This window comes from Allobosea vaviloviae (genome assembly GCF_001298265.1).
Classification (GTDB): Bacteria; Pseudomonadota; Alphaproteobacteria; order Rhizobiales; family Beijerinckiaceae; genus Allobosea; species Allobosea vaviloviae_B.
On record NZ_LGSZ01000050.1, the window covers coordinates 50,615 to 106,495 of the forward strand.

At 66.4% G+C, this 55,881-nt stretch carries 56 protein-coding genes, 2 tRNA genes and 2 pseudogenes (2 of these 60 only partly in view); 30 read left to right on the top strand and 30 right to left on the bottom strand.

Annotation, left to right across the window (positions count from 1 at the left end):
* The 11 genes in view from AE618_RS18800 to AE618_RS18850 are tightly spaced (at most 34 nt apart) and all read left to right on the top strand, a layout consistent with a single transcriptional unit that may run on beyond the window.
* A protein-coding gene (locus AE618_RS18800) for a hypothetical protein (protein WP_054210620.1) crosses the window boundary here: on the top strand, window positions 1-267 show its 3' portion. The gene continues 183 nt to the left of window position 1, outside the view; 267 of the gene's 450 nt are visible here — the last part of the coding sequence; its start codon lies beyond the left edge, outside the window; its stop codon occupies window positions 265-267.
* Window positions 264-626 (top strand): HNH endonuclease, encoded by a 363-nt coding sequence (locus AE618_RS18805; RefSeq protein ID WP_054210621.1) that lies wholly within the window; start codon window positions 264-266, stop codon window positions 624-626. The genes AE618_RS18800 and AE618_RS18805 overlap by 4 nt, the downstream gene beginning before the upstream one ends.
* Complete coding sequence (locus AE618_RS18810; RefSeq protein ID WP_197280828.1) at window positions 623-871, top strand: DUF2188 domain-containing protein; 249 nt, start codon at window positions 623-625, stop codon at window positions 869-871. Before AE618_RS18805 ends, AE618_RS18810 begins: the two co-directional genes overlap by 4 nt.
* Before the next feature lie 34 nt (window positions 872-905).
* On the top strand, window positions 906-1,274 hold the full coding sequence (locus AE618_RS18815; protein ID WP_054210623.1) for a hypothetical protein: 369 nt from the start codon (window positions 906-908) through the stop codon (window positions 1,272-1,274).
* Entirely contained in the window at window positions 1,274-1,540 is a 267-nt protein-coding gene (locus AE618_RS18820) for a hypothetical protein (protein WP_054210624.1), read from the top strand. Before AE618_RS18815 ends, AE618_RS18820 begins: the two co-directional genes overlap by 1 nt.
* Window positions 1,537-2,079 carry a 5' nucleotidase, NT5C type gene (locus AE618_RS18825; RefSeq protein ID WP_156330357.1) on the top strand — a complete coding sequence of 181 codons (543 nt, stop codon included), beginning with the start codon at window positions 1,537-1,539 and terminating at the stop codon, window positions 2,077-2,079. Before AE618_RS18820 ends, AE618_RS18825 begins: the two co-directional genes overlap by 4 nt.
* Before the next feature lie 14 nt (window positions 2,080-2,093).
* On the top strand, window positions 2,094-2,456 hold the full coding sequence (locus AE618_RS18830) for a hypothetical protein (protein WP_156330358.1): 363 nt from the start codon (window positions 2,094-2,096) through the stop codon (window positions 2,454-2,456).
* Window positions 2,456-3,514: a DUF5131 family protein gene (locus AE618_RS18835; protein WP_054210626.1), complete on the top strand. Its 1,059-nt coding sequence runs from the start codon at window positions 2,456-2,458 to the stop codon at window positions 3,512-3,514. The genes AE618_RS18830 and AE618_RS18835 overlap by 1 nt, the downstream gene beginning before the upstream one ends.
* A 5-nt stretch (window positions 3,515-3,519) precedes the next feature.
* Window positions 3,520-3,804: a hypothetical protein gene (locus tag AE618_RS18840; protein WP_054210627.1), complete on the top strand. Its 285-nt coding sequence runs from the start codon at window positions 3,520-3,522 to the stop codon at window positions 3,802-3,804.
* Between the two features lies 1 nt (window position 3,805).
* Window positions 3,806-4,084: a hypothetical protein gene (locus tag AE618_RS18845; RefSeq protein WP_054210628.1), complete on the top strand. Its 279-nt coding sequence runs from the start codon at window positions 3,806-3,808 to the stop codon at window positions 4,082-4,084.
* A 2-nt stretch (window positions 4,085-4,086) separates the two neighbouring features.
* Window positions 4,087-5,343: a hypothetical protein gene (locus AE618_RS18850; RefSeq protein ID WP_054210629.1), complete on the top strand. Its 1,257-nt coding sequence runs from the start codon at window positions 4,087-4,089 to the stop codon at window positions 5,341-5,343.
* A 60-nt stretch (window positions 5,344-5,403) separates the two neighbouring features.
* Here the strand turns inward: AE618_RS18850 and AE618_RS18855 are convergent.
* From AE618_RS18855 to AE618_RS18870, 4 genes are all read right to left on the bottom strand, one after another.
* Window positions 5,404-5,480 (bottom strand) — tRNA-Arg (locus tag AE618_RS18855).
* Window positions 5,481-5,605: 125 nt separating this feature from the next.
* Window positions 5,606-5,911, bottom strand: a complete 306-nt coding sequence (locus tag AE618_RS18860) for an ETC complex I subunit (protein ID WP_054210630.1) — start codon at window positions 5,909-5,911, stop codon at window positions 5,606-5,608.
* Window positions 5,912-5,995: 84 nt separating this feature from the next.
* A tRNA-Pro gene (locus AE618_RS18865) sits at window positions 5,996-6,072 on the bottom strand.
* A gap of 89 nt (window positions 6,073-6,161) precedes the next feature.
* Window positions 6,162-6,674, bottom strand: a complete 513-nt coding sequence (locus tag AE618_RS18870) for a DUF192 domain-containing protein (RefSeq protein ID WP_054210689.1) — start codon at window positions 6,672-6,674, stop codon at window positions 6,162-6,164.
* Between the two features lie 214 nt (window positions 6,675-6,888).
* Here AE618_RS18870 and AE618_RS18875 point away from each other — a divergent pair, with 214 nt between their 5' ends.
* Window positions 6,889-8,721 (top strand): hypothetical protein, encoded by a 1,833-nt coding sequence (locus AE618_RS18875; RefSeq protein WP_156330359.1) that lies wholly within the window; start codon window positions 6,889-6,891, stop codon window positions 8,719-8,721.
* A 104-nt stretch (window positions 8,722-8,825) separates the two neighbouring features.
* Window positions 8,826-9,437 (top strand): CatB-related O-acetyltransferase, encoded by a 612-nt coding sequence (locus tag AE618_RS18880; RefSeq protein ID WP_156330372.1) that lies wholly within the window; start codon window positions 8,826-8,828, stop codon window positions 9,435-9,437.
* Here the strand turns inward: AE618_RS18880 and AE618_RS18885 are convergent.
* The 7 genes from AE618_RS18885 to aspS form a co-directional block, all read right to left on the bottom strand.
* On the bottom strand, window positions 9,409-10,455 hold the full coding sequence (locus AE618_RS18885; RefSeq protein WP_432704516.1) for an acyltransferase family protein: 1,047 nt from the start codon (window positions 10,453-10,455) through the stop codon (window positions 9,409-9,411). The genes AE618_RS18880 and AE618_RS18885 overlap by 29 nt on opposite strands.
* 5 nt (window positions 10,456-10,460) lie before the next feature.
* On the bottom strand, window positions 10,461-11,345 hold the full coding sequence (locus tag AE618_RS18890) for a glycosyltransferase family 2 protein (RefSeq protein WP_054210632.1): 885 nt from the start codon (window positions 11,343-11,345) through the stop codon (window positions 10,461-10,463).
* Between the two features lie 43 nt (window positions 11,346-11,388).
* Window positions 11,389-11,661 (bottom strand): hypothetical protein, encoded by a 273-nt coding sequence (locus tag AE618_RS18895; RefSeq protein WP_156330360.1) that lies wholly within the window; start codon window positions 11,659-11,661, stop codon window positions 11,389-11,391.
* A gap of 45 nt (window positions 11,662-11,706) precedes the next feature.
* Entirely contained in the window at window positions 11,707-12,048 is a 342-nt protein-coding gene (locus tag AE618_RS18900; RefSeq protein WP_054210634.1) for a hypothetical protein, read from the bottom strand.
* A 75-nt stretch (window positions 12,049-12,123) separates the two neighbouring features.
* Window positions 12,124-12,981, bottom strand: a complete 858-nt coding sequence (locus tag AE618_RS27480) for a Fic family protein (RefSeq protein WP_082365396.1) — start codon at window positions 12,979-12,981, stop codon at window positions 12,124-12,126.
* Between the two features lies 1 nt (window position 12,982).
* On the bottom strand, window positions 12,983-13,183 hold the full coding sequence (locus AE618_RS27485) for a hypothetical protein (protein WP_082365397.1): 201 nt from the start codon (window positions 13,181-13,183) through the stop codon (window positions 12,983-12,985).
* A 74-nt stretch (window positions 13,184-13,257) separates the two neighbouring features.
* Complete coding sequence (gene aspS, locus AE618_RS18905; protein ID WP_054210692.1) at window positions 13,258-15,024, bottom strand: aspartate--tRNA ligase; 1,767 nt, start codon at window positions 15,022-15,024, stop codon at window positions 13,258-13,260.
* Window positions 15,025-15,179: 155 nt separating this feature from the next.
* On the opposite strand from aspS, the gene rnd reads away from it, so the two are divergent.
* Window positions 15,180-16,319: a ribonuclease D gene (gene rnd / locus AE618_RS18910; RefSeq protein ID WP_054210635.1), complete on the top strand. Its 1,140-nt coding sequence runs from the start codon at window positions 15,180-15,182 to the stop codon at window positions 16,317-16,319.
* A 26-nt stretch (window positions 16,320-16,345) separates the two neighbouring features.
* Here the strand turns inward: rnd and AE618_RS18915 are convergent, their stop codons facing one another.
* Together AE618_RS18915 and AE618_RS18920 are read right to left on the bottom strand one after the other, a co-directional pair.
* Window positions 16,346-17,461, bottom strand: coding sequence for a CaiB/BaiF CoA transferase family protein (locus AE618_RS18915; protein ID WP_054210636.1), 1,116 nt, complete (start codon window positions 17,459-17,461; stop codon window positions 16,346-16,348).
* A gap of 34 nt (window positions 17,462-17,495) precedes the next feature.
* Entirely contained in the window at window positions 17,496-18,467 is a 972-nt protein-coding gene (locus tag AE618_RS18920) for an AEC family transporter (protein WP_054210637.1), read from the bottom strand.
* Between the two features lie 271 nt (window positions 18,468-18,738).
* Between AE618_RS18920 and AE618_RS18925 the strand changes: the two genes are divergently transcribed.
* Together AE618_RS18925 and hspQ are read left to right on the top strand one after the other, a co-directional pair.
* Complete coding sequence (locus AE618_RS18925) at window positions 18,739-19,788, top strand: HpcH/HpaI aldolase/citrate lyase family protein (protein ID WP_054210638.1); 1,050 nt, start codon at window positions 18,739-18,741, stop codon at window positions 19,786-19,788.
* A 120-nt stretch (window positions 19,789-19,908) separates the two neighbouring features.
* Window positions 19,909-20,238 carry a heat shock protein HspQ gene (gene hspQ / locus AE618_RS18930; RefSeq protein ID WP_054210639.1) on the top strand — a complete coding sequence of 110 codons (330 nt, stop codon included), beginning with the start codon at window positions 19,909-19,911 and terminating at the stop codon, window positions 20,236-20,238.
* 97 nt (window positions 20,239-20,335) lie between these two features.
* Here the strand turns inward: hspQ and AE618_RS18935 are convergent, their stop codons facing one another.
* Entirely contained in the window at window positions 20,336-21,112 is a 777-nt protein-coding gene (locus AE618_RS18935) for an invasion associated locus B family protein (RefSeq protein WP_156330361.1), read from the bottom strand.
* A gap of 301 nt (window positions 21,113-21,413) precedes the next feature.
* Here AE618_RS18935 and AE618_RS18940 point away from each other — a divergent pair, with 301 nt between their 5' ends.
* Both AE618_RS18940 and AE618_RS18945 read left to right on the top strand, forming a co-directional pair.
* Window positions 21,414-23,222 carry an extracellular solute-binding protein gene (locus AE618_RS18940; protein ID WP_248310943.1) on the top strand — a complete coding sequence of 603 codons (1,809 nt, stop codon included), beginning with the start codon at window positions 21,414-21,416 and terminating at the stop codon, window positions 23,220-23,222.
* 12 nt (window positions 23,223-23,234) lie between these two features.
* The gene (locus AE618_RS18945) at window positions 23,235-24,251 is read left to right on the top strand and encodes an AMP-binding protein (protein WP_197280829.1); all 1,017 of its coding nucleotides are present in this window, start codon (window positions 23,235-23,237) and stop codon (window positions 24,249-24,251) included.
* Between the two features lie 35 nt (window positions 24,252-24,286).
* Here AE618_RS18945 and mfd read toward each other — a convergent pair whose 3' ends face one another.
* Window positions 24,287-27,835, bottom strand: coding sequence for a transcription-repair coupling factor (mfd, locus tag AE618_RS18950; RefSeq protein WP_054210643.1), 3,549 nt, complete (start codon window positions 27,833-27,835; stop codon window positions 24,287-24,289).
* A gap of 177 nt (window positions 27,836-28,012) precedes the next feature.
* Complete coding sequence (locus AE618_RS18955; RefSeq protein WP_054210644.1) at window positions 28,013-28,309, bottom strand: succinate dehydrogenase assembly factor 2; 297 nt, start codon at window positions 28,307-28,309, stop codon at window positions 28,013-28,015.
* 168 nt (window positions 28,310-28,477) lie between these two features.
* On the opposite strand from AE618_RS18955, the gene recG reads away from it, so the two are divergent.
* Entirely contained in the window at window positions 28,478-30,580 is a 2,103-nt protein-coding gene (recG, locus tag AE618_RS18960) for an ATP-dependent DNA helicase RecG (RefSeq protein ID WP_054210645.1), read from the top strand.
* Here the strand turns inward: recG and AE618_RS18965 are convergent.
* Window positions 30,558-31,277 (bottom strand): DUF502 domain-containing protein, encoded by a 720-nt coding sequence (locus AE618_RS18965; RefSeq protein ID WP_054210646.1) that lies wholly within the window; start codon window positions 31,275-31,277, stop codon window positions 30,558-30,560. The genes recG and AE618_RS18965 overlap by 23 nt on opposite strands.
* A gap of 128 nt (window positions 31,278-31,405) precedes the next feature.
* On the opposite strand from AE618_RS18965, the gene AE618_RS18970 reads away from it, so the two are divergent.
* Entirely contained in the window at window positions 31,406-31,837 is a 432-nt protein-coding gene (locus AE618_RS18970) for a YbaN family protein (RefSeq protein WP_248310944.1), read from the top strand.
* Between the two features lie 28 nt (window positions 31,838-31,865).
* Here AE618_RS18970 and glmS read toward each other — a convergent pair whose 3' ends face one another.
* The gene (gene glmS, locus AE618_RS18975) at window positions 31,866-33,692 is read right to left on the bottom strand and encodes a glutamine--fructose-6-phosphate transaminase (isomerizing) (protein ID WP_054210647.1); all 1,827 of its coding nucleotides are present in this window, start codon (window positions 33,690-33,692) and stop codon (window positions 31,866-31,868) included.
* A 114-nt stretch (window positions 33,693-33,806) separates the two neighbouring features.
* Window positions 33,807-35,171 carry a bifunctional UDP-N-acetylglucosamine diphosphorylase/glucosamine-1-phosphate N-acetyltransferase GlmU gene (gene glmU, locus AE618_RS18980; RefSeq protein ID WP_156330373.1) on the bottom strand — a complete coding sequence of 455 codons (1,365 nt, stop codon included), beginning with the start codon at window positions 35,169-35,171 and terminating at the stop codon, window positions 33,807-33,809.
* Window positions 35,172-35,495: 324 nt separating this feature from the next.
* Between glmU and AE618_RS18985 the strand changes: the two genes are divergently transcribed.
* The gene (locus tag AE618_RS18985; protein ID WP_082365398.1) at window positions 35,496-37,058 is read left to right on the top strand and encodes a glucan biosynthesis protein; all 1,563 of its coding nucleotides are present in this window, start codon (window positions 35,496-35,498) and stop codon (window positions 37,056-37,058) included.
* On the top strand, window positions 37,046-39,226 hold the full coding sequence (gene mdoH / locus AE618_RS18990) for a glucans biosynthesis glucosyltransferase MdoH (RefSeq protein ID WP_054210649.1): 2,181 nt from the start codon (window positions 37,046-37,048) through the stop codon (window positions 39,224-39,226). The genes AE618_RS18985 and mdoH overlap by 13 nt, the downstream gene beginning before the upstream one ends.
* Before the next feature lie 13 nt (window positions 39,227-39,239).
* Here the strand turns inward: mdoH and AE618_RS18995 are convergent, their stop codons facing one another.
* From AE618_RS18995 to AE618_RS19015, 5 genes are all read right to left on the bottom strand, one after another.
* A complete protein-coding gene (locus tag AE618_RS18995) occupies window positions 39,240-39,644 on the bottom strand; it encodes a DUF350 domain-containing protein (RefSeq protein WP_054210650.1) in 405 nt (134 codons plus the stop codon).
* 44 nt (window positions 39,645-39,688) lie between these two features.
* Window positions 39,689-40,573, bottom strand: a complete 885-nt coding sequence (locus AE618_RS19000) for a VOC family protein (RefSeq protein WP_054210651.1) — start codon at window positions 40,571-40,573, stop codon at window positions 39,689-39,691.
* An 84-nt stretch (window positions 40,574-40,657) separates the two neighbouring features.
* Window positions 40,658-41,827, bottom strand: coding sequence for a glutathionylspermidine synthase family protein (locus AE618_RS19005; protein ID WP_054210652.1), 1,170 nt, complete (start codon window positions 41,825-41,827; stop codon window positions 40,658-40,660).
* Window position 41,828: 1 nt separating this feature from the next.
* Window positions 41,829-42,458: a DUF1190 domain-containing protein gene (locus AE618_RS19010; RefSeq protein ID WP_054210653.1), complete on the bottom strand. Its 630-nt coding sequence runs from the start codon at window positions 42,456-42,458 to the stop codon at window positions 41,829-41,831.
* Between the two features lie 14 nt (window positions 42,459-42,472).
* Window positions 42,473-42,874, bottom strand: a complete 402-nt coding sequence (locus tag AE618_RS19015) for a DUF350 domain-containing protein (protein WP_054210654.1) — start codon at window positions 42,872-42,874, stop codon at window positions 42,473-42,475.
* A 454-nt stretch (window positions 42,875-43,328) separates the two neighbouring features.
* On the opposite strand from AE618_RS19015, the gene AE618_RS28855 reads away from it, so the two are divergent.
* Window positions 43,329-43,811, top strand: a complete 483-nt coding sequence (locus AE618_RS28855; RefSeq protein ID WP_248310945.1) for an arsenate reductase (azurin) small subunit — start codon at window positions 43,329-43,331, stop codon at window positions 43,809-43,811.
* A 14-nt stretch (window positions 43,812-43,825) separates the two neighbouring features.
* Window positions 43,826-44,026 (top strand): annotated as a pseudogene (locus tag AE618_RS19025) (hypothetical protein); the annotation flags it as partial.
* A 97-nt stretch (window positions 44,027-44,123) separates the two neighbouring features.
* Here AE618_RS19025 and arsJ read toward each other — a convergent pair.
* Window positions 44,124-45,368 carry an organoarsenical effux MFS transporter ArsJ gene (gene arsJ, locus AE618_RS19030; RefSeq protein WP_248310946.1) on the bottom strand — a complete coding sequence of 415 codons (1,245 nt, stop codon included), beginning with the start codon at window positions 45,366-45,368 and terminating at the stop codon, window positions 44,124-44,126.
* 4 nt (window positions 45,369-45,372) lie between these two features.
* Window positions 45,373-46,416: an ArsJ-associated glyceraldehyde-3-phosphate dehydrogenase gene (locus AE618_RS19035; RefSeq protein WP_054210656.1), complete on the bottom strand. Its 1,044-nt coding sequence runs from the start codon at window positions 46,414-46,416 to the stop codon at window positions 45,373-45,375.
* 133 nt (window positions 46,417-46,549) lie between these two features.
* Here AE618_RS19035 and AE618_RS19040 point away from each other — a divergent pair, with 133 nt between their 5' ends.
* The 5 genes and pseudogenes from AE618_RS19040 (at window position 46,550) to AE618_RS19060 (ending at window position 50,594) form a co-directional block, all read left to right on the top strand.
* A complete protein-coding gene (locus AE618_RS19040) occupies window positions 46,550-47,083 on the top strand; it encodes an arsenate reductase ArsC (RefSeq protein WP_082365399.1) in 534 nt (177 codons plus the stop codon).
* On the top strand, window positions 47,080-47,976 hold the full coding sequence (locus AE618_RS19045) for a helix-turn-helix domain-containing protein (protein ID WP_054210657.1): 897 nt from the start codon (window positions 47,080-47,082) through the stop codon (window positions 47,974-47,976). The genes AE618_RS19040 and AE618_RS19045 overlap by 4 nt, the downstream gene beginning before the upstream one ends.
* A gap of 98 nt (window positions 47,977-48,074) precedes the next feature.
* Window positions 48,075-48,488 carry an arsenate reductase (glutaredoxin) gene (arsC, locus tag AE618_RS19050; protein ID WP_054210658.1) on the top strand — a complete coding sequence of 138 codons (414 nt, stop codon included), beginning with the start codon at window positions 48,075-48,077 and terminating at the stop codon, window positions 48,486-48,488.
* A complete protein-coding gene (gene arsH / locus AE618_RS19055) occupies window positions 48,485-49,216 on the top strand; it encodes an arsenical resistance protein ArsH (RefSeq protein ID WP_054210659.1) in 732 nt (243 codons plus the stop codon). Before arsC ends, arsH begins: the two co-directional genes overlap by 4 nt.
* A gap of 73 nt (window positions 49,217-49,289) precedes the next feature.
* A pseudogene (locus AE618_RS19060) lies at window positions 49,290-50,594 on the top strand (arsenic transporter).
* 23 nt (window positions 50,595-50,617) lie between these two features.
* Here AE618_RS19060 and AE618_RS19065 read toward each other — a convergent pair.
* The 4 genes from AE618_RS19065 to AE618_RS19080 are packed head-to-tail and all read right to left on the bottom strand — an operon-like array spanning window position 50,618 to window position 55,297.
* Window positions 50,618-51,412 carry an inositol monophosphatase family protein gene (locus AE618_RS19065; RefSeq protein WP_054210660.1) on the bottom strand — a complete coding sequence of 265 codons (795 nt, stop codon included), beginning with the start codon at window positions 51,410-51,412 and terminating at the stop codon, window positions 50,618-50,620.
* Complete coding sequence (locus AE618_RS19070) at window positions 51,409-53,106, bottom strand: putative 2-aminoethylphosphonate ABC transporter permease subunit (RefSeq protein ID WP_054210661.1); 1,698 nt, start codon at window positions 53,104-53,106, stop codon at window positions 51,409-51,411. The genes AE618_RS19065 and AE618_RS19070 overlap by 4 nt, the downstream gene beginning before the upstream one ends.
* Window positions 53,099-54,235: an ABC transporter ATP-binding protein gene (locus tag AE618_RS19075; RefSeq protein ID WP_082365400.1), complete on the bottom strand. Its 1,137-nt coding sequence runs from the start codon at window positions 54,233-54,235 to the stop codon at window positions 53,099-53,101. The genes AE618_RS19070 and AE618_RS19075 overlap by 8 nt, the downstream gene beginning before the upstream one ends.
* A gap of 36 nt (window positions 54,236-54,271) precedes the next feature.
* A complete protein-coding gene (locus AE618_RS19080) occupies window positions 54,272-55,297 on the bottom strand; it encodes an extracellular solute-binding protein (protein ID WP_054210663.1) in 1,026 nt (341 codons plus the stop codon).
* A gap of 308 nt (window positions 55,298-55,605) precedes the next feature.
* On the opposite strand from AE618_RS19080, the gene AE618_RS19085 reads away from it, so the two are divergent.
* A protein-coding gene (locus AE618_RS19085; protein ID WP_054210664.1) for an aminotransferase class III-fold pyridoxal phosphate-dependent enzyme crosses the window boundary here: on the top strand, window positions 55,606-55,881 show its start. It continues 963 nt past the right edge of the window; 276 of the gene's 1,239 nt are visible here — the first part of the coding sequence; its start codon is at window positions 55,606-55,608; the stop codon falls past the right edge of the window.

Sequence of the window (55,881 nt, forward strand, 5' to 3'; positions counted from 1 at the left end):
AATGCTCCCGAGCCTTGGACGATCGAAAAGCTCAAGGGCCAGATCAAGCTTCGCCACGGTTGGTTTGAAGGCGCTCGCGTCGAGGTCGACGGCTCCTGCTTCGTCGCACTTCGCTCGACCTCTGACTTCACGCTGGAGGAGATGAAGACGTTCTGCGACCAGGCCGAGGAGTTCATCCTGACCGAGGTCTGCCCTGGCATGGACCTGTCGCTTCTGCGGAAGGAAGCGGAGGCCGAGATCGCCCCGGCGCGGCAGGTGCGGTCATGACCCGATCCGTCCCCGAATGGATCGGCAAGACCGACGACGCCAAGGTGCCGCCGCGCGTGCGTGCCCGCATATTCGATGCCTGCGGCGGTGTTTGCCACCTCTCGGGCCGCGTGATCGCCGAGGGCGAGCCGTGGGAACTCGACCACGTCATCGCGCTGGTGAACGGCGGCGAGCATCGCGAATCCAATCTCCGGCCGGCGCTGCGCGACAAGCACCGCAAGAAGACCGCCGAGGACGTCCGCGAGAAATCGCAGATCAGACGCACTCGCAAGGGCGCGCTCGGCATCAAGAAGTCCCGGACGATCACCGCATGGCGCGGGTTCGACGGTCGCATCATCAGGAAGGGCAGAGAACGATGAGCCCCTACACCCCGTTTTGGATGGTCTACGGCACCGGACAAAGCGCACCGACCGTCCGCCACAAGACCCGCGAGAGCGCCGTCAAAGAGGCAAAGCGGCTGGCCCGGCACAACCACGACGTCGAGTTCTTCGTGCTGGAGGCGACGCACCACGTCGTGAAGCGCGACGTCGACGTCACCCTGATCGATCCCGATTTTGCGGAGATCGTCACCGGTCACCCCGGCGGCGACGACATCCCGTTCTGATGACCCCGCGATTCCAGAAGAGAGGCGAACGGACATGAGCGCGCTCGAAACCTTCCTCGCCACGACGAAGCGCATCGAGGCGCTGATAACGAACGCTGCGAATGCGCGCCGCATTCCAGATCGGCAGGCGTCGATCGCGAAGTCGGTTCGCATCGATACTCCTTCATGGACTGTTCCGGCAGAGCAAGAGTTAGCCTATGCCGCCGCCGAAGCTCTGCGCGGCCGCCTTGTCGCTGATTATCAGGCTGCGGGCGAGCAACGGCGCGATTCAATTCTTGTTGAGGTCGCCGCCGAACTGCACGCCCTCCGCGCCATCCTTCCGCAGCAAGCCGCAGCGGTCGCCATCGATCTCGGCCAACAGGCCAGGATGCTCCAGCACGAAGCACAGGGAGGGACGGTCTGATGCCGAAGGATTTTGTCAGGGACGGATATTCCTTCCGTCATATCGATCGTGGCTTCCCCGTGACGCCTGTCGTTGGGGTTTATCCGAAAGGGAGCCGCAACATCGCGTGGGGCTATGTCGCGACGCTCTACCCGGGGTCTGACGGTAAGTCATGGGCAATCGAAATCGGCGGTCCTGACGACGACACGCGTCGGTTCGATGCGCGCCCGTCCTTCGATGAGGCCTGTAACCTCGCGATCGCTGAACTGTCGCAGGTGGCGGCATGAGAACCCGCCTCTATCTCGACCTCGACGGCGTGATGGCCGACTTCGACGCGCACTTCCCGGCGGTGTTCGGGCTCGACCATCGCAGCATGGCTGACGATGCCATGTGGGCGACGATCAACGCGCACCCGAGCTATTTCCGCGATATGCCACCCTGCCCGGGCGCGGTCGAGTTCTTCCGGGAGATCGCGCACCTCGAGCCGATCGTGCTCACCGCCTGCCCGCGCACCAACTATGCCAACGCGGCGACACAGAAGCGGGCGTGGGTCTATGAGCATCTCGGCTGGCACGTCACCGTGCTCCCGGTCATGGGCGGCCACAACAAGCCGCTGTTCATGCATGCGCGCGGCGACATTCTGATCGACGACTTCGAGAAGAACACGCGGGCATGGGATGCGGCTGGCGGCATGTCGATCCTGCATCGTGATTTCGCCGGCACGCGGCTGCAACTGCAGACGTACATTGCCATCGTCGAATCGAAGGCCCGCAAGGCGCGCGACACCGCTCGCCGCGCGCACGAAGCCGGGTGGGACGCGGCATGAACGCCCCCATAACCGTGCCCGTCATCGACATCACGGACGGCTGGACCATCGACGAGGTCAAGACGATAGCCGATTGCGATAGGGCGGAAATCTGCCTGACCGTGGCAATTGCCGAGATCGAGGCGCAGTTGGCCACTGACAAAGCCGCAGGCGGCGCACGCGGCGCCGACTGGCTCGCCCGCACGATCAAGGCCCGCCGCTACCGCAAGCTTGCCCTGCAGAAGGTCCAGCATCGCCGCGGCGAGATCAACCGTGCCGCCCGCGCGCAAGCCGGGGAAGACCACGACCGCCTTCTCCTCAATTTCCTCCGTACTGACTTCCCCGACCAGTTCCAGGCTGCCGCCGCGAAGGTCAATGCCATGAGAAAGGGAGCGTGATGTCGAACATCGAGTGGACTGAGGCGACTTGGAATCCCATCGTCGGGTGCAGCGTCGTCAGCCCCGGCTGCACCAACTGCTATGCGATGACGATGGCGGCCCGGCTCGAGGCCATGGCCACCCTGCCCCAATACACGGGCACGACGCGCAGGACCAAGGCCGGCCCGGTCTGGACCGGCAAACTCGCGCTCGCGCCGGAGGCCACGCTGCTGGCGCCGCTGCGCCGGCGCAAGCCGACCACCTATTTCGTCAACAGCATGGGCGACCTGTTTCACGAGGACGTGGCGGACGACTGGATCGACCGCGTCTTCGCCGTGATGGCGCTGACCCCGCAGCACACCTACCAGATACTGACGAAGCGCAGCGCGCGGATGCGGGCTTATCTCACAGACCCCGATCTCAACGATCGCCTCAGCGCGGCGCTCGGCTGCATGCTCGACGGCGAGTGGATATGGAACGAAGGCGAACGGTTCCGCCCCGCGATAGAGAAGATGATCAGCATCTTTCTCGGCATGGAATCGGACGACGACGGTGGCGTCGTCTATCACGACGATCCGATGCCCCTCCCAAACGTCTGGCTCGGCGTCTCGGCCGAGGACCAGCGCCGCGCCGAAGAGCGCATTCCCGATCTGCTGGCGACGCCGGCCGCGATCCGCTTCGTCAGCGCCGAGCCGCTTCTGGGGCCGATCGATTTCCAGAGCCTGAATCTGCTCCGCTACTTCAAGGTCGAGAACCCACTGCACCCGAACTGGCCCCGCAACGTCTTCGACGCCCTGCGCGGAAAGTCAGACATCCACCTGATCCATAATGCCGCGCCCGACTGGGCGAAGCTCGACTGGGTCATCGTCGGCGGAGAGAGCGGCGCAGGTGCGCGCCCCATGGAAGACGCATGGGCCGAGAGCATCGTCGAACAGTGCGCAGCCGCCGGCACAGCCGTCTTCGTCAAGCAGATGGGCGGCCCGGTGAAGTCGCGGATGCGTCCGATCCCCGCGCTCTTGATGGTGCGGCAGTTCCCCGGCGACGGCCTTGCCAACCGCCCCGTCTGCGAGGAGGCTTGAGCACGATGATTTGCAGCCGATGCCACACCCAGACCGTGACATGGCGCGGACCTCTCACCGATCTGACGCATACCGAGTGCTCGCACTGCGGCGGCGTGAACTGCCAAGAGGTCGAGGACGACTTCGACCACGATCCCGGCGATTGCTGCCCGAACTGCTGCGGCGACGGCGTGGTCTATTCGTGCTTCGACGAGTGCGCCTGCGTCGATCCTGAAAGCGGCTGCGACGAGTGCGAGCGCGTCTGCGACTGGTGCAAGCCGCGCCCCGCTCCCGCCAAGGCGGAGGCCTGACATGCCGCGCGCGCTTCCCGCCAGGTATCCGCCCCACGGCGCATGGCCGGCGATGATGCGCGCCGATCTGACGGCTGCGTTCTTCGACTGCAGAGACACCAAGGAGCTGTCCGTCCGCGTCACCAGCGGCGACATCCCGCCACCATGCGGGTCCATCGGAAAGGGCCGCTCGAAGGAGCCGGTCTGGACGATCGACTATTGCCGGGCTTTCATTGCCCGGCGGTACGACCTGGGCGCGACGACGCGCGAAGAGGTCGATGACCTGGCAGACATGGTGTGACGATGATCCGCAAGAAGCCGCGCTACACGAATCGGAAATGGCTCACCGGCGCAAAGCGATGGGCCTATTATTTCACAGTGCCGAGTTGGGCGCGGGAGCGCGGCTGCACGGTCGAGGACAAGGCGCTCGGGATGGAGCGTGATGCTGCCTACGACTATGCCGAGACCGTGCTGCTGCCACAGTTCGATTCATGGCGCACCGCCGGCCTGTCGGATCTGACCGAGGTCCGCGGCGCCGTCGGCACGTTCGATTGGATGGTCGCCACCTTCAAGGCCGACAAGAAGTACCGCAAGCTCAGCGACGGCCAGAAGCGCAACCACGAGCGCGGCTTCGACATGGTCGCGAACTATGTGCTGACCAATGGGCGCCGCGTCGGTTCGCTGCCGGTCGCCAGCATCAGCACGAAGATGGCAGACCGGCTGCTCGAGAAGCTGGGCGTCGTCATCGAGCAGGATGACGAGGGCAACCCGGTCGAGCGCGAGCGGAAGACGACGGTCAACCACGCGATGAAGTCCTGCCGGCGCGCCTGGAATGTCGTCTACCGCGCCGAGCCGACGATCGTGCCGAAGTCGAATCCGTTCTCGAAGATGGGGCTAGACGAATCGTCCGTCGCTTCGGTGAACGCGACCTATGAGCAGCTTCAAGCCTTCGTCCACTGCTGCGACGGGAACCTGCGGCGCTCGATCGGGACGGCCGCCATGGTGGCCTGGGAATGGCTGCAGCGCGAGGAGCACATCTTCGGCGCGTTCTCGGTCGGCCACTATCGATCGAAGGAGCGGCCCGACGACGTCCTGATCGTTCACCCGAAGACCGGCGTCGAGGTCTGGTGGCCGCTGTTCGATCCGGAGCAGTCCGGCCGAGTGCCGCTCTTCCCCGAGCTCATGGCGCGGCTGGATGCCATCAAGACCACGCGCATCGGCGGCCTGATGATCGTGCGCGACTGGAAGGACGCCAAGGCCGGCGTGCCTGTGGCCTGGCCGACTGGCAACAAGGGCGACCTCACCTATCTCCGCCATGAGACGAAGCGGCTGATCAGGATGGCCGGCATGCCCGACAACCTGTCGTTCTCGTCGTTCCGGCACGGTGGTCTGACCGAGGGCGGCGATGCCGACATGACCGATCGCGAGATCCTGGCACAGTCCGCTCAGAAGAGCCCGAAGGTGCTACCGCGCTACGTCAAGAAGACGATGAAGCAGGTCGCCAACGGAGCCCGAAAACGACGGGCCAGCCGAACAGACGGCGGCCAGATGTCAGAATGAGCAGCAGCATGCGTGTCAGAATGAAGAACTCCAGATCAGGAAATTCCTCAATGTTTAGAATGGCGAGCCCGGCTGGATTCGAACCAGCGACCAGCAGCTTAGAAGGCTGCTGCTCTATCCATCTGAGCTACGGGCCCGAAAGCAAGGGCCAAAGCCCCTGCCGATCTCTGCAAGGCGCAGGCTGAAGCCTGCGCCTGTCTCGTCAAAAGCGGAGGCGTGATCGCCTTCGCCTGTCCCAAAAACGTCAGTGCGTCCCAAAAATTCAGTGCGTCCACTGCCCCAGACGCGAGAACTTGAAATTGTCGGCATAGGCGATCGCGCGGCGCGCGGGCTCGTTGGGCTGCTCGACGCGATAGGGGATGCCGTTGCGCGTCGCATAGGCGACGGCCTCCGCCTCGCTGTCGAACCAGAGCTTGAGCTGGCTCTTCATGTCGCCCGACGAGGTCCAGCCCATCAGCGGCTCGATCTGGCGCGGCTGCTCCGGCTCGTATTCGAGAAGCCAACGCTCGGTCTTGGCGGTGCCGGACTGCATGGCCGTACGGGCTGGGCGGTAGATGCGTGCGGTCATGGCTCTCGCTTTGCCCTCACCTGATATCCTGGCCAGAGACCAGTGGCCGGCCCGCTCGCGCGGACCCTCGTGAAACGCCCGGAATGGTCGGGGCACCAGGATTCGAACCTGGGACCCTCTGCTCCCAAAGCAGATGCGCTACCGGGCTGCGCTATACCCCGACTTGGTCATTCCACGCGTTGCGGTTCGCTATCACGTCCCCCACCTATGCCGCAAGCGAAAGCCCGCGGAGGCAGCGATTGATCAGCCGTCAGCGCTTGAACAGCGCATGCTCGACCCTGTCGCCGGGCTTGATGCCGAGCGTCTTGCTGACGCCGCCATTGATCTCCAGCACCGACAGCACCGGCTCGCCGGAGGGAATCGTGCGCTGCGACAGCGGCTCGGTGTTCTCGGCGATGCGCGCGATCGTGCCGTCGGCGCGGATGAACAGCATGTCGAGCGGGATGAAGGTGTTCTCCATCCACATCGCCACGGGTTCGACGCGGGCGAAGTCGAACAGCATCCCCCGATCGGCCGGCATGTAGCGCCGGTGCATCAGGCCCCTCGCCCGCTGCTCCCCGGTCCGCATCACCTCGACCTGGAAGGCGTGGCGCTTGTCGCCGCTGACAATCGACAGCGTCTCCAGCGCCGACGCCGCCTGCCCGGCCGGGGCGGCCTGGACCAGCCGAAGCGGCTGCGAGACCGCAGGCACCGGCGATACGAAGCCGGCCGCGAGCATGATGCCGGCCGCCGCGAGACAGCCAGCGAGAGAACGGGTCTTCATCTGCCGATTCTTGTTCTGCCGATTCTTGGCCCGCATCGGTTTCAGCTCCACGGTGTTGCCTCCTTCCAACCTATGATGGCGGCGATGGCTCATCTGCGGCAGATACCAGCCAAGGCGGCATATCGGTCAAGCCTTTCGTCAGCATGGGCCTCGCTGCCGTCTTTCCTTCAAGGCTGGCTTGCGGCAGGGTCGCCGCCACAAACAGGAGACCAAGATGACCGCTCCGCGCCTTCACCGATACGCTCCGTCCGTTGCAGCCTTGCTCTTGACGGGCTTCGCGCTGGCTTGCCCGGCCGCCGCGGCCGATTTCGAGATCGACGCCCTGAATCTGAATGTCGGCCCGCTCGTCGTGTCCGCCTCGAAGGTCGCGGTCAAGGGATCGCCGCTGGATCGAGCGGCCTTCATGGCTCTTGCCGATGGCGGCAGTGACAGCGCGGCGGCGCGGCTGAAGCAATTGAACGCAGCCGAGATCACCGCAGCCGAATTGGTCTATGAGTTCACGTTCGGCGCCGAGAAGCAGGTCACGCGCTATCGCGACGTTCGCCTGGGCGACATCCGCGAAGGCAGGATCGGTCGAGGCGAGACGCCCAGCGGCACATTCGAGAGCTCGGGCGGGACCTATCCGAGCAAGGGCGTCATCGGCCAGAGCAACGGCGAGAACATCGATCTGCGGCAGATGGCGCGGGTCTTCACCGAGCGAGCCGCGCCCGGTTCCAACGAACCCATGACCGTCATCGTCGGGCGGTTCGAACAGGCCTCGCAAAGCTTCGACATGGGCACGATCGGCAAGATGTCGATGGGCAGGTCCAGCATGCGGGACGTTTCGGCGAAGGTCGGCGCCACGCCGCTCAGCGAGGTGCTGGGCGAAATCGCCGACAAGGCGCGTGCGTTGGAGAAGAGCGGCGCGGCGCCTAAAGACAAGCCGGATGCAGCCGAGATCGAGACGAGCAAGCGTGTCGGCCTGTCGGTCCTGTCCCTGTTCGACAGCGTCGATCTCGGCAGTGGCGAGATGCGCGACTTCACGCTCTCCGGTATCGTTCCTCCCGACGTCGAGCAGCCCAAGAGCGGCGCGGCGCCGCAACGAATCGAAGTCAAGATTTCTCGCATCGCCAATGGCGATTTTGCGCCCGGCAAGTCTGGCTATGTCGTCGAAGGGCTTCAGTTCGCCGGTGGCGGCGCCAAGGGCCTGATCGATTCGATCAGTTATTCCGGCTACTCCTTCTCGAGCATGGTCAAGGCTTTGCAGGAGGATCTCGCCAAGCCGCTTGCCAATCTCGACGCGATCGAATGGCGCCGCTACGTCCCCACCATCGGCACGATCCGGCTGACGGGCCTGTCCGTCGATGCGCCTCCGATGCTGCCGAGCAGCGAGCCGATCAAGATCGCGCTGGGCACCTTCGAATTGAAGGCCGGCGAACAGCTGAACGGCATTCCGACCAGCCTCGCCTTGACCATCGACAAGCTCGTCGCCCCGATCACCGAAGGCGCGGGCAACCCTGCCGCGCGCGACATGATCGCAATGGGCATCCGCTCGCTGGACCTCTCCGCCAAGCTCGATCTCGCCTGGGACGCGGTGCGCAATGAACTCGCCATCCGCCAGATCGCGTTCGGCGGCGAGGGCCTGGCACGGTTCAACCTCTCCGGCACGCTCGGAAACGTCACCAAGGATCTGTTCGCCAGCGACATCGCGCTCGCGCAGGTCGCGGCATTGGGCGCCACCGCGCGCGGCCTCAACGCCAGGCTGGAGAATTTCGGGCTGGTGGAGAAGCTGATCGCCAACGAGGCTCGCAAGGCCGGCCGCAAGCCGGAGGAGCTGCGCCAGCAATTCGCGATGATCGCGAGCCTCGGCCTCGCCTCGATCCTCGGCCCGTCCGACGCAGCCAAGACGCTGACCGCGGCCGTGGCGCGTTTCGCCGCCAAGCCCGGCACGCTGACGGTCGAGGCCAGCGCGAAATCGGCCAGCGGGCTCGGCCTCGCCGACGTCATCGCGATCACCGACCCGACTGAGATCCTCGACAAGATCGATCTCAAGGCCCAGGCACAGTGAGGGGTGCGAGCGATCCGGCGGTCGCCCTGCCGCCGGAGGACGCGAACTGGCGACCGTCACCGCTCGTCTCCTGGTGGGCAGGTCTGGCGCCGGTGGCGAACGGCCTGCTGCGGAAGCGCATCAACCCCTTCAACCAGACGCGTCTGCATCTGGCGAAGCTGATCGCGCGGCGCCCGCAGCAGATCGCCGTCGGTGCCTGGACCTATGGCCGGCCGAAGATCCGCTTCCCGGAAAGCGGCGCGAAGCTGACGATCGGCCGCTACGGCTCGATCGCCGACGGCGTCGAGATCCTGCTCGGCGGCAACCATCGCACCGACTGGGCCACGACCTATCCCTTCCCGGCGCTGGGCGATCTCTGGCCCGCGGCCGCCGGTATCGACGGTAGCCACTCGACCCGCGGCGATGTCGCGATCGGCCATGATGTCTGGCTGGGATCGCAATGCATGGTGCTGTCGGGCGTCACGATCGGAACCGGCGCCGTGGTCGCGGCGCGTGCGATCGTCACGCGCGACGTGCCGCCTTACGCCATCGTCGCCGGCAACCCGGCCAGGGTGCTGCGGCTGCGCTTCGACGAGGAGAGGATCGCGGCCCTGCTCGCGACGCGTTGGTGGGAGCTTCCGGCCGAGACGATCACCGCGCTGCTGCCACTGCTGATGTCCGAGCGGGTCGACGAACTCATCGCTGCGATCAGGAGCCGCGCAGCAGCCGGCGCTTGAGCGCGAGCGCCGGCTTCTCGACGGCATGCCAGGACAGGAAGGCCACGGCGAGCGTCACCAGCAACGCCGGCCAGAACAGCGCGAAGGCGCCCATCGCGGGCAACAGGGCATGGGCGGCTTGCTGCACCGGCCAGCCATAGAGATAGACGCCATAGGAGAGGTCGGCCGGCGGCTCGCTGCGCCATCGCGTCAGGGCGGGCGCGAGCGCCAGCACGATCACGCCCCAGGCCGTGACCAGATAAAGCGCGGCCTTGTAGAGCGGCGTCGACGACAGCAGCGCGACCGCGACCAGCGCCAGTGCGAGGCCTGGGAGAGAGAGCGTCACCCGGCAGCGGAACAGGTAGATCAGCCCACCGGCCACAAAGATCAGCGGCAGGCGCAGCGCGGTCTCGACGCCCTTGGCGCCGTCGGGCGTCACGACTTCGCGCAGAACCACAGCCAGCAACAGCAGCCCGGCCATCGCCAGGGCCAGGCGCGGTCGCCCGAGCAGGCCGGCGAGCCCCGCCACCAGCACGCCGAGATAGCACAGGGTCTCGTATTTCAGCGTCCAGACCGTACCCATCGGCGAACGCAGCGGATTATCCTCGAACACACCCGGCAGGACGGTCGCGCTCTTGAAGGTGGTGAGCGTGCCGGTGATGAAGCGCAAGAGCTGCGGATCGGCGAGATAGCTGCGCAGGTCGAGCCGGGTCATCGCCGAGCCGAGCAGGAGCGCGACGACGAGCGTCGCCGCGATCAGCCCGGGCGCGATCCGCAATGTCCGCGCCAGCACGTAGTCGCGCCAGCCGCGCCGGTCGTAGCTCATCGTCACCAGGAAGCCGGAGATAGCGAAGAAGCCGTTCACGGCATGCTCGCCCAGCGTGAAGCCGGTTGTCTGGAACCAGGGCTCGTCCTCGACGCGGCCCGTGGCGACGCTGAAGGCGTGCGAGACCACGACGGCCAGTGCCAGCAACAGGCGCAGCAGGCCGAAATTATTGTAACGGCCGGCCATCGCATCCGCGACGCTGATCGCGCGCAGGCCCCTCACGGAAACGGCTCCAGGCCTTCGCGGCCGAGCGCCGTATGCCCGCGACGCCAGGACAGCGCACCGGCCGCCGAGCCGGCATGCGCAAACATCTTCTCGCGCTTGAGCAACAGGCCGTAACCGGCTGCCTTGGCGAGGTTCTCGATGATCTTTACGAAGGCCGGCCGTGGCAGGCCATATTTGCCGGCGACATAGCCTTCCGACCAGGCCAGGTGCCAGCGCGCCTTGAAGCGACGCCCGGGTGCCGGCGCCGTCGAGCGGCCGCGGCCATGGCGGGCTTCCGCCTCATCGACATGGACGAGGGCGTGGCCGGCATCGTGCATGCGCCGGCACAGATCGTCATCCTCGTAGAACAGGAAGATCGCCGGATCGAAGCCGCCGAGCGACGCGAACAGCTCGCGCCGGACCAGCAGGCAGGCGCCCGACAGGAACGGCAGGCAGGCATCTCCCTCGGGGATCGGCATCGCCCCGGCGCGGTTGAGATGAGCAGGCGAGAGCAGCGAGCGCGGCTGCAGGAAGACGCGGCCCGAGGACTCGACGATGCGCGGCGCCAGCATGCCCGCATCGGGATAGTGCCCGGCCGCGGCCAGCAGCGCGGCGACGGCGCCCGGCCTGATCTCGACATCCGGGTTGACGATCAGGACGAAAGGCGTGGTGGCGGCTGCGACGCCCTGGTTGTTGGCGCGGCCATAGCCCTCGTTGCGCGCATTCACGATGACCCTGGCGCCGTGCGCCCGGGCGACCTCGCCGCTGCCGTCGCCGCTGGCGTTGTCGACGACGATGGCGGGCACGCCCTCGGCCGTCAGCGCCGACAGACAGGCCGGCAGGACCTCGGCACTGTCATAGGCGACGACGATGGCGGTGACGGAGCTTTCGGCGGACATCGGCGCGTTGTGGCCGCGATGATGCTCCCGAGGCAAGCGAAATTTAGCGCCGGCCCAATGCCGTGACATCCCGCTGGATGCTGGCGCGCTCATAGGCGTCGCAGGAGCGCGGCGCCTTGTAGGATTTCACGGCGAAGGCCGCGTTGGCCGCTATGAAGCGCTGGCGCTCCTCGCGCGGGAGCCTGGCCAGCACCCGCCCGCGATCGACCCTGACCCCGCAATCATAGGCGCGCGAGACCTGGGCTGCGGCAAATTCGGGCGTGCCCGGCGCGGGGCCGGCCGTTGTGCAGGCGGCGAGGCCAAGCAGGATAGGCAAGGGAAGGCAGCGTCGCAGGGCGGGCATGGATGGCGGCCGCGCCAATCAGAAAGCGCTGAAATCGCCAGCGCGGACCTGCGTCATCTTCTCCCTGACGGCGGCGCGCTCCTCAGGCGGGCAGGCCTGCGGACGAATGCCCTGATTGATCGTCTCGGCCTCGGAGACCGTGACATAGGTCGAGCGAGCACTGGCAAGTTGCTCGGGCGTCGCGCCACGCGCCTTTTCCGACGCGATGAAGCGCTCCAGCGTGCTCGCGCGCGGAGCCCCCGCCCGGCAGGCGACCGAGCGCGAGACGAGGCTGGCGAGTTCCGAGGCGCGCGACGCGCTGGGATTGGTCGGGCCGGAGACGCAAGCCGCCAGCGAGAGGGCTAAAACAACTCCCCCCACACGACTCGTTACGTCAACGAGATATCTATTTCTCGATTGCGCTCTAAAGAATTTAAATAATATTGTAATCATAATCTACGTTATTTTTCCTAATGCAAAAGATATAAGAGCAGTAACAATTGCAAAAACTCTGGCTGATAACACGGGGTTTCGCTCTATGAAGTTCTTATCACCGTCTCCAGATGAAGGCAGATTCAAAGTTAATATTATTTTATCGACCCTAGGGATATCGCCGACCAATAGTTCGCCTCTTATAACAGGAGCTGACGATACTGAACGGCCAGTTTGTTCCGCCTTCTGCAACAGAGCGTCCTCAATCTGAGCACGCAACGCAGACTCGATCAACGTCTCCACTGCAGATACGTCGATACGCCCAATCTTGAAAGCCAAATCGGCGTGTTCTAGTGCCTGATAATACGGCTTTTTATCAGCTGCGATCTGCTCAGGTATCGTGTTCGTGCCTGGAAGGCGATATCCATATTTTGCGCAAAGTATAATATACGAAAGTATCCTTGCCGTCCGTCCATTTCCGTCAGCGAAAGGATGAACCCAGTTTATACGCCACAGAGCGTATGCACTCAGATGAATTGCGCTCTTAGTGGTCCAATTTGCATTGATATAATCACATAAATCTTCGCTCAATTTTGGGACAAGACCAGCCTCCGGAGGCTCGTGAAGGCTCCCGTCAATTACAACGGGCTGAGTTCTGAATGTCCCAGCAAATCGATTAATATCTTCAAGTGCAAACCTGTTCAGCGTCAACAGATCCGAAAGTCGTAATTTTGGCGACTTCTTGGCGTTATCTAGCCAGTGATCCAGAAGTACCATACCAATGTCAAACTGGCGGAGAGCGTTCCTTGCCTCCGCCAGCGCCTTTTCTTCGGGATCGACGATTAGTTCCGGTTCGTCGATTCGGCTGTGACGATCAGCCATATCAACCGCGCAATTGCTTCGCGACGGCTGTGACCAATCCTTCCCTTAGCTCCCCCTCCGCCCGGCTTACCGTATCGCGTGTAATGCGGTCATTCTCAATGTTCGACGAGCCAAATGCAAAATTCCGACGCTGCTGAGCACGCTGTTCAGCACTCATGGCGACCACCTTCGCCTTGGCTATTAACTCGTTGATATTGCTCATATCGCTCAGCCTCCGACTCGGTGATTAGGGCACCATAAATCTTAACATTTAGTAAGTAAACTAGGATAATATACCTAGTCTTTGTTGATGCGCAGATGCGCCTCGCGGAGCTGCTTCGGCGAGGCTTCGGCCGGTGCGCCCATCAGGAGGTCGACCGCCTGCTGGTTCATCGGGAACAGGGCGACCTCGCGCAGGTTGGTCGCGCCGGCCAGCAGCATGATGATGCGGTCGACGCCGGCCGCCATGCCGCCATGGGGCGGCGCGCCATACTGGAAGGCGCGGTACATCCCGCCGAAGCGCTCGATCACCGTCTCCTCGCCATAGCCCGCGATCTCGAAGGCCTTCACCATCGCCTCGGGCTTGTGGTTGCGGATGCCGCCGGAGGCCAGCTCGAAGCCGTTGCAGGCGATGTCGTACTGGAACGCCTTGAGCGAGAGCGGGTCTTCCTCGGTCAGCGCCTTCAACCCGCCCTGCGGCATCGAGAAGGGGTTGTGCGAGAAATCGACCTTCTTCTCGTCCTCGTTGTATTCGAACATCGGAAAGTCGACGATCCAGGCGAAGGCGAACGCGTTCTCGTCGATCAGTCCGAGCTCCTGGCCGACCTTGTTGCGGGCGGCGCCGGCGAATTTGTAGAACTTGTCGGGATTGCCTGCCGCGAAGAAGCAGGCGTCGCCCGGCTTCAAGCCCATCTGCGCGATGATCGCGGCGACGCGCTCGGGGCCGATGTTGTTGGCGATCGGCCCCTGCCCTTCGCCGTCGTCCTTGATCATCAGGTAGCCGAGCCCCGGCTGGCCCTCCCCTTGAGCCCAGGAGTTCATCCGGTCGCAGAAGGCTCTGCTGCCGCCCTTGGGACCGGGAATCGCCCAGACGCGGTTCTTCTGGTCCTCGAGAATGCGCGAAAACACCTTGAAGCCCGAGCCGCGGAAATGCTCGGAAACGTCCTGCATCACCAGCGGGTTGCGGAGATCGGGCTTGTCGGAGCCGTATTTCGCGATCGCCTCGGCATAGGGGATGCGCGGCCAGTTTTTCGTCACCGACTTGCCGTTGCCGAACTCCTCGAAGACGCCGGCGATGACCGGCTCCATCGTGGCGAAAACGTCCTCCTGCTCGACGAAGCTCATCTCGACATCGAGCTGGTAGAATTCGCCCGGCAGCCGGTCGGCGCGCGGGTCCTCGTCGCGGAAGCAGGGCGCGATCTGGAAATAGCGGTCGAAGCCCGCCATCATCAGGAGCTGCTTGTACTGCTGCGGCGCCTGCGGCAGCGCGTAGAACTTGCCGGGATGCAGGCGGCTCGGCACCAGGAAGTCGCGCGCGCCTTCAGGCGAGGACGCGGTCAGGATCGGGGTCTGGAACTCGTTGAAGCCGGAGTTCTTCATGCGGGTGCGCAAGGAGTCGATGACCTTCGCCCGCAGCATGATGTTGTTGTGCAGCTTCTCGCGGCGCAGATCGAGGAAGCGGTATTTCAGCCGGGTGTCCTCGGGATATTCGAGGTCGCCGAACACCGGCATCGGCAGCTCGGCAGAGGCGCCAAGCACCTCGATCCCGGTCGCGAAGACCTCGACGGCGCCGGTCGGCAGGTTTGCGTTCTCGGTGCCCGCGAGGCGCGCCTTGACCTTGCCGTCGATCCGCACGACCCATTCCGAGCGCAGTGTCTCGGCCTCGGCGAAGGCCGGCGAATCCGGATCGATCACGACCTGGGTCATGCCGTAATGGTCGCGCAGGTCGATGAACAGCACGCCGCCATGGTCGCGGATGCGGTGGCACCAGCCGGAGAGACGGACCTGCGCGCCGATGTCGCTCTCGCGCAGGGCGCCGCAGGTGTGGGAACGGTAACGATGCAGGGTCACGGGACGGCTCTCTTCGGAGTTCGTGTAGCCGCGCTGGCACGCAAACGGATCAGGCTCGCGCGGGCGGTTTCGCGGGTAAGCACACGCGGGGGAGCAGATTGTCAAGAACGCCCGCGACATGGCGCCATTTCGTCTGCTATGAGCCGGCCATGAACCTGATCGCCACCACAGCCGACCTCGCCGACGCCTGCGCGCGGCTGGCCCAGCACCCCTTCGTCACGGTCGACACCGAGTTCCTGCGGGAAACGACCTATTATCCCAAGCTCTGCCTGATCCAGCTCGCCTCGCCCGACGAGGCCGTGCTGGTGGACCCGCTGTCCGCGGATCTCGACCTCGCGCCGTTCTTTGCGCTGATGACCGACGAGGCGGTGGTCAAGGTCTTCCATGCAGCGCGCCAGGATCTCGAGATCGTCTGGATGCTCGGCCGGGTGCTGCCGACGCCGCTGTTCGACACGCAGGTCGCCGCCATGGTCTGCGGCTATGGCGACTCGGTCGGTTACGAGCAACTCGCCAACGACCTCGCCAAGGCCCGCATCGACAAGTCCTCGCGCTTTACCGACTGGTCGCGCCGCCCGCTCAACGAGGCGCAGCTGGTCTATGCCGAGGCCGACGTCACCCATCTCCGCGACATCTACCTCGCGCTGAAGGCCGATCTCGAATCGACCGGCCGCGAGGGGTGGGTCGCCGAGGAGATGGCGGTTCTGAACTCGCCCGGCACCTATGAGGTCAAGCCGGAGAACGCCTGGCAGCGGCTCAAGGGCCGCATCCGCAAGCCCAAGGAGCTGGCGGTCCTGATCGAACTCGCCGCCTGGCGCGAGCGCGAAGCGCAGCACCGCGACGTGCCGCGCCAGCGCGTGCTCAAGGACGACGCGCTGATGGACATCGTCGCGCGCGCGCCGCGTTCGGTCGAGGCGCTGGCAGAGCTGCGCTCCGTGCCCAACGGCTTCGAGCGCTCACGCTCCGGGGCCGAGGTGCTGAGCGCCATCGAGCGCGGATTGGCGCTCGATCCCAAGACACTGCCCCGGCTGGAGCGCGAGCGCGGTCGCGGCGGCAACGGCGCCGTGCTCGACCTGCTCAAGGTCTTGCTCAAGGCGGTGGCCGAGGCCGAGCGCGTCGCGCCCAAGATCATCGCCTCCTCCGACGATCTCGAAGCCATCGCCTCGGACAGCGAGGCCGATGTGCCAGCGCTGCAGGGCTGGCGGCGGGAGGTCTTCGGGGACAAGGCGCTGGCGCTGAAGAGCGGCGCGCTCGGCCTGCGCATCGAGCGCGGCCGCGTCGTCGTCGGCTGAGACCTGGTACCACGCGGAAGGTCCCCCTACCTCAGCAACTCCTCCGTATCCTCGCCGCTGGCGGCGACGCGTCGCAGGCCGGGCAGCTTGTCGCGGAACACTGGAGCCAGCGGCAGCGGCGTCGAGACCAGGCGGCGGCCGCCCGGCTCCTCGGCCTGGGCGTCGAACAGGCCGCGCGCGGTCAGATGCGGATCGCCCAGCGCCTCTTCGAGGGTCCGCACCACGGTGCAGCAGCAATCGCGCGGTTCGAGCTGCTCGCGCCAATGCGCGGCCGGCTGGCCTGCGATGATCGCGGCGATGGCGGTGCGCGTGGCTTCCGGGTCGTTGCGATCGTCGCGCAAAGCGGGCTCGAGGCCGATCGTCTCGCAGAAGGTCTCCCAGAACTTTGCCTCGAGCGCGCCGACGGCGAGAAACCAGCCATCGGCCGTGGCGTAGAAGCCATAGCGGGGGCTCGCACCCGTCAGCAGCCCCTCGCCGCCTTGCGGATAGCGGCCGGACGCCTGGCCCTGCGCCAGCCCGTACCAGGCGAAGGTCGGCATCGCATCGACCATGGCGATGTCGAGATGGCAGCCTTGGCCGCTGCGCTCGCGCTGGCGCAGCGCCAGCAGGATGTTGAGCAGGGCCGGCATCGTCCCGCCTGCGATATCGGCGGCAAGCGGCGGTGGCAGCGGCGCCGGATCGCCTGGTTTCAGTGACTGGCCGAGCAGACCGCCCATGGCCTGGTAGTTGATGTCGTGCCCGGCCTCATGGGCGCGCGGGCCGGACTGGCCGTAGCCGCTGATCGAGCAGTAGATCAGGCGCGGATTGATGAGGCTCAGCGCCTCATGGCCGAAGCCGAGCCGCTCCATCACGCCCGGCCGGAACTGCTCGATCAGGATGTCGGCGCCTTCGATCAGCGGGGTCAGGCGCGCCAGCGCGTCCCCTGCCTTCAGGTCGATCTCGACGCTGGCCTTGCCGCGGTTGAGCACGGCATAGGGCGCCGAGGTCTCGCCGAAGCGCGGCGGGAAGCGGCGCATCTCCTCGCCGCCCGGCCGTTCGATCCGGATCACGCGGGCCCCGGCCTCGGCCAGGAACAGGCTGGCGAGCGGCCCCGGCAGCAGGGTGGAGAAGTCGAGGACCGTGAGGTCGTCCAGCGGCAGCATCGGCGCCCCAATTCGGTGCCGGTCGGGCCGGCGGTCAGGGAAACAGGTCGGCCGCCATCCTGCCCGTCTTCACCAGCCACAGGAAGCCCGTCAGTGTCACCATCGAGACGATGGTGCCCACCAGGATGCAGGCCGAGGCCCGCTCGATGCCGACCTTGTACTGGGTCGAGATCACGAAGATGTTCAACGCCGGCGGCAACGCCGCCATGATCACGCCTGTGAAGATCCAGATATCGGGAAAATTCCCGATCGCCGAGAGCAGCAACCAGACCAACAGCGGATGCAACACGAGCTTGATGGCTACGAGGACGGGCACCTCGACGGGAAGTCGCTTCATCGGCCGCAGCGCGACGGTGACGCCGAGCAGGAACAACGCGCAGGGGGCAGCCGCCTGCGACAGCCACAGCGTCATCTTGTCGAGTGCGGTGGGCAGCTCGAAATGGGTCGCCGCAGCGAGTACGCCGAGCAGCGTCGCGATGTTGAACGGATGCGTCGCGACCTGCCAGGCGACGCGCCGCGCCGTGTCGAGCGGGCTTTTCTTCTCGACGCCAGCCAGCGCCATCAGGAACGGGATCAGCGAGAACAGCAAAAGGCTGTCGAAGACGAAGATCAGCACCAGCGGCGCGCTTGCCGCCGGGCCGAGCGCCGCCAGCAGCAGCGGCGGGCCCATATAGCCGATATTCGAATAGGAGCCGGCGACGCCCTGCATCACCGCCTGGGGCAGATCACCGCGCGTCGCCTTCAGGCCCACCGCCAGCGACAACGCGAAGGCCAGGAAGGTCGAGAGCGTGGTCGCCAGGATGAAGCGGCCATTGGCGAGTTCGGTCACCGGCTTGTCGGCGATCAGGCGGTAGAACAGCGGCGGCAGCGCGACATAGATCAGGAAAAACTGCAGCCAGATCAGCCCGGATTCGGGCAGCTTACTGCGCCGCCCGATGACGAAGCCGAGCAGGATCAGCCCAAAGAAGGGCGCGACGAGATTGGCAATGTTCGCAAGGTCGGCCATGCGGGCGAAAGTCCCAGCGGTGCGCCGGCCCTTGAGCCGGATCGTGAGGCGAGATCGCCGCTGTTTAGCCGGTCAGGACCACCGCGCAAGCCGCAATGGCGCCGTGGCCGCAGACGGAGAGCGAGGGGCGAGACAAAATGCCTAGGAATTTATGGACGGAATCTTGTCCTAGGCTTCGATCCTCATCTTCCGCTCGCCTGCCGCCGAATGGACGATGGACGCCGCACGCCTGCTCCGTCACATTCGCCGCACTGCAGCATGGAGCGCCCCCATGACGACCAAGACGCCGCGCCAGTTCTTCCGCCCGCTCGCGATCGGCGCGCCGGAGCCCTATCGGGAGCTGCCGCTCAAGCTCGAACGCATGATCCATTTCGTGCCGCCCCATCTCGAGAAGGTGAGGGCCAAGGTCGGCGAGCTCGCAGGCTCGGTCGACATCGTACTGGGGAATCTCGAGGATGCGATCCCCGTCGAGGCCAAGCAGGCGGCGCGCGACGGCTTCATCGCCATGGGCAAGGCCGTCGATTTCGGGCAGACCGGGCTGTGGACGCGGGTGAATGCGCTGAACTCGCCCTGGTTCCTCGACGACATCACCGCGATCATGGGCGAGATCGGCGGCAAGCTCGACGTCGTGATGGTGCCCAAGGTCGAGGGCCCCTGGGACATCCACTATGTCGACCAGCTGCTGGCGCAGTTCGAGGCGCGCCACATGCTGCCCAAGCCGATCATGATCCACGCGATCCTGGAGACGGCCGAGGGCGTGAAGAATGTCGAGACCATCGCCACCGCCTCGCCGCGCATGCATGGCATGAGCCTGGGGCCGGCCGACCTCGCCGCCTCGCGCGCCATGAAGACGACGCGGGTTGGGGGCGGGCATCCCGACTACAAGGTGATTGCCGACCCCTCGCCCGATGGCGCGGCGCGCGCCGTCGCCCAGCAGGATCTCTGGCACTACACGCTGGCGAAGATGGTCGATGCCTGCGCTGCGGCCGGCATCAAGCCGTTCTACGGGCCGTTCGGGGATTTCTCGGATGTGGAGGCCTGCGAGTCGCAGTTCCGCAACGCCTTCCTGCTCGGCTGCGCCGGAGCCTGGACGCTGCACCCCTCGCAGATCGCCATCGCCAAGCGCGTCTTCAGCCCCGACCCCGCCGAGGTCGCCTTCGCCAGGCGCATCATCGAGGCGATGCCGGACGGGTCGGGCGCGGTGATGATCGACGGCAAGATGCAGGACGACGCCACCTGGAAGCAGGCCAAGGTCATCGTCGATCTGGCGCGGCAGGTCGCCGGACGCGATCCGGAGCTGGCCGCGCATTACGGGATGTGATCGCGCCGCGCGCCTAAATGGTTGATTTTGACGCATTTGCGACGCAATTCTCACGCAAGCGCGGGGCTGCACCCTCGCTTGCCATTGATCGCCCATCTGTACAGTACGGACCCACCTCCCATGGAAGCACGCTCCGCCAAGTTCAGGATCGGACAGGTCGTCAAGCATCGCGTCTACCCGTTCCGGGGCGTGATCTTCGATGTCGACCCGGTGTTTTCCAACACGGATGAGTGGTGGCTCGCGATCCCCGAGCATCTGCGCCCGTCGAAGGACCAGCCTTTCTACCACCTCTTCGCCGAGAACGAAGAGACGGAATACGTCGCCTATGTCTCGGAGCAGAACCTGGTGATCGACGAGACCGGCCGACCAGTGCGTCATCCGCAGGCCAAGGAATTCTTCCGGCGCGACCGCAAGGGGCGCTACCAGATCGATCGCGCCGGCCTGAACTGAGCGGGCGGCAGCAGCCGTCTGTCCGCCGCCTCTGACCAACCAACAAAAAGGCCGCCCTTTCGGGCGGCCTGATTTTTTTGCAGCCGAGGCCCCGGGATCAGGGCTTCGGCGGGACGGCCGGGGCCGCACCGGGAGCGGGCGCCGCGCCAGGAACGCCAGGCCCGCCGGGAGCCGCCGCACCGCCTGCGCCGAGCCGCTGGCGCAGTTCTTCCTGGCGCTTGGCGAGCTCGTCCTGCAGCTGCTTCTGCTGCTCCTCGAGCACCTTGGGGTCGATCGCGGCGCCGTCGAAGCCCTTGGCGAAATCGGTCAGCGGAATGGCGAAGGAGACCTCGCGGGCGCCCTGATTCTGGACGCTGACGCTGAGCGTGCTGCCCTTCTTCATCGCGTTGATGAAGTCATCCTTGACCTGCGCTTCGGCGAAGCAGCCATTCGGGAAGCAGATCGCGTAGCGGCCGGGCGTCGGCTGGGCGGTATCGACGCCGAAGCGGATGCCGGGCTGCAGCAGGAGCCCGAGCGGCATCAGGAAGCGCACGATCTTGTTGGGATCGCCCTTCACGTCATAGATCGCGACCGCCAGCACCGGCTGGCCCTGGTCCGAGACGAAATCGCGCGTCGTGTAGCAGATTTCCTTGTTGGCGGCCTGGTCCTTGCCGCAGACCTTGGTCCACGCTGTCTGCGACGGCTCGGGCTTGACCTGAACGACCGTCGGGCCGGTGCCGGCCTGCCCGGCGGGAGGCTGGGCGGGCTGCGCAGGCTGAGCCGCGCGCGGCGTCGCCGGGCGCTGCTGCGCCGAGGCCGCCAACGGAGCAAGGCCGATCGCCGTGCTGAGGGCGAGGCTCAGGGCGCGCGTGGACAGGCGAAACGAAGCGGACATCATGTCTTTCCTTATCAGGCGAATTCGGGATCACGACTTCGCAAGCCGCGCTGCGTCACCACCGACAGCCCCATCGCATATCCGAGCCGGCCATCGCAAGCCGTGCACATCAGGGGCGATTGAGGCGTTTGAATGACACCTTGGCTCGGCTTTAGCGAGTTCCGTTACGGGATTCCAGCCCGAATAGCTGCGTGACAGCGGCACCGGCGTGTTATTCTCGCGCCGGGAATCAGGTTGAACGATGGATGTGCTGCAAGGTGCCGGGGCTGTTTCACGCAGCCCGGCTGGACGGATCTCCGCCGTGCTGGCGCTCCTCCTCGGGATGGGCGTGCTTTCGCATGCGCAATCGCCGCAGCCGATTCCGCCTGTCGTCGATCATGCGATCGCAATGCATGGCGAGCCGGCACTGCCGCGCGGCTTCACGCATCTGCCCTATGCCGACCCGCAGGCGCCCAAGGGCGGCCGCATCGTCTTCGGACAGCAGGGCACCTTCGACAGCCTGAATCCGCTGGTCGTGCTCGGCGTCGCGCCAGACGCCGTGCCGCGCTACGTCCAGCAGAGCCTGCTGCTGCGCTCAGCCGACGAGCCCTTCACGGCCTATGGGCTCCTGGCCTCGCGCGTCGAACTCAACGAGGCACGCACGAAACTCGCCTTCGAGATCGACGAACGCGCCACCTTCTCCGATGGCACGCCGGTCACGGCCGATGATGTCCTTTTCACCTTCGAGATGCTGAAGACCAAGGGCAAGCCGTTCCACCGCTCCAGCCTGGCGCGGGTGACGAAGGCGCAGGTACCCTCCCCGCGCCGGGTCGAATTCGAGCTCGGCGACGGCTCGAACCGCGAATTGCCGCTGGTGATCGGAGCGATGCCGATCTTTGCCAGGCATGCAACCAATGCCGAGACCTTTGGCGAGACCAGCTTCAAGCCGGCGCTGGGATCGGGGCCCTATATCGTCAGCGATGTCGTACCCGGAGCCACCCTCACCCTCAAGCGACGCAAGAATTTCTGGGCCGAGGACCACCCGCTGACGCGCGGGCTCTTCAATGCCGACGAGATCCGTTACGATTTCTACCGCGACGCCAACGCGCTGTTCGAGGCCTTCAAGGCCGGGCTGTACGATGTCCGCATCGAGCCGGATCCGACGCGCTGGATGACCGGCTATGACGTGCCGGCCGTGCGCGACGGGCGCATCCTGCGCGAGACGCTGCATTTCGATGCGCCCAAGGGCATGACCGGCCTCGTCTTCAACACGCGCCGGCCGTTCTTCGCCGATGTGCGGGTGCGCGAGGCGCTCGGCATCCTGTTCGATTTCGAATGGGTCAACCGTAACCTCTTTCACGGCGTCTATCGCCGCGCCGGCAGCTTCTTCTCCGATTCGGAGCTGTCGGCGCTGGGGGTCGCCGCCGATGCGCGCGAGAAGGCGCTGCTCGCGGCCTTTCCCGGCGCGGTGCGCGACGACATCCTGGCCGGCACCTGGTCGCCCTCGGCGACAGACGGGTCTGGGCGCGACCGCGAGCAGGCGCGCCGGGCGCTCGACCTGCTCAACAAGGCGGGCTTCGGCATGGTCGACGGCGTGCTGCGCAGCATGAAGGGCGGTGATCCGCTGGCCTTCGAGATCACCGTCACCAACCGGCCGCAGGAGCGGCTGGCGCTGAACTATGCCCAGTCGCTGGGCCGCCTCGGCATCACCGTCACGGTCAGGCTGATCGACGACGTGCAGTACTGGCGCCGGCTCTCGGCTTTCGATTTCGACATGATCCAGTGGACCTGGCCGGCCTCCGCCTCGCCCGGTAACGAGCAGATCGGGCGCTGGGGCTCGGCGAACGCCAGGCGCCAGGGCGCGCTGAATTATGCAGGCGTGGCCTCTCCCGCCGTCGATGCGACGCTGGCAGCCTTGCTGGGCGCGCGCGAACGCGAGGATTTCGTGGCGGCGGCGCGCACGCTCGACCGACTTTTGCTGTCGGGGTTCTATGTCGTGCCGCTCTACTACCTGCCCGACACCTGGCTGGCGCATGGCCGCGACATCGTCCTGCCGGCGCGCAAGCCCGCCTATTTCCTCTCCACCGAAGCTCTGGCGCGCCGTCCGGCCGCGTCGGCGCCCGCGAACTGAAAGACGATGTCGATGCGGGCCGAACAGGACGAAGCCGCCGCCCTGCTCGATGGCCTGAACTTCGATACGCTGCTGAAGGCGCTGACGGTCGGCCGCGGCTATGAGGCGGCGCTGCGCGACCCGCCGGGACGTCAGGGCTGGAGCGATGCGGTGCCGAGCTCGCTGAGCTTCGGCCAGCTCGAGATCAAGGTCGACCAGCTTGCCCGGCTGCTCGCGATCAACCGGGCGCAGCCTGGCGCGCGTGTCGCGATCCTCGCGCCGATGGGGCCGGAGGCGATCGTGTCCGTGCTGGCCTGCCTGCGCGTGGGTCTCTCGCCGCTTCTGCTGCCGCTGCATGGCAACGAACTCGACTTGCTGCGGCTGATCGAAGCCTCCGACGCGGTGATGGCGATCGGAGTCAGCCGCGTCGGCACGATGCGGCCGCTGCTGATGCTGCGCGAGCTGGCGGTCAGGGCCTTCGGGACGCGCTTCGTCGGCGGCTTCGGCGCGCAGGTTCCCGACGGCATCGCGCCGCTCGACACGCTGATGGCGAGCGCGACGCTGCACCCGCTGCCGGAGGTGACCCAGCGCACCACGCTTCAACTCGTCGACGCCGTGACGCTGGCCGGGCCGATGGCGGTTTCGGAGCGCGACGTGCTCGGCAAGGCGCTGGAGATCTCGCGGCTGCTGAAGCCGATGGCCTCCTCGCGGATCGTCACCACGCTCGTCGGCGGCGATCTCGCGGCGCTGGCGAGCGGACCCGCCATGGCGATGCTGACCGGCGTCGAACTTCTGCCGCTCGGACTGTTCAGCCTGGGCGACCTGCAGGCCTGCATCGAGGGGGGGCGCAACGTCCACCTCATCCTGCCCGGCGCGATGGAGCCGGCCCTGGCGCATTCGCGGCTGGCGAGCCACCCGGCGCTGGCGAGCCTCGTCCTGGTCCACCGTCCGGCCGCAAGCCGCGCCTTGCCGGCACTGGGTCGACCCGACATCGCGATCGTCGACGTCGATGTGACGAGCGCTGCCGAGATATCGGTCAGCCGCCGGTGATCCCCTCAGCCCTCATCCTCAGGGCTGAGACATGATCAAGCCGCCTTCTTGCGCTCGGCGATCCGGGCCAGATCGGTCAGCAGACGACGGGTGCCTTTGAGCCGCTCTTCGGCTGTGTCGTAGTTGTCGATGAAGACGACGCGCATGTCCGGGCGGACCTTCGCCAGCGTGCCGATCTTGGCGACATAAGAGACGAGCCCCTCCGGATTGGCGAACTCGTTGTCGCGGAAGGCAACGATGATGCCCTTGGGGCCGGCCTCGACCTTCTCGACATTGGCGCGCTTGCAGAGCGCCTTGATCGCGACGATCTCCAGCAGCTGCTGGACCTCCTCGGGCAGAGGCCCGAAACGGTCGACCAGCTCGGCGCCGAAGGACTGGATGTCGCCGTCGTCGTCGAGCGTCGAGAGGCGCTTGTAGAGCGTCAGGCGCAGCGTCAGGTCTGTGACGTAGTGCTCGGGGATCATCACCGGCGCGCCGATCTGGATCGTCGGCGACCATTGCGCGTCGGTCTCGAAATCGACGCCCGATTTCAGCGCCGCGACCGCCTCCTCCAGCATCTGCTGGTACAGCTCGTAGCCGACCTCCTTGATATGGCCGGACTGCTCGTCGCCGAGCAGGTTGCCGGCGCCGCGGATGTCGAGGTCATGGCTGGCGAGCTGGAAGCCCGCGCCCAGCGTGTCCAGCGACTGCAGCACCTTCAGTCGGCGCTCGGCCTGGTCGGTCATCTTGCGCTTGGCCGAGACGGTGAACAGCGCATAGGCGCGTATCTTCGAGCGGCCGACCCGGCCGCGCAGCTGATAGAGCTGGGCCAGACCGAACATGTCGGCGCGGTGGACGATCAGCGTGTTGGCGTTGGGGATGTCGAGGCCCGATTCAACGATCGTCGTCGAGAGCAGCACGTCGTACTGGCCCTCATAGAAGGCCGTCATCACGTCCTCGAGCTGGCCTGCCGCCATCTGGCCGTGGGCGATGCCGACCTTGGCCTCGGGCACCTGCTTGTCGAGGAAATCCTTGACCTCGGCGATGTCCTCGATGCGCGGCACGACATAGAACGAGCGCCCGCCCCGATAGCGTTCGCGCAGCAAGGCCTCGCGGACGATCAGCGGATCGAAGGGCGTCACGAAGGTCCGAACCGCCAGGCGGTCGACCGGGGGCGTCGCGATGATCGAGAGCTCGCGCACCCCGGTCATGGCGAGCTGCAGCGTGCGCGGGATCGGCGTCGCCGTCAGCGTCAGCATATGCACCTCGGCGCGGAACTCCTTCAGCCGCTCCTTGTGGTTGACGCCGAAATGCTGCTCCTCGTCGACGATGACGAGGCCGAGATCCTTGAACTCGACGCCCTTGGCGAGCAGCGCATGGGTGCCGACGACGATATCCATCGTGCCGTCCTTGACGCCGGCCTTCACCGCCTTGAGGTCCTGCGCGCCGACGAAGCGCGAGGCCTGGCCGACATTCACCGGCAGGCCTTTGAAGCGCTCGGCGAAATTGCGATAATGCTGGCGCGCCAGGAGCGTCGTCGGCACCACCACCGCGACCTGCTTGCCGGCGAGTGCGCAGGTAAAGGCGGCGCGCAGCGCCACTTCGGTCTTGCCGAAGCCGACATCGCCGCAGACCAGCCGGTCCATCGGACGACCGGCTGCCATGTCGTCGAGCACGGCGTCGATCGTGGCCTGCTGGTCCTCGGTCTCCTCGAAGGGAAAACGCGCGCAGAACTCGTCATAGAGCCCCTCCTGCGGGATCAGGCGCGGCGCCTCCTTCAGGGCGCGGGCGGCCGCGATCGCGATCAGCTTGCCGGCCATCTCGCGAATGCGCTGCTTGAGCTTGGCCTTGCGGGCCTGCCAGCCGCCGCCGCCGAGCCGGTCGAGCGCGACCTCGGTATCCTCCGAGCCGTAGCGCGAGAGCAATTCGATGTTCTCGACCGGCAGGAACAGCTTCGAATCGGCGGCGTAGTGGATTTCGAGGCAGTCATGCGGCGCGCCGACCGCCGTGATCGAGCGCAGCCCGATGAAGCGGCCGATGCCGTGATCGACATGGACGACCAGATCGCCCGGCGAGAGCGAGGACAGCTCGGCGATAAAATCCTGCGGCCGACGCGTCTTCTTGCGCGGGCGGACAAGCCGGTCGCCGAGGATGTCCTGCTCGCCGATGACGGCGAGCTTGCCGGCCTCGAAACCGGTCTCGAAGCCCCAGACAGCAAGCGCCGTGGTGCCGGGCTTGAGATCGAAGGCGGCGCGCAGCGAGCCCGTCATCTGGACGGTCTTCAGGCCGTGGTCGGCCAGGACATGGGCGAGGCGTTCGCGCGAACCCTCCGACCAGGCGGAGAGGATGACGCGGCGGCCGTCCTTCTCCAGCGCCTTCACATGGGCGACGGCGGCATCAAAGACGCTGCCGGCATTGTCGGCGCGCTCGGCCGCGAAGTTGCGGCCCTGGCGGGCGCCCAGATCGACGATGAGCTTGCCGTCACTGTCGGGCAGCTGGAACGGCGTCAGCGCGGCGACGCCGGACCGGTCGATGATCGCGCGCCAATCGGCCGGCGACAGATAGAGCGCGTCGGGCTTGAGCGGCTTGTAGGGCGCTCCGCCCGCGCTCGGCTGGTCCATCGCCGCCTTGCGAGCGTCGTAATAGTCCTTGATCAGGCTGATGCGCTCGCCGACCGCATCCTCGGCCTGGTGATCGAGGATCAAGGGCACGTCCGGCAGATAGGTGAACAGCGTGTCGAGCTTCTCCGCCAGCAGCGGCAGCCAGTGTTCGAGGCCGGCCGGCCTGCGGCCTTCGCTGACCGCCTCGTAGAGCGTGTCGTCGCGGCCCGGCGTGCCGAAGGTCGTGATGTAGCTCTGGCGAAAGCGCTTGATGCTCTCGCTGGTCATCTGTGCCTCGGACATCGGCACGAGGTCCAGGCCGCGCATCTGCCCGGTGGTGCGCTGCGTCTCGGGATCGAAGGTGCGGATCGATTCCAACGTGTCGCCGAAGAAATCGAGCCGGATCGGCGCCGGCATGCCCGGCGGGTAGAGATCGACGATGCCGCCGCGCACCGCGAACTCGCCGGTCTCGCGCACGGTCGAGGTGCGCAGGTAACCGTTCATGTCGAGCCAGCGGGCGAGCTGCTCGGTGTCGACCATGTTGCCCGGCGCGGCCGAGAAGCTTTCCGAGGCGATCTTGGAGAAGGCGGGAACGCGCTGCAGCGCGGCGTTGACGGTGGTCAGCAGCAAGCGCGGCTTGTCGCCGGACTTGGTCTTGGTCAGCCGCGACAGCGTCGTCATGCGATGCGCGACGATCGAGGGCGCCGGCGAGACCCGGTCATAGGGTTGGCAATCCCAGGCCGGGAAGGACATCACCTCGAGATCGGGCGCGATGAACTGCAGCGCGTTCTCGAGCACCTGCAGCCGCTGGCCGTCGCGCGCGACGAAGACCAGCATCGCCGGCCCTTCGGCTTTCTTGGCCCGGGCCCGCGTCAGATCGGCGAGGACGACGGCGTCGAAACCGTCGGGCACGCTGGCGAGCGTCGGCTTGTCGCCGCGTCTGAGCGCATCGAGAATGCGGTCGCTCTGCAGCTTGGCGATCTGGGCGGGAGGCGGAATGCTCATGGGATGGGCAATTTCAATCTATAGACTTCACGAATTCCATCGATGTCATCCCGGGCGCAGCGAAGCGAAGACCCGGGATCCATTCCGGAACGCCCGGCGGAGAAGTTCCGGAATGGATCCCGGATCGGCGCGGCTTCGCCGCTTGTCCGGGATGACGGCGCGGGTGTTGCCAGCCGCTCACACGTGGATCGGCCGCTCGTGATGATGGAACGCCTTGAGCCGGCGGAACACCTCGGTGTCGTAGTTCTCCGGCACGTCGGCCTCGCCGGTGATCCAGCTCAGGAGGTCGCGATCCAGCACCTCGATCAGCCCCTCGAAGGCGTCGAGCTCGGATTCGCTGAGCGTGCCGATATGGGCGTCGGCGAAACCGCCCATGATCAGGTCGTTCTCGCGCATGCCGCGATGCCAGGCGCGGAACAGGATCTTGCGCCGGCGCGGGTCGAGATCGGCGCTGGTTCTCGTCGAGCCACTCATGGGACACCTCGGTCGGATCGGACAAACCACGGGATGGTGCAATGACAATCGGGCCGGCCCCTTCGCGGAGCCTGCCGTCGCGGGCTATATAGCGTTGACACGCCGCGAAGTCAGCGGGGCTGAGCCCCGAGATTTCGCACTCCTGACAATCCTGTGCCGAGAAGCCGCTTGCGCCCGTCCCTGCTCGATCCGCTCTTTGCCCCCGCGACCACGCTGCCGGGCGTCGGCCCCAAGACGGCCAAGGCGCTCGACAAGCTCTTGGGCGACGAGACGCGCGGCGCCCGCGTCGTCGACCTGCTGTTTCGGCTGCCGACCGGTGCGATCGACCGCCGGCCCAGCGCCTCGATCGTCGACGCGCCGATCGGTGGCATCGCCACCTTCGCCGCCCGCGTCACCGAGCACCGGCCCCCGCCCGAGACGAAGGCCAAGGCGCCCTATCGCATCATCGTCGAGGACGAGACCGGCGACGTCACGCTCGTGTTCTTCCATGCCGATGTGCGCCATCTGCTGCAGACCATGCCGATCGGGGCCTATCGCATCATCTCCGGCAAGCTCGAGCTCTGGGACGGCATGCGCCAGATGGTGCATCCCGACCGCCTGCTCGACCCCAGGCTCGCCGCGACGCTGCCGTCCATCGAGCCGGTCTATGGGCTGACCGAGGGAGTCGGCCCGCGCGTGATGGCGCGGATCGCGGCAGCGGCAGCGGAAAAATGCCCCGACCTCGCCGAATGGCAGGATCCCGGCTTCCACGCCAAAAGCGATTTCCCGCCGTTCCTCGCGGCGATGCAGGCGCTGCACCACCCGCCCGATCTGAGAGCGATCGAGGGCGATACGGTAGTCCGCCGCCGCGTTGCCTATGACGAGTTGCTGGCGAGCCAGATCGCGCTCGCGCTGGTGCGCCGCCAGCAGAAGAAGAGCGCCGGCCGCGCCACCGCCGGAGACGGCAGGCTGCGCCACGCCATCGAGAGCGCTCTGCCCTTCACCCTGACTGATGGCCAGCGCCAGGCCCTCGTCGACATCCATGACGACATGGAAAAGCCCGAGCGCATGCTGCGGCTGCTCCAGGGCGATGTCGGCTCCGGCAAGACGGTGGTCGCGTTGATGGCGATGGCCGCCGCCGCCGAGGCCGGGCGGCAATCGGTGCTGATGGCCCCGACCGAGATCCTGGCCCGCCAGCATGCCGAGCGCCTGGCTCCGCTCGCCCAGAAGGCCGGGCTCAAGCTCGCTCTCCTGACCGGCCGCGAGAAGGGACCGGGCCGGGCGCGGGTGCTGGAAGGGCTCGCCAGTGGCGAAATCGCGATCGCCGTCGGGACCCATGCGCTGTTCCAGGAGGGCGTCGCCTTCCGCGACCTCGCGCTCGCCATCGTCGATGAGCAGCATCGTTTTGGCGTGCATCAGCGTCTGCTGCTCGGCTCCAAGGGCGAGGCTGTCGATATTCTCGTGATGACAGCGACGCCGATCCCACGCACGCTCTCGCTGACCTGGTTCGGCGACATGGACATCTCGGTGCTGGCCGAGAAGCCGGCGGGCCGCAAGCCGATAGCGACCAAGGCCTTGTCGCTCGACCGCTATGACGAGGTCGTCGGCGGCATCGGCCGCGCGGTCGAGGCCGGCGCCCAAGTCTATTGGGTCTGTCCTTTGGTGCAGGAGTCCGACACGCTCGACGTCGCCGCCACGCAGGAGCGCCATGACGCCCTGCGCGAGATCTTCGGCCCAAAAGTCGGCCTGCTACACGGCCAGATGCCCGGCCGCGACAAGGATGCAGCGATGGCCGCCTTCGTCGCTGGAGAAACCCGCATCCTGGTCTCGACGACGGTGATCGAGGTCGGTGTCGACGTGCCCAATGCCAGCGTCATGGTGATCGAGCACGCCGAGCGCTTCGGGCTCGCCCAGCTCCACCAGCTGCGCGGGCGCATCGGCCGCGGTTCGGCCGCCTCGACCTGCCTGCTGCTCTACAAGGGCCCGCTCGGCCCGGTCGCCGAGGCTAGGCTGACCATCATGCGCGAGACCGAGGACGGCTTCCGCATCGCCGAGGAGGATCTGCGGCTGCGCGGCGAAGGCGAGGTTCTCGGCACGAAACAGTCCGGCTCGCCCGACTGGCGCATCGCCCGGCCGGAAACCGATGGCGACCTGCTGGCGGCAGCGCGCGACGATGCCCGCCTGCTGATCGAGCGCGACCCACAATTGGAGACGCCGCGCGGCCAGGCGGTCCGGACGCTGCTCTATCTGTTCGAGCGCGACGTCGCGATCAGGCTGTTGCGGGCGGGGTAGAGGGAACGGGCGCGAGCTTCGGCGCGACCTGGCCCGGCTGGATCAGCCCTGCCGACATGATCAGCTTGGCGCCGTCCTCCACCGAGATCGTCAATTCCACCACCTCGCGCCGCGGCAGGTAAAAGAAGAAGCCCGTGGTCGGATTGGGCGTGCAGGGCAGGAAGACGCCGATCTGCTCGTCGCCATCGGGCAGTTTCCCCGCGATCTCGGGGGCGGCCTCCTGCGCGATGAAGACGATCGACCACATGCCGGGCTGCGGGAACTGCACCATACCGACCTTGCGGAACGACGTGCCCGATTGCGAGAAGATCGTCTCGAAGACCTGCTTCACGCCCTTGTAGAGCCCGCGCACCACCGGCATGCGGTTGAGGATCGCCTCGCCGGCATCGATCATCGTGCGGCCGACGAGATTGGCGGTCATGAAACCCAGCAGCGTCAGCCCGATCAGGCCGATGACGAGCCCGAAGCCGGGGACCGGATAGGGCAGATAGGCGTCGGGCCAGTACGCGCTCGGGATCAGCGGCTTGACCAGCCCGTCGACGAAATTCACGAACCACCACGTCACTGAAGCCGTGATCGCCAGCGGCGCGGCGATCACCAGCCCGGTGAAGAAATAGCGCCGCAGCCTCGTGCCGAATGTCGGACGCAGAAGATCCGGCTGGATGACGAGGCGCGGGTCGGGTGGGCTCGGCGTCATTCAAGGAGGTCCGATATGGTTGGCGGCTGGCAGGCGTTCTAAGAGCATGATGCGACAGACGTGCCAGTCGCTGCCCGGGAATTCAAGGACGCGGCAACCGTGACAGCCTTGCGGCGTTTGCGAAACGGATGCCTGCTTCCGGCGGGCGCGGCGCTGAACACGAATCGAAGGCAATCGGGGCGATGATACGCAGCGTCAGACAGTTTCGCCGCCCGCTGCTGTTCGCGGCCGGCTGGATCTTTACTGCGCTTGGCGTCGTCGGGCTGATTTTGCCGCTGATGCCGGGAACAGTGTTCCTGATCCTGGCGGCGTGGTGCTTCTCGCGATCCTCGCCGCGTTTCGAGGCGTGGCTGATCGGTCATCCAAGGCTGGGACCGCAGGTGCTGCGCTGGCGCCAGTCCGGGTCGATCGCCCGCAGGGTCAAGTACATCGCCTGCGGCTCGATGCTGCTGAGTTTCGCGATCCTCACCCAGACCAGCGCGCCACCGATCGCGTTGTGGACCAGCGCGGCTTGCTTGCTGGCGGCGGGCTTCTATGTGGCGAGTCGGCCGGAAGGGTGATCCGGGATGAGGGCGAGCGCCGCGGCGCTCACTCCACCGTGACGGACTTCGCCAAATTGCGCGGCTGGTCGACGTCCTTGCCCATGAACACCGCCGTCTGATAGGCGATCATCTGGATCGGCAGCGCATAGACGATGGCTGCGAAGGTCGGGTCCATGTCGGGCATGATGATCGTGGCCTCCGGCTCGATGCCGCATTCGGCCGCGCCCTTGGCGTCGGTGATCAGGATGATCCGTCCACCACGTGCCGCGACCTCCTGCATGTTGGAGGCGGTCTTCTCGAACAGCGCATCATGCGGCGCGACCACGATGACCGGCATCGCCTCGTCGATCAGCGCGATCGGGCCGTGCTTGAGCTCGCCCGCCGGATAGCCTTCTGCGTGGATGTAGCTGATTTCCTTGAGCTTCAGCGCACCTTCCAGAGCCAGCGGGAAGGAGGTCCCACGGCCAAGATAGAGCACGTCGCGCGCCTTGGAGAGTTCGCGGGCGAGCTTCTCGATCGCGGGCTCCAGTTCGAGCGCCTTGGCGATCAGGCCGGGCAGCGCGATCAGGCTCTGGACATGGCGAGCCTCTTCCTGCGCCGACAGCGTGCCCCGGGCACGGCCTGCGGCCAGCGCCAGGCAGGCGAGAGCGGTGAGCTGGCAGGTGAAGGCCTTCGTCGAGGCCACGCCGATCTCGGGGCCGGCCAGCGTCGGCGCCACCGCGTCGCTTTCGCGCGCGATCGTCGAGGTCGGCACGTTGACGACGGAGAGGATCGTCTGCTTCTCCTGCTTCGCATAGCGCAGGCAGGCCAGTGTGTCGGCGGTTTCGCCGGATTGCGAGACGAACAGCGCCAACCCGTTCTCGGGCATCGGCGCTTCGCGATAGCGCAACTCGGAGGCGACATCGATCTCGACGGGCAGCCGGGCGAGCCTCTCGAACCAATACTTTGCCGTCAGCCCGGCATAATAGGCCGTGCCGCAGGCCGAGACGGACAGACGTGAGAGCGCCTTCCAGTCGATCGTGCCCTTGAACGGCAGGCGCACCCGGCCGGCGGCCATGTCGAGATACTGCGTCAGCGTATGGCCGACGACCTCGGGCTGCTCATAGATCTCCTTGGCCATGAAGTGGCGGTGGTTGCCCTTCTCGACCAGGAAAGCGCCCGCGGCGACACGCTGCGCCCGGCGCTGCACGACGGTGTTGGCCTTGTCGTAGAAGGTCGCGCCCTTGCGGTTGAGGACGACCCAGTCGCCCTCCTCGAGATAGGCGATGAGGTTGGTGAAGGGGGCGAGCGCCAGCGCATCCGAGCCGAGATACATCTCGCCATCGCCGACACCGACCGCCAGCGGCGAGCCTTTGCGCGCGCCGATCAGCAGATCTTCCTGCCCCTCGAACAGGAAGGCGAGCGCGAACGCGCCGCGCAGGCGCGGCAGACTGGCGGCGACGGCCTCGACCGGCGTCTTGCCGTGATCGAGCTCGCGGGTGACGAGATGGGCGACGATTTCCGTGTCGGTCTCGGTCGCGAAGACATAGCCGTCGGCCTGAAGCTCAGCGCGGAGCTCGCGGAAATTCTCGATGATGCCGTTATGGACGACGGCGAGCTTGGCCGTGGCATGGGGATGGGCGTTGGTCTCGTTCGGTTTGCCATGCGTCGCCCAGCGGGTGTGGCCGATGCCGATCAACCCTTCGAGCGGCTCGTTGGAGAGGCGGACTTCGAGATTCTTGAGCTTGCCCTCGGCGCGGCGGCGGGTCAGCAGGCCATGTTCAAGGGTCGCGACGCCTGCCGAATCATAGCCGCGATATTCGAGCCGCCTGAGCGCCTCGATGACCTGCGTGGCAACCGCTTCCTTGCCCAGAATCCCGACGATGCCGCACATGCCAAAACCTCTTCAGACGTTGCCGTTGGCACTCCGCATAGCGGCCCGGCCAACGCACGCAAAATCAATCTAAATGTCGAACTATGAACGGCGGCTTGCTCGGATCGGCCCGGTTCAGGGCTTTTTCGCCGCAGCCTTGCGCGCCAGGGAGACCTCGCGAAAGCTCTTCGCCCACCCCTCGCGCGTGACCTGGCGGCCACGGCCGACCGCCAGCGCATCCGGCGCGACGTCGTCGGTCACCACTGAACCGGAGCCGACGAAGGCGCCGGCGCCGATCGTGACCGGGGCGACCAGCGAGGAGTTCGAGCCGACGAAGGCGCCGGCGCCGATGGTCGTGCGATACTTGAAGAAGCCGTCATAATTGCAGGTGATCGTTCCCGCTCCGATATTGGCGCCCTCGCCCACCGTGGCGTCCCCGACATAGGTCAGATGGCTGATCTTGGCGCCGGCGCCGATCTCGGACGACTTGATCTCGACGAAATTGCCGATCTTGGCCTTCTCGCCGAGCTTGGCGCCCGGGCGCAGCCGGCCATAGGGCCCGACCGTGGCGGCGGGGCCGACCTCGGCACCTTCCAGATGCGAGAAGGCATGGATCACAGCGCCATCGGCGACGCTGACGCCGGGGCCGAACACGACATGCGGCTCGATCAGCACATCGCGGCCGATCTGCGTGTCATGACTGAAGAAGACGGTATCGGGCGCCGTCAGCGTCGCCCCCTCGGCCATGACGGCGAGTCGCTTGCGGCGCTGGAACTCCGCTTCGGCGACCGCGAGCTGGATCCGGTCGTTGACGCCCTGCACCTCGCTTTCCGGGGCCATCAAAGCGCGCGTGCGCAGGCGGCGCGAGCGCGCCACCGCGACCGCGTCGGTGAGATAGAACTCGGACTGGGCGTTGGCGTTGCCGATCGCCTCCAGCAGGGGCAGCGCCTGCTTGCCGTCGAGCGCCATCAGCCCGGCGTTGCAGAGCGTGGTCGCGCGCTGGTCCGGCGTGGCATCCTTGTGCTCGACGATCGCCTCCAGCGCGCCGTCGCGGATGATGAACCGGCCATAGCCCGTTGGATCGCGGGCCTCGAAGCCGAGCGCGACGACGGCCGCGCCGTCCGCCAGCGCGGCGCGCAATGCGCTGAAGGTCTCCGGCCGGACCAGCGGCGTATCGGCGAAGGCGACGATGACGTCGTCATAGCCGGCGGCCAGCGCCTCCCTCGCGGCGAGCGCTGCATGGGCGGTGCCGCGGCGCTGCGCCTGGATCGCGATCTGCACGGCCGGCCGAGCGGCTTGTGCCTCGAGAGCGACCTCCGGACGATCCGGGCCGGTCACCACGACGACGGCATCCGCCCCCGCCTCGGAAAGCGAAGCCAGCGCATGGCCGAGCAGGGAGCGGCCGCCGATCTCGTGCAGCACCTTGGGCCTCGCCGACTTCATGCGCGTGCCCTCGCCCGCAGCCAGGAGAATCGCGAGGCAGGACCGGCCGGACTGCATTTCGGTCATGATTCTGGTCTCCTTAGCGGGCGAAGGCCCGGCCGCATCGTTCCGGAACAGGAACTTGTGCGGTCGGGAACACTTGCGGTCGGTAAACCATGCGCTCGATCTGGCGCATGGTGGCGTTGCAGGCGCCGTGGATAGCCGATCCCGTCGGCATTTGCCAAAGTCGCCATCGTCGCTGGGCTTTGCCTGGCCGGCGATCATAAGAGCGGAGAGACGAGCGATCGGCTACGAATTCCCGGGCGAACCGCTTTTCAGATGCGGGAGAAATGCTCTAGAAGCGCGTGAGGGCGGGGGCGTCGCCCGCGCATGTTGGATATAATGTCGAAACCCTTGAATCGTCGGCAGTTTCTCGAAAGTTCCGGCGCAGCTGCGGCCACCTCGCTGCTCGCTGCGAGCGTCGCCCACTCCCAGACGCAATCCGCCGCGGCCGCGATCACGCAGTCCTTTCTCTTCGAGGGTCAGCGGTTCGACCCCTCGCTCGTGGTCGATGCGGCGCGCATCATCGCGCAGCGTCCGCTCGTGCCACTCGTGGCGACCGATCTGCCCGATGGCTATGCCACCTTGCCCTTCGATCAGTATTCGGGAATCAGGGCGCAGCCCAGCGGCCTGATCTGGGCCGGCGAGAATCGCGGTTTCACGGTCGAGCCGCTGCACCGCGGCTACGTCTTCTCGAATCCGGTCAGCCTCTTCACGGTCGAGGACGACACGGTGCGGCGCGTCGGCTTCGACCGCAGCAAGTTCGACTATGGGCGCGTGACGCCGCCGCCGGCCAATGTCGACCTGCAGTTCTCGGGCATGCGCATCGCGACCGGGTTGGAGCGGCCCTTCGAGGTCGCGATGTTCCAGGGCGCGACCTTTTTCCGCTCGTTGGCGCGGGGCCAGAATTTCGGCGCGCTCTCGCGCGCCCTGATCCTGCGGCCCGGCGAGACGCGCGGCGAGGAAATCCCGTTCTTCCGCGCCTTCTGGATTGAGCGGCCGAGCCCGGCGTCGGGCCTGCTCGTGATTCACGCCCTGCTCGATTCCGAAAGCCTCACCGGCGCCGTGCGGATGACGCTTCGACCGGGCGACGTGACGCTGATCGACGTCGAGATGACCCTCTTCGCGCGCCAGCCGCTCGAGCATGTCGGCTTCGGCTGCACGATGGGCACCTTCCTCTCCGGCCCTCAGAGCCGGCGCAGCTTCGACGACGTGAGGCCAGCGGTGCACGAAATTTCCGGCGTGCAGATGCGTTCGGGCACCGGCGAGTGGATCTACCGCCCGGTCAGCAATCCGGCGATGCTGCAGGTCTCGTCCTTCATCGACAGCAACCCGAAGGGCTTCGGGCTGGTCCAGCGCGAGCGCGACCCGGCCGCCTTCATGGATGACGACCAGCGCTTCGAGCTGCGTCCGAGCGTCTGGATGGAGCCGCTGGGCGAGTGGGGCGCCGGATCGGTGCAGCTGATCGAGATTCCCAGCGAGTCCGACATCAACGACAACATCATCATGTACTGGCGGCCGCGCCAGGCCTTGGCGGCGGGCAGCGAAACGGTGATCGCCTATCGGCAGGCCTGGTGCTGGCAGCCGCCCGAGCGGCCGCCCCTCGCGCTTGCGACCCGCGTTCGCCAGGGGCGTGGCTCTCAGGGCCGCCGTCGCCGTTTCATCGTCGATTTCACCGGCGACAGACTGGCCGATGCCGGCCTCGTTGCCTCCACCCGCGCCAACATCTCCACCCAGCCCGGCCAGATCCACAATCTACGGCTCTGGCCCTTCCCCGAGCGCAAGCTGATGCGGGTCGGCTTCGAGGTCGACCCCGGCGCGGACAATCTCTGCGAGCTCAGGCTCGTGCTGCAATCCGGCGGTCAGCCGGTTTCGGAAACCTGGTTGAATCGATGGACGTGGTAACCGCGACCCGCCCTGGCGAGGCCGCAGACGAGACGCAACCCTATGACGCAAGCCAGGATCCGGCGACGCCGCCCGAAAGCCGGCTCGTCATGCCGGTCCAGTCGTTTCGCCGCTGGAAAGCGTCCGACCGCAGGACGCCGATCGCGCCGCGCGACTGGAAGACGCCCTGGCTGAAGCGGCTTTTCGTCTTCGGCGGCGGCTTGGCGCTGACCGCCTATGGCGCCTGGGAAATGTACCATGTCGTGTCGGTCAGCCGCACGACGTCGCTGCAGTACGCCCTGCTCGTGCTGTTCACGGTCAATTTCTCGTGGATCGCGCTCGCCTTCACCAGCGCCGTGCTCGGCTTCTTCGGGCTTCTGTTCAACAAGGGTCCGTCGGGGCGCGTCGAGAGCCTGACGCACCGCACCGTCGTGGTCATGCCGATCTACAACGAATCGACGGCGCGCACCTTCGCCGCTCTTTGCGCGATCCGCGAATCGGTCGAGGCGACCGGGCTCGGCAGCCATTTCGACTATTTCATCGTCTCGGACACGACGAACCCCGATGTCTGGGTCGCCGAGGAGCGGGCCTTCCTCGCACTGCGCCAGCGGCTTGGGCCCGATGCCCGGGTGTATTACCGCCATCGGCCGAAGAACCATCACCGCAAGGCCGGCAACATCGCCGATTTCGTGACGCGCTGGGGCGGGCATTACGAGCATATGGTCGTGCTCGACGCTGACAGCCTCATGACCGGCACCTGCATCGTGCGCCTTGCGGCGGCGATGGAGGCAGACCCCGATGCCGGCATCATCCAGTCGCTGCCGCTGATCATCAACCGCAACACCTTCTTCGCGCGGCTTCAGCAATTCGCGGCGCGCGTCTACGGCCCCGTCATCGCGACGGGTCTGGCGATGTGGTCCGGCCGCGACGGCAATTACTGGGGCCACAACGCCATTATCCGGACGAAGGCCTTCGCCGACCATTGCGGGCTGCCCGACCTCAAGGGCAAGCCGCCTTTCGGCGGCCATGTGCTCTCGCATGACTTCGTCGAGGCGGCGTTGATCCGTCGCGCCGGTTGGTCGGTCTACATGCTGCCGGACCTGGCCGGCTCCTATGAGGAGAGCCCGCCCTCGCTGATCGACGTTTCGGTCCGTGATCGCCGCTGGTGCCAGGGCAATCTCCAGCACTCGCGCATCATCGGCGCCAAGGGCTTCGTTTTGCCGACGCGGCAGCATTTCGCCACCGGCATCATGGGCTATCTCGCCTCGCCGTTCTGGCTGATGCAGCTCGTGGTCGGCATCCTGATCGTGCTCCAGGTCAGCTATGCCAGGCCGGAATACTTCACGCAGGAGTTCACGCTCTTCCCGATCTGGCCGCGCTTCGACCCCGAGCGCGCCTTGAACCTGTTCGCGCTGACCATGGCGATCCTGCTGGCGCCGAAGCTGTTCGGCCTGCTGCTGACGCTGTTCAACGGCAAGCTGCGCCGGGCCGGCGGCGGTGCGATCCGCCTGGTGATCTCGGCGCTGATCGAGGTGCTGTTCTCGGCCTTCTTCGCGCCGATCATGATGCTGATCCAGTCGGGCTCGGTCTTCCAGATCCTGCTCGGGCGCGATACCGGCTGGAACCCGCAGCGCCGCGACGACGGCTCGATTCCGCTGAAGGACATCATCCGTCGGCACCGCACCCATACGGTGCTCGGCGTCGTCACCGGCATCTCGGCCTTCCTGATCGCGACCTCGCTGTTCGCCTGGATGTCGCCCACCATCGTCGGCCTCGTGCTGGCGATCCCGCTGTCCTGGGCGTCGGGCCAGCTCGCGATCGGGCTCTGGCTCAAGCGGCACAAGCTTCTGGTGACGCCGGAGGAAGGCGATCCGCCGGCGGTCGCCCTGCGCGCCAATGCCTTGCAAGCGGAGTTCGACGCGGCCGGCTTCGACGAAGCCGACGGCCTGAGGGCGCTGCATGCCGATCCCGCGCTACGCGAGGCACATGAGGCGATGCTGCCGGAGAGTGCGCCGCGCCGCCGTGGCGAGATCGAGCCCGACCGCGCCGTGGCCCAGGCCAAGCTGGTCGATGCCGAGACGATCGACGATGCGGCGATCTGGCTGAAGCCGAAGGAGCGCATGGTGGTGCTGCACGACCGGGCGCTGGTGGCGCTGCTGGCCTCGCTGCCGCAGACGCGCGGAGCCTGACGCAGCCGGTCGCTCAGAAGCTCATCGCGGCGGCATTGATCACGCCGGCCGCCAGCGATGCCGCGCCGAGAAAGAGCGCCGCGGCGAGTTCGCCGGCGGCGATGCGCGCCGACAGGTTGGGCAGCACGATCCGCACCAGCATGTAGACGATCAACTGCACGACGATCGCGACGACGCCCCAGACCAGGAGATCGGCGATGGTGGTGGAGTGCACCACCGCGCTCGACAACGGCAGCGCGAAGCCGGTCAGGCTCAGGCCGAGCGACAGCGCCGCCGCGATGTTGTTCTGGCGGATCAGTCCGAACTCGTTATGCGAGGTCGCGACCGTGTAGACCAGCAGGTAGACGCCGACGAGACACAGCGACACCGAGAAGAACAGGGCAAAATCCGGAAGTTTCAGCAGCGCCTGCGCGATCATCGTGGTTTTCCGAATCCCTTGTTCCGTCCCGCCGATCCTGACCCTCAGGCCTGCTCGAAGGCAATGACGCAGCCGAGCGCCGCCTGTGCAGGAACGACGATCCGCTCCTCGCCGTGAGCGAAGGGCACGTCGGCCGCTTCGAGCCGCTTGGCCACCGCATCGAGATCGGGCACGGCGACGCAGAAGCCGAGGAAGCGGGCGGGCGTCGTATCGGGTTCGACATGATAGATCGCCTGGGCAGCGTCGGGATCGAGCACGTCGATGCGTCCGCGCGGCAGGTCCAGCACCAAATCGGCATTGCCCTCCAGCACCTCCGGGAAGCCGGCAAAGGCGCTCAGGAACTCGCGATGGGCGGCCGGGCTGTCGGTGACGATGATCGCCGAGGTCAATGCGCTCGCGCCATTGGGATGCTGCTGGAAGGCCGGGTTCCAGAAGTTCTGCGGCTCATGCTGTTGGCAGACGAAGAAACCGCATTCCGGCGCCAGCGGATCGGCCGCGAAGGCCAGCGAGAAGGCGACACGCACCTCGCTGCCATCGGGACGCCGGGCCTGACGCTCGAAGAAGAACGGCTCGTAATCGCCGATGCCGGCCGCCTTGAACGCGATCGCATCGGCCTTGGCGTCAGTGCTTTCCAGGACGAGCATCGACAGCCCCTCGCCCCGCGCCAGCGCGTCCTGCATGAAGCTGCCGAAGGAGAACACCCGCGCAGCCGGCGGTGCAATGGCTGCCGCATCGCCGATCGTCAGGAGCTCGAGGAAGGAGCCGGCAAACTGAACGATCCGGTTTTCCGTGCCCCAGGGATGGCGGTTGCGGGCGCCGACGGTGAAGCCCAGCGATTCGTAAAAGGCGCCGGCCGCATCGAGATCGCGGACTCCGATGACGAGATGGTCGAGGCCGCGGGGTGCGGAGGCGATGGTCGTATCGGGCATGGGCTTGGCTCGCTTGCGGCAGGCTTGGGCCGTCACCTCTAGCAGGTCGGCTGGCCGGGGTCATGCATGGAGACGGCCCCTCGGTCATGCCTCGATGTAATGCGGCACGAAGCGCGAGGTGTTCTTGGTGATCGGCGAGGCGTCCTCGCGGATGCAGAGCCCACAGGCCTGCGAGGCGACGAGCCAGGAGCCGAGCACGGCATACTGCCCAGCCGAGCCGAACAGATTTGGCGCCGCATCCTGCAGGATGAAGCCCTCCGCGCCATAGGGCCCGTCATCGCTGTCCAACACCTTCCCGCGCTCCAGCAGCGTGATGTTGGCACCCTCGCGCGAATAGAGCGGCTTGCGCACATGGCGCGGCGACAGGCCGGCGCAACGCGGATCGCCCTCGAAGAAGGCCGGCAGCAGGTTCGGGTGCCCGGCTTCCATCTCCCACAGAAAGGCGAGCAGGCCCTTGTTGGAGAGGATCGCCTTCCATGGCGGCTCGATGAACTGGCAGCGCGCGGTGGCGAGATTCCCGGCATAGCTCTCGCGGAACAGCCACTCCCAGGGATAGAGCTTGAACAGCGTCTCGATCGGCTGGTTGGCGCCGTCGCAGAAGCGCCCATCCGAGAGCAGGCCGATCTCCTCGATGAAGCTGAAGCGGGCGTCGAGCCCGGCCTGCACGGCGCAGTCCATCAGGTAGTCGACCGTGCCCTTGTCCTCGTTGCTGTTCTGGACGCAGGTCAGGTGCAGCCGGTAGGGCGCGGGCGCGCGCAGTTGACCGAAGGCGGTGATGAGCCGTTCATGCAGCGCGTTGAACTGGTCGCAGCCCGCAGGCAGCGCGCCGCGCGCCATCGCCTGCTCGAGCCAGTCCCACTGCACGACGCTCGATTCGAACAACCCGGTGGGTGTGTCGGCATTGTATTCCAGCAGCTTGGCCGGGCCCGTTCCGTCATAGGCGAGGTCGAGCCGGCCATAGAGATTGCGGTCGCCGCGCTGCCAGCTTTCGCGGATGAAGTCCCACTGCGCGGCGGGGATCGCCAGCCGGGCCAGGATCTCCTCGTCATCGATCGCCTTTTCGATGAAGGCGAAGCACAGCTGCTCGATCGCGTCGGTCGGCGCCTCGACGTCGCGCTCGATCTGCTCCAGCGTAAAGGCGTAGGCCGCACTTTCGTCCCAATAGGTCTCGCCGTCGATGGTGTGGAAGGCGAAGCCGAGGCGTTCGACCTGGTCCTGCCAGTCGTGACGTGGGGCGATCGCGACGCGGCGCATCTCAGGACGACGAGGATGAGGAATAGGAGTGCGAGGTCGAGCCGAAACCACCGCGCGAGACGGTGCTCGCGCTGCTGGCCCCGCTCACTGTGCCGCTACGCGCGACGAGGGCCGCGCCAGAGGTCGTCGAATAGGCGCGGGACGACGAGGACGAACTGCCGCTTCGGCCACCATAGCTTCCGCTGCTCCCGCCGCTGCTCGACGAGGATGAGCGCGCCTGCTGGCATTCCGGCTGTTGGCTGCCGGGCGGGCAGGCCTGCTGGGTCGGCGGCAGCAGCGGCTGCGCCGCGCCGCCGCCCTGGCTGAGACTGCGGGCGAGCATGATGCCGGCGAGCGCGGGAACGACCACCTGCGCCCCGTTCCAGACGGCGCTGCGGCAGGAGCCCGCCCCGTATTCGGTCTCGCAGGCGGCAGTGCTGGTGAATTTCTTGGCGTCGCGCAGATGGTTTGCGGTCGCCTCGTTGAAGCGCTGCTCGCATTGGCTCGACGAGAGCTGCCCGGCGGCACGGCATTCGGCGAGACTGTTGTAGACGAGGCTGTCCTCCTGCGTGTCATCGCCGGAATTCGCCCATATCGTCGCGACCAGGACGACACCCGCCGCCGCCAGGCCGATCTGGGTCGAGCGCTTCATCGCCGCCTCCCCTCTCAGGCCGTCATGCTGGCCGCAGCCAGGGTTCCGGAGATCACCGCAATGACCGCCAGCATCGCCGCGGACGGCAGGCGATCCTCCTCGATCTTGCGCGACAGATCCGGGATCAGGATACGCGCCAGTCCATAGGCGCCGAACTGGATGATCATCGCGGCGAGCGCCCACAGCACGAGATCCGGGATGCTGCTGGCCTGCGCGATCGCCTTCTCCAGGGGAATCGAAAACCCGCTGACATTGCCGCCGAGCGCGACCGCCGCCGACAGGTTGCCGCCACGGATCAGGGCGATCTCGTCATGGGCGGTCAGCCGGAGATAGACCGCCGCGAAACAGGCGATCAGCGCGACCCCGAGACCAAAGTAGAGAACGAATGCCGGGAGCCCCACCATCGAGATCGCCATGCCGCCTGCTCCCAATCCGCCAGGATCGAAGCCCTCACTATACGTCAGCGCGCGGTCTGCGCCAGAGGCATGCGGCCTCCTTCGCCGGCGCTTACGCGATGAGCCATTCCACCGAACTTAGGGCCACGAGGCAAGGATCGGGCAGGCCCGGAGGATCGATAGCGGCGAAAACACGCAAATGGAATGGCCGAGCGATGAGAACGCAGCGACACAGCCTGCTGCGCGCGTTCCGATTTCTTTCGAAATTAACTTGCGAAGTGGCTTCGGGGACTAGGATGCGCAGCTAGAGAGCAAACCCTACAAATCATTGATATTACTTATTATTTTACACTTTGTGACGGCTTCTCTGCTACACCGAGCGGCCAGACGGCGCAACACCACTTTGCAACGCTGTCCGCGCACGGAAGATAGCCCGCACGGCCGGAGGCCCTGCCCCCACAACAGCAACCGGCCCGTGCGCCTCGACCGCCCCTGGTCGTTCAATCAGCGCCTCTTGCTGACCCGACCGACGCTTGATTGGTGTCGAAGCGCTCTGTGCGTGGTCCTGCTGAAGTGCGTTGGCGCCAGCCGGTGGGGCATCAATTTGACGGCAAGTCACCGCAGGCCCAAACTCGACGCAAAAATAGACCTTTGGGAGGTCGAACGTGCCGGTCGGCCCTTACCAGCGATCGACGGCGTCGGCCTGGACGGCGATATCATCGGGTTCGCGACGCTGTGCCCGCACGAGGGCTACCCACTGGCCTTCAACGCAACTGACAAAACACTGAACTGCCCGGGCCACTACTCGCGCTTCGATTGCGAGGCCGGCGGCCAGCAGATCTGGGGCCAGGCGACGCAAAACCTCCCACAATACGCGCTTCGCGTCGAAGCCAACGGCGACATCGTCGCGGAGGAGCTCGACGAGCTCCTCTACGGCCGCCTGTCCAACGTGCTCTGAAGGGAGGATCAACCATGACCTACAAGCGCCAGATCGACCGTCTCCCCATCGTCCCCGCGGACGCCAAAGAGCACAACGTCACCTGCCATTTCTGCATCGCTGGATGCGGCTACAAGGCTTACACCTGGGGCATCAACAAGCAGGGCGGTACCGAGCCGGGCCAGAACAAGTTCAAGGCCGACCTGACCAAGCAGCAGGGCGCCGAAAGCGCCGCCTGATACTCCCCGTCCATGTCGGCACGAGCCAGGAGGTCAAGGGTCTGACGGCCTTCCTCAAACAGTTCGGTGCGGATGGCAAAAAAGGCGCCTTGAGCTACCCTCGGACGGGTGTAGCAATCAGCCGGAGCGGCAGCGCCAGCGTCGCGATGAAGCATGCCACCAGCATCAAGCCGGACCCGAGCAGACAAGCATACAGCCCGCCCGCCTGGTAGAGCAGCCCCGACAAAAGCGTGCCGCCGAACCGCCCGAGCGCATTGGCGGCGTAGTAGAAGCCGACATCCTCGGCCGATTTCTCCGAGCCGGCATAGGCCAGGATTAGATAGGAGTGGACTGAGGAGTTGACCGCGAAGGCGAAGCCGAACAGGCCCAGTCCCGCGACCAGCACGAGATCGGGCCGCAGGCCGGAGCCGCTCGCCAGCAGCGCAGCGATGGCGAAGGGGATGGCCGCGAGCGCCAGAGACCAGATGCGCGCCGCCCGGACTTCACTCGACAGCCCGTCGGGGCTGCGCCGAATGAAGGCCGGGGCTGCCGCCTGGACGAGGCCGTAGCCGATGGTCCAGAGCGCCAGAAACGTGCCGACCATCGCGAAGGTCCAGCCCGAGGCGTAGAGAAAAACCGGCACGCCAACAACGAACCAGACGTCGCGCGCGCAAAACAGCGCGACGCGCGCCAGCGCGAGCAGGTTGACGGCGCGGTTCTTGGCGAAGAGCTCGCGTGCGCTCTTGCTCGCCTTGGCCTTGCCCATCATCGCCGGGAGCGATGTCAGCACGCCGAACAGGATCAGCGCCAGTATCGCCGCCATCGCCCAGAGCGCGCCGCGGAAGCCCAGCGCCTCCAGCAGGAGACCGCCGAGGAAGAAGCCGACGCCCTTCATCGCGTTCTTGGAGCCGGTGAACCAGGCGACCCAGCGGAACAGCCGGCCCTGCGCGTCTTCCGTGCGGGCGGCGGCTTCTGCGACCTTAATGGCCGATTTCGAGGCCGTCTTGGTCAGGTCCTTGGCGACGCCGCAGATACCCTGAGCCATCACCACCCAGGCGACGGAGGCCGCGGCCGTCCAGTCGGGCGACAGACCAGAGAGCAGCAGGAAGCCAAGAATCTGCGTGGTCAGCCCGATCGCGAGCATGCGGGTAATGCCGTAGCGGGCGGCGAGCCAGCCGCCGATCAGATTGGCGGCGATCCCGGCCGCCTCATAAAGCAGGAACAGGAAGGCGAGCGTGAAGGGCGAATAGCCGAGCCGGAAGAAGTGCAGCAGCACGAGCATGCGCAACGCGCCGTCGGTCAGGGTGAAGCCCCAATAGGCAGCGGTGACGATGGCGTAGTTGCGCGCACCCTGGGTCAAGGGCTCAGATCCCGACACGCTTGAGATGGCAGGCGAGATCGACCATGCGGCAGGCATAGCCCATCTCGTTGTCGTACCAGGCGTAGACCTTCAGCATCGTGCCGTCGGTCACCAGCGTCGAAAGCCCATCGACGATGGCCGAGCGCGTGTCGCGTTGATAGTCGATCGAGACCAGGGGGCGCGGCTCGAAGCCGAGGATACCGGCGAGAGGGCCCCTGGCTGCAGCCTCGAACAGGGCGTTGACCTCGACGGCCGTGGTTGGCCGCTCGAGTTCGAAGACGCAGTCAGTGAGCGAGGCGTTGAGGACCGGCGCACGCACGGCGTGACCGTCGAGCTTGCCCTTCAGCTCGGGGTAGATCAGCGCGATCGCCGTGGCGCTGCCGGTCGTCGTCGGCTGCAGCGAGAGCATGGCCGAGCGGGCGCGGCGCAGATCCTTGTGGGGCGCATCGACCACGACATTGGTGTTGGTCGGGTCGTGGATCGTGGTGATCTGGCCGTGCCGGATGCGCAAGGCCTCATGCACGACCTTCACCACCGGCGCGAGGCAGTTGGTGGTGCAGGAGGCGGCGGTGACGATCGGGTGCGAGGCCGGATCGTAGAGATGCTCGTTGACGCCGACGACGACGTTGAGGACCGACGCGTCCTTCACCGGGGCGGCGACGATGACGCGCTTGGCGCCGCGCTTCAGGTGCCCCTCCAGCGTCGCGGGCGTCAGGAACTTACCGGTGCATTCGAGCACGACATCGACGCCGAGATCGCCCCAGGGGATGTCGCCCGGCGCAGCTTCCGCCGAAAACCCAAGGCGCCGGTCGCCGATCGTGATCGCGTCCTCGCCAGGGCTGGCGATGCCGCCGCGCCAGCGGCCCTGCATGCTGTCGAATTCGAGCAGATGGGCGGTCACGGCCGCGCCACCCTTCAGCTCGTTGAAATGGACGATGTCGAGCCGATTGCCGGCGCGCGGATCGTCGCCCTGCCGGTCGGCTGCGCCGAGAGCCGCCCGCAGCGCCAACCGCCCGATCCGCCCCATGCCGTTGATGCCGACCCGCATGATCCCTGCTCCCTCTGCCGTTGCCTGACCGTCCATCACCCGAATGAAGGGGATATGTCAATATGTCGGTTGACTCCGACACATTATTCAGCAATCGTCATTTCGTCATTCACCGAGATAATGAGATGACGACATGGACATGGCCCCTCTCAAGGTTCTCTTCGTCTGCAAGGGCAACCACGCCCGCTCGATCATGGCCGAGTCGATCATGCGGCGGCTTCCCGGCGGCAAGTTCACCGTCTTCAGCGCCGGCTCGCAGCCGCGTGCCGAGATCAACCCCTTCGTGGTGCGGCTGCTCACCTCGCTGAACCACGACCTGACCGGGCTCGCGCCCAAGAGTTGGGACGACTTTGCCCGGCCCGGTTCGCCAGATCTCGATTTCGTCTTCACCCTATCGGAGACCGCCGCCAACGCCGTGCCGCCCCCCTGGCCAGGCAATCCGATGACGGCACTCTGGACCTTGCCCGACCCGGCGGCGCATGAGGGCGACGATGTCCAGAAGGCGCTTGCCTTTGCCGACGCCTACCGCATGCTCAACAACCGCATTTCGGTGTTCGCGAGCCTGCCGCTGGCGACGCTGCAGGGCATGGCGCTGCAGCACAGGCTGGACGCGATCGGCAGGGATATGGGTCGCACCGACCCGGCAGAGAGGGACAACGCCGCGTGACAGTCAGGTCCACCGCTTCAAGGCTCGACTCTCCCGACGCCGTCGCACTGCTGGGGGCGCTGGCGCAGCCCACGCGGCTCGAAATCTTCAAGCTCCTGATGCGGTATCGCCCTCATGGCCTCGCAGCCGGCGACATAGGCCGATTGCTGGCGGTGGCACATAACACCCTCTCCTCACATCTGTCTGCGCTGGAGCAGGTTGGCCTGCTCGCATCGCGGCGCGAGGGCCGCCACATCATCTTCGCCGCCCAAGCTCCCCGCGCCGACGCCCTGCTGAATTTCCTCTCGGAGGCCTGCTGTACCGAAGCTCCCGCCACATGCGGCCAGCAGAGCACGGTTATCCCGGCCCGGCGGGACTACGTCGCCAGCGACCGCCCGTTGCGGGTGCTCGTGGTCTGCACCGGCAACTCTGCGCGCTCGATCATGGCGGAGGCGGTTTTGAACCGGGAGGGGTTGGGGCGGATCCAGGCCTTTTCTGCCGGCAGCCGTCCACAGGAAGCACCTCACCCGCTCGCGCTCGGACTGCTTGACGAGCTCGGCTACGATGTCGGCACCATGCGCTCTAAATCCTGGGACGAGTTCCTGGCGCCCGGTTCGGGCGAGCTCGATCTCGTCGTCACGGTCTGCGACGACGCCGCCGACGCCCCCTGCCCGGCGTTTCCAGGCGTCCCGATGCGGGTCCATTGGGGCCTGGACGATCCGGCCGCCGCCACTGGACCAGTGGCGGCCCGGCGCGCGGCGTTCCTCCAGAGCTATCGCGACCTTACGGCGCGCGCGACAGCCTTCATAAACCTTCCCTTCGAGCAGATGGAGCTCAGCGAGCTTCAGCCAGTGCTGACAGCGATCGGCCGGATGGAAGGCGCGACCGGCAAGTCCTTGGAGCAGGCCGCCTGATCATGGCGAGTGACCCGCTTCCAGACGCTTAGGAAGCGACGCCGCAGGGCATTGGACGAGCAATTGTCATATCTTAAGCCAGACTGCAACAATGCGCCATGGCAGTGACGATCTATCACAACCGGGCTTGCGGGACCTCGCGCAACGCGCTGGCTATGATCCGGAAATCGGACGAGGAGCCGACGATCATCGAATACCTCAGGACACCGCCCAGTCGCGACGCGCTTGTCGCGCTGCTCGCCGATATGGCGCTCGCGCCCCGCGACATTCTCCGCGAAAAAGGCTCGCCCTTTGCCGAACTGGGCCTCGACGACCCCAGCCTGTCCGACGACGCGCTGCTCGATGTGATGATGGCCCATCCGATCCTGATCAACCGACCGATCGTGGTCACCGACAAGGGGGTCGGTCTCTGCCGCCCGTCGGAGCGTGTTCTTGATCTGCTCGATCATCCGGTCACTCACTTCGTCAAGGAGGATGGCGAGGTCGTCAGCGCGGCAGGAAAGACACCATGACCAACGCGACACGCGACGGTCGCGATCTGCCCAACGTCGCCGTCGCGCAACTCGAGCCGATCGACGTGGCGGCGCTTGCCGGCCCCGATGCCCCCGCGCACCCACCGCGCATGCTCGTGCTCTACGGCTCGATCCGGGAGCGCTCCTATTCGCGTCTGGCTTCGGAAGAGGCAGGGCGCCTGCTGCGCAGGTTCGGCTGCGAGGTCAGGACCTTCGATCCGCGCGACCTGCCGCTGCCCGACGGCGCGGAACCGGATCACCCCAAGGTCGCGGAGCTGCGCGATCTCGCCGACTGGGCCGAGGGCATGGTCTGGGTCAGCCCCGAGCGCCATGGCGCCATGACCGCGATCATGAAGGCGCAGATCGACTGGATTCCGCTCAGCCTCGGCGCCAGACGCCCGACCCAGGGCAAGACGCTGGCGCTGATCCAGGTCAGCGGCGGCTCGCAGAGCTTCAACGCGGTCAACCAGATGCGCATTCTCGGGCGCTGGATGCGGATGATCACGATCCCCAACCAGTCCTCCGTACCCAAGGCCTTCCTGGAGTTCGACGAGGCCGGTCGTATGAAGCCCTCCTCGCTTTACGATCGCATCGTCGATGTCTGCGAAGAGCTGGTGAAGTTCACGCATCTGACGCGCGGGCGTTCCGGCTATCTCACCGACCGCTACTCGGAGCGGATCGAAAGCGCGCAGGCGCTGATGGCGCGCGTCAATCAGAGCGAGCTCTGACACACGGGCTGGCCATCGCGGCACCGACAGCCTATCCCCCGCCATAGACGGCGCGCTTTCGACGGACATCCTCATGCTCGCACTCGCCATCTTCGTGGCCACGCTCGTCCTCGTCATCTGGCAGCCGCGCCGGCTCGGCATCGGCTGGTCGGCGCTCGGCGGCGCAGCCGTCGCCCTCCTGGCGGGCGTCGTAGGTTGGGCCGATGTCGGCACGGTCTGGACCATCGTCTGGGACGCGACCTTCACCTTCGTCGGCCTGATCGTCATTTCCCTCATCCTCGACGAGGCCGGCTTTTTCGCCTGAGCGGCGCTGCATGTCGCGCGCTGGGGTGGCGGCAACGGCCGGCGGCTGTTTCCGCTGGTGATCCTGCTGGGCGCGGTCATCGCCGCCTTCTTCGCCAATGACGGCGCGGCGCTGCTCTTGACCCCGATCGTACTGGCAATCCTGCTGCGGCTGAACTTTCCGCCCGCTGGCGCCATGGCCTTCATCGTCGCCTGCGGCTTCGTCGCCGACACGACCTCGCTGCCGCTGGTAATCTCCAACCTCGTCAACATCGTCACGGCGAACTTCTTCCAGATCTCCTTCGACCGCTATGCGGCGGTGATGGTACCGGTCAATCTGGTCTCGCTGGCCGCGACGCTTCTGGTCTTGTGGCTGTATTTTCGCCGGGACATCCCGGCGACCTATGCCGTCGGCGATCTCGAAGCGCCCGCCTCCGCGATCCGCGACAAGGCCGTGTTCCGCGCCGCCTTCCCGCTGCTCGGCCTCCTGCTGGTGGCCTATTTCGTCACGGCGCCGCTGCACATCCCGATCGCCTTCGTGACGGGAGCGGCCGCGCTGCTCCTCGTCGCCATCGCGGGGCGCTGGTTCAATGGCGGCAAGGGCGCGGTGGTCCCGGTGGCGAAGGTCTTGCGCGGGGCGCCCTGGCAGATCGTGCTGTTCTCGATCGGCATGTATCTCGTGGTCTACGGCCTTGGGAATGCGGGGCTCACAGACATCGCGGCCGGCGTCCTCGTCTGGCTCGCGGGCAAGGGCACCTTCGTCGCGACCGTCGGCACCGGCTTCGTCGTCGCCGTTCTGGCCTCGATCATGAACAACATGCCCGCGACCCTGGTCGGCGCACTCGCGATCGACCGGGCCGCGGTCGACCCGCTGACGAAGGAACTGATGATCTACGCCAATGTCATCGGCAACGATCTCGGCCCGAAATTCACGCCGATCGGCTCGCTGGCGACCCTGCTCTGGCTGCATGTGCTGGCCGGCAAGGGCCAGACCATCACCTGGGGCCAGTACATGAAGGTGGGGCTCGTTATTACGCCGCCGGTCCTGCTCGTCACGCTGGTGGCGCTCTGGCTCTGGCTGCCGATCGTCTCATGAACCCGAGGCGTGGTGCTCATCCTTCACCCGCGCGGCCAATCCAGCGCGGCGAGCGTCGTCTGAAGCAGGGTCGGATCGCCTAGAGCCAGCATGCCATTGGCATGGAGCGCGTCCGAGCCGTCGAGCGCAGTGACGAGGCCCCCAGCTCCCGCGACAAGCGGGATATGCGCGGCGATGTCGTAGATCTCGAACCCACCCCATCCGATCGCGATATCGATATGCCCCTCCGCCAGCATCGCCAGCGACAAGCAATCGCCGCCATAGACCAGCATGCGCACCGCCGCGCCGAGGCGCTCGACGGCGGCATGGGCGGCGGGGTCCCGCGCGATCGAGGAACTCGCCCACACCGTCGCGTCTGCGAGCGCGGGGCACGGCCTCGTTCTCAGCGCCGATGCCCCTCCCCCGCGCCGCCCAAAAGCGCGCTCGCCATCGCCCCAGTAGCGCTCGCCCAAGAAGGGTTGGTCGAGAAGGCCAAGAACCGCCTCGCCCCGATGCAGCAACGCGATCAGGGTGCCCCAGACGGGTTGGCCGGAGATGAAGGCTTTCGTGCCGTCGATCGGATCGATCACCCAGACATGCTCGGCATTGGCGTTGTGGCGACCGAACTCCTCGCCGATGATGCCATGGTCAGGATGCTCGGCGGCAATCAGCGCACGAATGGCGAGCTCGGCCGCTCGATCGGCCTCCGTGACGGGATCAAATCCTGACGCCGAGCCCTTGTCGGTGACGGCCGGCATGGCCCGATACCAGGGCAGGATCGCCGCGCCAGAGGCATCAGCGAGGCGATGGGCGAACGCGGCGAGATGGAAATCGGTCATGTCGTGCGCCGGCGCCAGCTTTGCGACCGCAGCACAAGCCCGCGCAGGACCATCTGGATGGCGGTCGCCACCATCGACAACGCCATGATCAGCACGGCGAAGGCGGCCGCCTGCCCGATCCGGCTGCCCTCGACGAGGTTGATGACCGCGATCGCCGCCACACGCGTCTGCGCCGTGAACAGGAAGATCAGGGCCGAGACGGTGGTCATCGCGTTGACGAAGAAATAGCCGGCGATATCGACCAGCGTCGGCAGCAGGACGGGCAGAAACACCCGCCGCGCCGAGCCGGCCGGGCGCACGCGCAGCGCCTGCGCCGCCATGTCGATCTCGCGGTCCAGCCGCTGCAATTCGTTGACCGCCATCAGATGCGGCACGGTGTAGAAATGCGCGACGGTGCAGAGCATGATCAGCAGCATCGTGCCCTGCAGGCCATGCAGCGGATTGACCGGGTTGTTGAAGAAGAAAACGTAACCCAGCCCGAGGACGAGGCCCGGAACGGCGACGGGAACCATCGCGACCGCCTGCAAGCCGTTGCGAACGCCGCTCGCGCCCAGCTTGCGCGCGACGAGCCAGCCCGACAGCGCCACCATCGTCGTGCCGATCAGCGCGGCGCCGGTCGCCAGCACCAGCGAGTTGCCCAGCGCACGGAATTCGTCATCGTCGGTGAAGAGCCGCTCATAGTTCTGCAGGCCGAGCGTCAGATTATAGGGCCAGAACCGCACCAGCGATCCATAGATCGCCATGCCGATGATGCCGAGGATGACGCAGGTCACGACGCAGGCGAAAGCCAGCAGTGCCGCATCGCGCCAGACCAGGCGCTCGGGCTGGATCGGCACGGATTTGCCGGTGATCATCGACCGCTGGCTTCGCCTTGCGAACCAGTCGATGCCATAGGCGATGACCGCCGGGAGCAAGAGCAGAACGCCGACGACCGCGCCCATCTCGAAATCGAACCGGCCGATCACGAGCTTGTAGATGTCGGTGGCAAGCACGTTGGTGGAGCCACCGACGACGCTGGGAATGCCGAAATCGGTGAAGACCAGGATGTAGACGATCGAAGCCGCACTGATGGCTGCGTAGCGGCAGGAGGGCAGCGTCACGCTCACGAAGCGCCGCCAGGGGCCGGCCTTCAGTGCGCGTGCCGCCTCGTAATGGCGCTGGTCTCCGGCGGACAATCCCGCGCTGAGGATCAGCACCGCATGCGGGAATGCATAGAAGGCGCTCGCCATGACGATGCCGACCGGGCCGTAGAGGCTTTCGCCGAGAAGCCAGTGCTTCAGCCAACCCTGGTTGCCGAACAGAAAAACCAGTCCAAAGGCCGGAAGCAACGAGGGCGCGAGCAGCGGCAGCAGCGCCATCACCCGAAAGAAGCCGCGGCCGGGCATACGGGTGCGCACCAGCGCATAGGCATAGGGGAAGGCCAGCGCCATGACGATGACGGTTGCTATCGCCGAGAGGCTCGTGGAATTCCAGGCGGCGACAGCCAGGCCCGGTTCGGTCGCATAGCGGATGAAATTGTCGAGACCGACGAAGCCGCCGTCGCGCCCGAGAAAGGCCCGGATCAGCAGGGCCGAGATCGGCAGGACCGTCACCGTCCCCAGCACCAGCAACAGGACCGGGGGCAGCGCCTTCCCCGTCAGATCCGGCATGATCTGGCGGGTCGGCCTGTGTGCCGTGATGGCGACCTCAGCCATGGTCGTCGAGCAGGAAAAGCTGGCTCGGGGCGACGCCGAACGTCACATGATCGCCCGGCGCTGGCGGCGCGCCAAAGCGCGGGAACGGCACTTCGGCCGTGATGGCCGGCGCGCCGGCCTCGTCCGGAAGCAGGACCAGGCGCAGCCGGTCCCCCAGAAATGCGGTCGCGGTGACGCGGGCGCCGATACCGGGGCCAGCCAGCATGCCCTCGTTAGCCAGCGTGACAGCCGCGGGACGGAAGCACAGAAACGCGCCCGGCTTGCCGGCGCCCAAAGGCTCTGCCAGCCGAAAGGAAAGGCCCTGGCTCTCGACGCAAGTCCCCGTGAGGGAACTGACAGGCAGCGCGTTGATCTCACCCAGAATGCGCGCGACGAACAGATTGGCCGGTTGGTGGTAAAGTTCCGCGGGTGCGCCGACCTGCTCGATCCGTCCGGCATTCATCACCACGACGCGATCGGCGATGGACAGGGCTTCCTGCTGGTCATGCGTGACCATGATACTGGTCACCCCGACGCGCCGCTGCAGGGCCCGCAATTCGTCGCGCAGACTCGCGCGGACATTGGCATCGAGCGCCGAGAGCGGCTCATCGAGCAGCAGAAGCCCGGGCGACAAGGCGAGCGCGCGCGCCAGGGCGACGCGCTGCTGCTGCCCGCCGGAAATCTGGCTGGGGTATTTTTGGGAATGCCCTTCGAGCCCCACGAGCTCGAGCAGCTCCCGGATGCGGGCCGCGCGATCGGCGCGCGACATCGGCAGAACCTCGAGCCCGAAGCCGACATTGCCCGCGACAGTGCGGTTGGGAAACAGCGCGTAGGACTGGAAGACGATGCCGAAATCGCGCGCCTCGGGCGGGTGTGCGCTGATCTCCTGCCCGTCCTGCCGGATCGACCCGGCGTCCGCCGTCTCGAACCCGGCGATCAGCCGCAGCAGCGTGGTCTTGCCACAGCCGGAGGGACCCAGGATGCAGAGGAGTTCGCCGCGCATGACGTCGAGGCTCGCATCCTGCACCACGGTGGTTGCGCCGTAACGCTTCGTCAGCCCCGACAGCGACAGGAAAGGGCGAGCGCTGGCGCTCGCCCTTGATGGTTCCACGTTTGGAGCGACCGAAAGAGAAACCGTCTCAAGTGTCATGGCTCGCTCTTTCGGACCGTCTCGGCACTCGGCAGATCAGGACTTCGGCGGAACCTTGACGCCGTAGCGCTTCTGCCATTCGGCCATGACGGCCTCGCGGCTGGCGGCGAGCTTGCCGAAGTCCATCTTCAACAGCTTCGACTTCTCGTCGGCCGGGTAGTTCTTGGGCAGGGACTGGATGTCGTCATAGGCCGTGATCGGCAGGAATTTGGCCGAGATCTCAGCCGCCTCGCGCGAGGAGGTCCAATCCGACATCGCCTTCGCATCGGCGAGGTTCTTGGCGCCTTTGACGATGGCAGCCGCCTCGATCTCCCAACCAAGCCCTTCGGAGGGCAGGATGATCTGGATCGGTGCGCCCTCGTTGATCGACTTCACGCCGGGCGTGGCATAGGAAATTCCGATGATGCTCTCGCCGGACGCCGACTGACGGCAGGGTGCCGAGCCGGAATGGCCGTATTTCGAGACGTTCTCGTGCAGCTTGTCCATGAACTCCCAGCCGCCCTTCTCGCCGAAGACGGTCAGCCAGCCATTGACCGCCAGCAGCGCGGTGCCCGACGACAGCGGCGACGGCATGGTGATCTGGCCCTTGTAGATCGGGTTCGTCAGATCGGCCCAGCTCTTGGGCGCCGGGATGTTCTTCTTGGCGGCCTCGACGGTGTTGAAGCAGAGCGAGGACGCCCAGGCGTCGATGCCCACCCACACCGGCTCGGCGCGGCCATCGCGCATCACCGGCGCCACCTTGTCGTATTGGGCCGGCTTGTAGGGCAGCAGCAGGCCGCGCGCATCGGCCGCCATCAGCGCGGAGACGGCGTTGCCCATGATGATGTCGGCCTGCGGCGACGCCGCCTCGGCGATGACGCGGGCGATGATCGGCGCGGTCGAACCGAGGATCGCGTTGACCTTGATCTGCGGATGCTTGGCCTCGAAGCCCTTGATCAGCGCCTTCGCCTGATCTTCGTCGAGCGACGAGTAAACCGTCAGCGTCCGCTGCTGGGCCTCGCCCGCCACCGGCGCGAAGGCCACAAAACCCGCAATGCTCGCGGCCAGAACGTGCTTGAACATGTGAGCGCCTCCCCCAGACCTGCCATCTCATGATGACCTAGCGAAAGCGGATAGGGCGCACCCACGACGTTTGCGTGACACCGGAGCTCGCGTCCGGCCGCGCCCGTTCGCCCGCGGATTGCGGTCCTTGCGCGCTGTCGCCAAATGGTCGTCAAGCTCGCCTATGGCAAATAGAATCGGCAGCACCGTCAGGTGAGCCTGATCCTGCGCGTGGCGCTTCAATCCTTGCTCAGGCGTCCTGCTGTTGCCTGACGATCGATATCTCGCTCCCGGAGAAAGCGGATGATGTCGGCCGGAGACGATGCGCCATGAGCGGGGATCTGGTCGCACGCGACGCCGCCGCCTTCTTCCATCAGGATGGCTCCAGCCCCTGCGTCTCGGCCCTGCATGCGGTCGACGGCGTCTGGCTGGAGGACGACACGGGCCGCCGCCTGCTCGACCTGCACGGCAACACCGCCCACCATATCGGCTACGCCCATCCCGAGCTGATCGCCGCGCTGAAGGAGCAACTCGACACGCTGCCGTTCTCGCCGCGGCGCTTCACCAACGCGCCCGCCGTGGCGCTGGCGGAACAGCTCCTGTCG

Coding starts and splice junctions, on each gene's coding strand:
- arsC (WP_054210658.1), top strand. CDS start 48,075: ATGGCAGTGACGATCTATCACAACCGGGCTTGCGGGACCTCGCGCAAC.
- AE618_RS18970 (WP_248310944.1), top strand. CDS start 31,406: ATGCCTGCTTCCGGCGGGCGCGGCGCTGAACACGAATCGAAGGCAATC.
- mfd (WP_054210643.1), bottom strand. CDS start 27,835: ATGAGCATTCCGCCTCCCGCCCAGATCGCCAAGCTGCAGAGCGACCGC.
- glmU (WP_156330373.1), bottom strand. CDS start 35,171: ATGCAGTCCGGCCGGTCCTGCCTCGCGATTCTCCTGGCTGCGGGCGAG.
- AE618_RS18850 (WP_054210629.1), top strand. CDS start 4,087: ATGATCCGCAAGAAGCCGCGCTACACGAATCGGAAATGGCTCACCGGC.
- AE618_RS18870 (WP_054210689.1), bottom strand. CDS start 6,674: ATGAAGACCCGTTCTCTCGCTGGCTGTCTCGCGGCGGCCGGCATCATG.
- AE618_RS18805 (WP_054210621.1), top strand. CDS start 264: ATGACCCGATCCGTCCCCGAATGGATCGGCAAGACCGACGACGCCAAG.
- AE618_RS19070 (WP_054210661.1), bottom strand. CDS start 53,106: ATGGCTGAGGTCGCCATCACGGCACACAGGCCGACCCGCCAGATCATG.
- AE618_RS18945 (WP_197280829.1), top strand. CDS start 23,235: ATGCGGGCCGAACAGGACGAAGCCGCCGCCCTGCTCGATGGCCTGAAC.
- AE618_RS18875 (WP_156330359.1), top strand. CDS start 6,889: ATGACCGCTCCGCGCCTTCACCGATACGCTCCGTCCGTTGCAGCCTTG.
- AE618_RS19080 (WP_054210663.1), bottom strand. CDS start 55,297: ATGTTCAAGCACGTTCTGGCCGCGAGCATTGCGGGTTTTGTGGCCTTC.
- AE618_RS18840 (WP_054210627.1), top strand. CDS start 3,520: ATGATTTGCAGCCGATGCCACACCCAGACCGTGACATGGCGCGGACCT.
- AE618_RS18820 (WP_054210624.1), top strand. CDS start 1,274: ATGCCGAAGGATTTTGTCAGGGACGGATATTCCTTCCGTCATATCGAT.
- AE618_RS18915 (WP_054210636.1), bottom strand. CDS start 17,461: ATGCTGCCGCTGGACGACCTCACGGTCCTCGACTTCTCCACCCTGCTG.
- arsH (WP_054210659.1), top strand. CDS start 48,485: ATGACCAACGCGACACGCGACGGTCGCGATCTGCCCAACGTCGCCGTC.
- AE618_RS18890 (WP_054210632.1), bottom strand. CDS start 11,345: ATGTCCGCCGAAAGCTCCGTCACCGCCATCGTCGTCGCCTATGACAGT.
- glmS (WP_054210647.1), bottom strand. CDS start 33,692: ATGTGCGGCATCGTCGGGATTCTGGGCAAGGAAGCGGTTGCCACGCAG.
- hspQ (WP_054210639.1), top strand. CDS start 19,909: ATGGAAGCACGCTCCGCCAAGTTCAGGATCGGACAGGTCGTCAAGCAT.
- AE618_RS18810 (WP_197280828.1), top strand. CDS start 623: ATGAGCCCCTACACCCCGTTTTGGATGGTCTACGGCACCGGACAAAGC.
- AE618_RS18955 (WP_054210644.1), bottom strand. CDS start 28,309: ATGAGTGGCTCGACGAGAACCAGCGCCGATCTCGACCCGCGCCGGCGC.
- AE618_RS18835 (WP_054210626.1), top strand. CDS start 2,456: ATGTCGAACATCGAGTGGACTGAGGCGACTTGGAATCCCATCGTCGGG.
- AE618_RS27480 (WP_082365396.1), bottom strand. CDS start 12,981: ATGGCTGATCGTCACAGCCGAATCGACGAACCGGAACTAATCGTCGAT.
- AE618_RS18935 (WP_156330361.1), bottom strand. CDS start 21,112: ATGTCCGCTTCGTTTCGCCTGTCCACGCGCGCCCTGAGCCTCGCCCTC.
- AE618_RS19075 (WP_082365400.1), bottom strand. CDS start 54,235: ATGACACTTGAGACGGTTTCTCTTTCGGTCGCTCCAAACGTGGAACCA.
- AE618_RS19065 (WP_054210660.1), bottom strand. CDS start 51,412: ATGACCGATTTCCATCTCGCCGCGTTCGCCCATCGCCTCGCTGATGCC.
- AE618_RS19035 (WP_054210656.1), bottom strand. CDS start 46,416: ATGCGGGTCGGCATCAACGGCATGGGGCGGATCGGGCGGTTGGCGCTG.
- rnd (WP_054210635.1), top strand. CDS start 15,180: ATGAACCTGATCGCCACCACAGCCGACCTCGCCGACGCCTGCGCGCGG.
- AE618_RS19040 (WP_082365399.1), top strand. CDS start 46,550: ATGGACATGGCCCCTCTCAAGGTTCTCTTCGTCTGCAAGGGCAACCAC.
- AE618_RS18965 (WP_054210646.1), bottom strand. CDS start 31,277: ATGACGCCGAGCCCACCCGACCCGCGCCTCGTCATCCAGCCGGATCTT.
- mdoH (WP_054210649.1), top strand. CDS start 37,046: ATGGACGTGGTAACCGCGACCCGCCCTGGCGAGGCCGCAGACGAGACG.
- AE618_RS18825 (WP_156330357.1), top strand. CDS start 1,537: ATGAGAACCCGCCTCTATCTCGACCTCGACGGCGTGATGGCCGACTTC.
- AE618_RS18920 (WP_054210637.1), bottom strand. CDS start 18,467: ATGGCCGACCTTGCGAACATTGCCAATCTCGTCGCGCCCTTCTTTGGG.
- AE618_RS19000 (WP_054210651.1), bottom strand. CDS start 40,573: ATGCCCGATACGACCATCGCCTCCGCACCCCGCGGCCTCGACCATCTC.
- AE618_RS18925 (WP_054210638.1), top strand. CDS start 18,739: ATGACGACCAAGACGCCGCGCCAGTTCTTCCGCCCGCTCGCGATCGGC.
- AE618_RS18815 (WP_054210623.1), top strand. CDS start 906: ATGAGCGCGCTCGAAACCTTCCTCGCCACGACGAAGCGCATCGAGGCG.
- AE618_RS19015 (WP_054210654.1), bottom strand. CDS start 42,874: ATGGCGATCTCGATGGTGGGGCTCCCGGCATTCGTTCTCTACTTTGGT.
- AE618_RS18995 (WP_054210650.1), bottom strand. CDS start 39,644: ATGATCGCGCAGGCGCTGCTGAAACTTCCGGATTTTGCCCTGTTCTTC.
- AE618_RS19010 (WP_054210653.1), bottom strand. CDS start 42,458: ATGAAGCGCTCGACCCAGATCGGCCTGGCGGCGGCGGGTGTCGTCCTG.
- AE618_RS18860 (WP_054210630.1), bottom strand. CDS start 5,911: ATGACCGCACGCATCTACCGCCCAGCCCGTACGGCCATGCAGTCCGGC.
- AE618_RS18985 (WP_082365398.1), top strand. CDS start 35,496: ATGTCGAAACCCTTGAATCGTCGGCAGTTTCTCGAAAGTTCCGGCGCA.
- AE618_RS27485 (WP_082365397.1), bottom strand. CDS start 13,183: ATGAGCAATATCAACGAGTTAATAGCCAAGGCGAAGGTGGTCGCCATG.
- AE618_RS19005 (WP_054210652.1), bottom strand. CDS start 41,827: ATGCGCCGCGTCGCGATCGCCCCACGTCACGACTGGCAGGACCAGGTC.
- AE618_RS18845 (WP_054210628.1), top strand. CDS start 3,806: ATGCCGCGCGCGCTTCCCGCCAGGTATCCGCCCCACGGCGCATGGCCG.